The organism is Micromonospora sp. NPDC001898 (assembly GCF_042891255.1).
Taxonomy (GTDB): Bacteria; Actinomycetota; Actinomycetes; order Mycobacteriales; family Micromonosporaceae; genus Micromonospora.
In genome coordinates this window covers 1-43,822 of record NZ_JBIATC010000001.1, presented here as the reverse complement: position 1 = coordinate 43,822, position 43,822 = coordinate 1, and the positions used below count along the sequence as shown (strand labels likewise).

At 70.8% G+C, this 43,822-nt stretch carries 44 protein-coding genes, 1 tRNA gene, 1 other RNA gene and 2 pseudogenes; 14 read left to right on the top strand and 34 right to left on the bottom strand.

Translation table 11 applies throughout. The features are described from left to right. Positions 1 to 355: 355 nt before the first annotated feature. The 3 genes from ACFYZF_RS00240 to ACFYZF_RS00230 all read left to right on the top strand — a co-directional run bounded on the left by ACFYZF_RS00240 (position 356) and on the right by ACFYZF_RS00230 (position 3,315). Positions 356 to 1,549, top strand: a complete 1,194-nt coding sequence (locus ACFYZF_RS00240) for a helix-turn-helix domain-containing protein (protein WP_387014055.1) — start codon at positions 356 to 358, stop codon at positions 1,547 to 1,549. 321 nt (positions 1,550 to 1,870) lie between these two features. Next, on the top strand, positions 1,871 to 3,073 hold the full coding sequence (locus ACFYZF_RS00235; protein ID WP_387014054.1) for a helix-turn-helix domain-containing protein: 1,203 nt from the start codon (positions 1,871 to 1,873) through the stop codon (positions 3,071 to 3,073). 2 nt (positions 3,074 to 3,075) lie between these two features. Continuing rightward, positions 3,076 to 3,315 (top strand): hypothetical protein, encoded by a 240-nt coding sequence (locus tag ACFYZF_RS00230; protein WP_387014051.1) that lies wholly within the window; start codon positions 3,076 to 3,078, stop codon positions 3,313 to 3,315. A 193-nt stretch (positions 3,316 to 3,508) separates the two neighbouring features. Here the strand turns inward: ACFYZF_RS00230 and ACFYZF_RS00225 are convergent, their stop codons facing one another. From ACFYZF_RS00225 to ACFYZF_RS00205, 5 genes are all read right to left on the bottom strand, one after another. Further along, on the bottom strand, positions 3,509 to 4,168 hold the full coding sequence (locus ACFYZF_RS00225) for an HNH endonuclease family protein (protein WP_387014048.1): 660 nt from the start codon (positions 4,166 to 4,168) through the stop codon (positions 3,509 to 3,511). Between the two features lie 137 nt (positions 4,169 to 4,305). Next, the gene (locus tag ACFYZF_RS00220) at positions 4,306 to 4,800 is read right to left on the bottom strand and encodes a GNAT family N-acetyltransferase (RefSeq protein ID WP_387014046.1); all 495 of its coding nucleotides are present in this window, start codon (positions 4,798 to 4,800) and stop codon (positions 4,306 to 4,308) included. Between the two features lie 138 nt (positions 4,801 to 4,938). Continuing rightward, on the bottom strand, positions 4,939 to 5,412 hold the full coding sequence (locus ACFYZF_RS00215) for a hypothetical protein (RefSeq protein ID WP_387014043.1): 474 nt from the start codon (positions 5,410 to 5,412) through the stop codon (positions 4,939 to 4,941). A gap of 206 nt (positions 5,413 to 5,618) precedes the next feature. After that, a complete protein-coding gene (locus ACFYZF_RS00210) occupies positions 5,619 to 6,077 on the bottom strand; it encodes a lamin tail domain-containing protein (protein ID WP_387014040.1) in 459 nt (152 codons plus the stop codon). A 194-nt stretch (positions 6,078 to 6,271) separates the two neighbouring features. Beyond that, a complete protein-coding gene (locus ACFYZF_RS00205) occupies positions 6,272 to 6,904 on the bottom strand; it encodes a histone deacetylase (protein WP_387014037.1) in 633 nt (210 codons plus the stop codon). 280 nt (positions 6,905 to 7,184) lie between these two features. Between ACFYZF_RS00205 and ACFYZF_RS00200 the strand changes: the two genes are divergently transcribed. Then, positions 7,185 to 8,561 (top strand): diguanylate cyclase, encoded by a 1,377-nt coding sequence (locus tag ACFYZF_RS00200; protein ID WP_387015980.1) that lies wholly within the window; start codon positions 7,185 to 7,187, stop codon positions 8,559 to 8,561. Positions 8,562 to 8,655: 94 nt separating this feature from the next. Here ACFYZF_RS00200 and ACFYZF_RS00195 read toward each other — a convergent pair whose 3' ends face one another. Further along, entirely contained in the window at positions 8,656 to 9,720 is a 1,065-nt protein-coding gene (locus ACFYZF_RS00195; RefSeq protein ID WP_387014034.1) for an aspartate-semialdehyde dehydrogenase, read from the bottom strand. 5 nt (positions 9,721 to 9,725) lie between these two features. Then, positions 9,726 to 10,991, bottom strand: a complete 1,266-nt coding sequence (locus ACFYZF_RS00190; RefSeq protein ID WP_350881214.1) for an aspartate kinase — start codon at positions 10,989 to 10,991, stop codon at positions 9,726 to 9,728. Positions 10,992 to 11,237: 246 nt separating this feature from the next. Between ACFYZF_RS00190 and ACFYZF_RS00185 the strand changes: the two genes are divergently transcribed. The 3 genes from ACFYZF_RS00185 (at position 11,238) to leuA (ending at position 14,824) form a co-directional block, all read left to right on the top strand. Further along, positions 11,238 to 12,029, top strand: a complete 792-nt coding sequence (locus tag ACFYZF_RS00185) for a hypothetical protein (RefSeq protein WP_387014030.1) — start codon at positions 11,238 to 11,240, stop codon at positions 12,027 to 12,029. An 85-nt stretch (positions 12,030 to 12,114) separates the two neighbouring features. Further along, the gene (locus ACFYZF_RS00180; protein ID WP_387014028.1) at positions 12,115 to 12,762 is read left to right on the top strand and encodes a nitroreductase family protein; all 648 of its coding nucleotides are present in this window, start codon (positions 12,115 to 12,117) and stop codon (positions 12,760 to 12,762) included. A gap of 304 nt (positions 12,763 to 13,066) precedes the next feature. After that, positions 13,067 to 14,824: a 2-isopropylmalate synthase gene (leuA, locus tag ACFYZF_RS00175; RefSeq protein WP_387014025.1), complete on the top strand. Its 1,758-nt coding sequence runs from the start codon at positions 13,067 to 13,069 to the stop codon at positions 14,822 to 14,824. Positions 14,825 to 14,861: 37 nt separating this feature from the next. Here leuA and ACFYZF_RS00170 read toward each other — a convergent pair whose 3' ends face one another. Then, positions 14,862 to 16,316: an MFS transporter gene (locus ACFYZF_RS00170; protein ID WP_387015978.1), complete on the bottom strand. Its 1,455-nt coding sequence runs from the start codon at positions 16,314 to 16,316 to the stop codon at positions 14,862 to 14,864. Positions 16,317 to 16,458: 142 nt separating this feature from the next. Between ACFYZF_RS00170 and ACFYZF_RS00165 the strand changes: the two genes are divergently transcribed. After that, complete coding sequence (locus ACFYZF_RS00165; protein ID WP_387014023.1) at positions 16,459 to 17,118, top strand: HNH endonuclease family protein; 660 nt, start codon at positions 16,459 to 16,461, stop codon at positions 17,116 to 17,118. Then, positions 17,100 to 17,525, top strand: a complete 426-nt coding sequence (locus ACFYZF_RS00160) for a hypothetical protein (protein WP_387014021.1) — start codon at positions 17,100 to 17,102, stop codon at positions 17,523 to 17,525. Before ACFYZF_RS00165 ends, ACFYZF_RS00160 begins: the two co-directional genes overlap by 19 nt. Positions 17,526 to 17,574: 49 nt before the next feature. Here ACFYZF_RS00160 and ACFYZF_RS00155 read toward each other — a convergent pair whose 3' ends face one another. The 9 genes from ACFYZF_RS00155 to ffs form a co-directional block, all read right to left on the bottom strand. Continuing rightward, positions 17,575 to 18,678 carry an ABC transporter ATP-binding protein gene (locus tag ACFYZF_RS00155; protein WP_387014017.1) on the bottom strand — a complete coding sequence of 368 codons (1,104 nt, stop codon included), beginning with the start codon at positions 18,676 to 18,678 and terminating at the stop codon, positions 17,575 to 17,577. Continuing rightward, a complete protein-coding gene (locus ACFYZF_RS00150; RefSeq protein ID WP_387014013.1) occupies positions 18,675 to 19,793 on the bottom strand; it encodes an ABC transporter ATP-binding protein in 1,119 nt (372 codons plus the stop codon). Before ACFYZF_RS00150 ends, ACFYZF_RS00155 begins: the two co-directional genes overlap by 4 nt. 10 nt (positions 19,794 to 19,803) lie before the next feature. Further along, positions 19,804 to 20,766: an ABC transporter permease gene (locus ACFYZF_RS00145; RefSeq protein WP_387014010.1), complete on the bottom strand. Its 963-nt coding sequence runs from the start codon at positions 20,764 to 20,766 to the stop codon at positions 19,804 to 19,806. Further along, complete coding sequence (locus tag ACFYZF_RS00140; protein WP_387014007.1) at positions 20,763 to 21,767, bottom strand: ABC transporter permease; 1,005 nt, start codon at positions 21,765 to 21,767, stop codon at positions 20,763 to 20,765. The genes ACFYZF_RS00145 and ACFYZF_RS00140 overlap by 4 nt, the downstream gene beginning before the upstream one ends. Positions 21,768 to 21,845: 78 nt before the next feature. After that, positions 21,846 to 23,510, bottom strand: a complete 1,665-nt coding sequence (locus tag ACFYZF_RS00135) for an ABC transporter substrate-binding protein (protein WP_387014004.1) — start codon at positions 23,508 to 23,510, stop codon at positions 21,846 to 21,848. Positions 23,511 to 23,839: 329 nt separating this feature from the next. Then, positions 23,840 to 24,433, bottom strand: coding sequence for a recombination mediator RecR (recR, locus tag ACFYZF_RS00130; RefSeq protein WP_387014001.1), 594 nt, complete (start codon positions 24,431 to 24,433; stop codon positions 23,840 to 23,842). A gap of 12 nt (positions 24,434 to 24,445) precedes the next feature. Further along, entirely contained in the window at positions 24,446 to 24,754 is a 309-nt protein-coding gene (locus ACFYZF_RS00125; RefSeq protein WP_201754419.1) for a YbaB/EbfC family nucleoid-associated protein, read from the bottom strand. A gap of 111 nt (positions 24,755 to 24,865) precedes the next feature. Then, positions 24,866 to 27,295 carry a DNA polymerase III subunit gamma and tau gene (locus ACFYZF_RS00120; protein WP_387013998.1) on the bottom strand — a complete coding sequence of 810 codons (2,430 nt, stop codon included), beginning with the start codon at positions 27,293 to 27,295 and terminating at the stop codon, positions 24,866 to 24,868. A 107-nt stretch (positions 27,296 to 27,402) separates the two neighbouring features. Beyond that, positions 27,403 to 27,492: signal recognition particle sRNA small type (ffs, locus tag ACFYZF_RS00115), an RNA gene on the bottom strand. Between the two features lie 82 nt (positions 27,493 to 27,574). On the opposite strand from ffs, the gene ACFYZF_RS00110 reads away from it, so the two are divergent. After that, positions 27,575 to 27,659, top strand: a tRNA-Ser gene (locus tag ACFYZF_RS00110). Between the two features lie 89 nt (positions 27,660 to 27,748). Here the strand turns inward: ACFYZF_RS00110 and ACFYZF_RS00105 are convergent. The 14 genes from ACFYZF_RS00105 to ACFYZF_RS00040 form a co-directional block, all read right to left on the bottom strand. Then, complete coding sequence (locus tag ACFYZF_RS00105) at positions 27,749 to 29,014, bottom strand: tyrosine-type recombinase/integrase (protein ID WP_387013995.1); 1,266 nt, start codon at positions 29,012 to 29,014, stop codon at positions 27,749 to 27,751. A 16-nt stretch (positions 29,015 to 29,030) separates the two neighbouring features. Continuing rightward, positions 29,031 to 29,240, bottom strand: coding sequence for a helix-turn-helix domain-containing protein (locus tag ACFYZF_RS00100; RefSeq protein WP_357722408.1), 210 nt, complete (start codon positions 29,238 to 29,240; stop codon positions 29,031 to 29,033). A 481-nt stretch (positions 29,241 to 29,721) separates the two neighbouring features. Beyond that, positions 29,722 to 31,281: a hypothetical protein gene (locus ACFYZF_RS00095; protein WP_387013991.1), complete on the bottom strand. Its 1,560-nt coding sequence runs from the start codon at positions 31,279 to 31,281 to the stop codon at positions 29,722 to 29,724. Further along, positions 31,278 to 32,237: a bifunctional DNA primase/polymerase gene (locus ACFYZF_RS00090; RefSeq protein WP_387013989.1), complete on the bottom strand. Its 960-nt coding sequence runs from the start codon at positions 32,235 to 32,237 to the stop codon at positions 31,278 to 31,280. Before ACFYZF_RS00090 ends, ACFYZF_RS00095 begins: the two co-directional genes overlap by 4 nt. Before the next feature lie 179 nt (positions 32,238 to 32,416). Next, complete coding sequence (locus ACFYZF_RS00085) at positions 32,417 to 32,719, bottom strand: hypothetical protein (RefSeq protein ID WP_387013986.1); 303 nt, start codon at positions 32,717 to 32,719, stop codon at positions 32,417 to 32,419. Between the two features lie 387 nt (positions 32,720 to 33,106). Beyond that, on the bottom strand, positions 33,107 to 35,326 hold the full coding sequence (locus tag ACFYZF_RS00080; protein WP_387013983.1) for a cell division protein FtsK: 2,220 nt from the start codon (positions 35,324 to 35,326) through the stop codon (positions 33,107 to 33,109). Continuing rightward, positions 35,323 to 35,652: a hypothetical protein gene (locus ACFYZF_RS00075; RefSeq protein WP_387013980.1), complete on the bottom strand. Its 330-nt coding sequence runs from the start codon at positions 35,650 to 35,652 to the stop codon at positions 35,323 to 35,325. Before ACFYZF_RS00075 ends, ACFYZF_RS00080 begins: the two co-directional genes overlap by 4 nt. Positions 35,653 to 35,742: 90 nt before the next feature. After that, complete coding sequence (locus ACFYZF_RS00070) at positions 35,743 to 35,940, bottom strand: hypothetical protein (RefSeq protein ID WP_387013977.1); 198 nt, start codon at positions 35,938 to 35,940, stop codon at positions 35,743 to 35,745. A gap of 87 nt (positions 35,941 to 36,027) precedes the next feature. Further along, positions 36,028 to 36,300, bottom strand: coding sequence for a hypothetical protein (locus tag ACFYZF_RS00065; RefSeq protein ID WP_387013974.1), 273 nt, complete (start codon positions 36,298 to 36,300; stop codon positions 36,028 to 36,030). A gap of 37 nt (positions 36,301 to 36,337) precedes the next feature. Beyond that, positions 36,338 to 36,805, bottom strand: a complete 468-nt coding sequence (locus tag ACFYZF_RS00060) for a DUF3307 domain-containing protein (protein WP_387013971.1) — start codon at positions 36,803 to 36,805, stop codon at positions 36,338 to 36,340. A gap of 91 nt (positions 36,806 to 36,896) precedes the next feature. Further along, positions 36,897 to 37,784, bottom strand: a complete 888-nt coding sequence (locus ACFYZF_RS00055) for an ABC transporter permease (RefSeq protein WP_387013968.1) — start codon at positions 37,782 to 37,784, stop codon at positions 36,897 to 36,899. After that, a complete protein-coding gene (locus ACFYZF_RS00050; protein WP_387013966.1) occupies positions 37,781 to 38,455 on the bottom strand; it encodes an NUDIX domain-containing protein in 675 nt (224 codons plus the stop codon). The genes ACFYZF_RS00055 and ACFYZF_RS00050 overlap by 4 nt, the downstream gene beginning before the upstream one ends. Then, complete coding sequence (locus ACFYZF_RS00045) at positions 38,452 to 38,826, bottom strand: RRQRL motif-containing zinc-binding protein (protein ID WP_387013963.1); 375 nt, start codon at positions 38,824 to 38,826, stop codon at positions 38,452 to 38,454. The genes ACFYZF_RS00050 and ACFYZF_RS00045 overlap by 4 nt, the downstream gene beginning before the upstream one ends. Next, positions 38,826 to 39,074, bottom strand: a complete 249-nt coding sequence (locus tag ACFYZF_RS00040; protein WP_387013960.1) for a DUF6284 family protein — start codon at positions 39,072 to 39,074, stop codon at positions 38,826 to 38,828. Before ACFYZF_RS00040 ends, ACFYZF_RS00045 begins: the two co-directional genes overlap by 1 nt. Before the next feature lie 356 nt (positions 39,075 to 39,430). On the opposite strand from ACFYZF_RS00040, the gene ACFYZF_RS00035 reads away from it, so the two are divergent. From ACFYZF_RS00035 to ACFYZF_RS00025, 3 genes and pseudogenes are all read left to right on the top strand, one after another. Next, positions 39,431 to 39,655, top strand: a complete 225-nt coding sequence (locus ACFYZF_RS00035; RefSeq protein WP_387013957.1) for a helix-turn-helix transcriptional regulator — start codon at positions 39,431 to 39,433, stop codon at positions 39,653 to 39,655. 127 nt (positions 39,656 to 39,782) lie between these two features. Beyond that, on the top strand, positions 39,783 to 40,949 hold the full coding sequence (locus tag ACFYZF_RS00030) for a hypothetical protein (protein WP_387013954.1): 1,167 nt from the start codon (positions 39,783 to 39,785) through the stop codon (positions 40,947 to 40,949). Between the two features lie 4 nt (positions 40,950 to 40,953). Next, a pseudogene (locus ACFYZF_RS00025) lies at positions 40,954 to 41,478 on the top strand (cysteine hydrolase); the annotation flags it as partial. A 169-nt stretch (positions 41,479 to 41,647) separates the two neighbouring features. On the opposite strand, the gene ACFYZF_RS00020 reads toward ACFYZF_RS00025, so the two are convergent. Next, positions 41,648 to 42,163, bottom strand: a complete 516-nt coding sequence (locus ACFYZF_RS00020; RefSeq protein ID WP_387013951.1) for a TIR domain-containing protein — start codon at positions 42,161 to 42,163, stop codon at positions 41,648 to 41,650. 132 nt (positions 42,164 to 42,295) lie between these two features. Here ACFYZF_RS00020 and ACFYZF_RS00015 point away from each other — a divergent pair, with 132 nt between their 5' ends. Then, entirely contained in the window at positions 42,296 to 42,787 is a 492-nt protein-coding gene (locus tag ACFYZF_RS00015) for an HIT family protein (RefSeq protein ID WP_387013949.1), read from the top strand. Here ACFYZF_RS00015 and ACFYZF_RS00010 read toward each other — a convergent pair. After that, positions 42,734 to 43,159 (bottom strand): hypothetical protein, encoded by a 426-nt coding sequence (locus ACFYZF_RS00010; protein WP_387013948.1) that lies wholly within the window; start codon positions 43,157 to 43,159, stop codon positions 42,734 to 42,736. The two genes, ACFYZF_RS00015 and ACFYZF_RS00010, sit on opposite strands and share 54 nt — an antisense overlap. A 308-nt stretch (positions 43,160 to 43,467) precedes the next feature. After that, a pseudogene (locus tag ACFYZF_RS00005) lies at positions 43,468 to 43,710 on the bottom strand (MazG-like family protein); the annotation flags it as partial. Between the last annotated feature and the right edge of the window lie 112 nt (positions 43,711 to 43,822).

Here is a 43,822-nt window from a genome sequence, read left to right as displayed (position 1 = left end):
TGATTGGTCCCCCCCACTGTCACTCGGCGGTGGTCCCCTTGGCCCCGGCACCCCCACCTTTGGCTTCCCAACTTCCCCCGCTGGCCCTGTTGCTGTCGACAGCAACAGGGCCAGCGGCGGAGGGTCAGGTCTGGAGGGCGACGGATCAGCGCTTGACGTCAGAGACGTACACGGACGAGGCCGGACAGAGCGCGTCCAGAACTTACAAGCGAGAGGTCGGCGCGACCGGAGGGCTGGCGGTTGGCGGTGACCTGGCGGCGCGCGTGGTGTTGGGCTGGCCGCGAAGCGTGACGGCACGTACCGTCCGTTGTGCAGGCTCTGTGCCGGAAGTCGTCGACCTCGTGCAGGAGGAGTCATGGCTGACTACATTGGGCTGCGCGTCGCCAGTTGGCGGGACGCCGCCGGGATGACGCAGCAGCAACTGGCCGATCGGGTAGGTGTGACCGCCTCTTACATCTCGATGATCGAGTCGGGACGGCGGCCGGTGACCAAGCGTTCGCGGCTTATTGCCTTGGCGAGCGCTCTCGGTGTGAGTGTCACTGATCTGACCGGGCAGCCGCATCTGCCCCGCAGTGAAGATGATCTCGCCATTTACGCCACTGTTCCGGCACTGCGTGGCGCTCTCGACGATGATCCGGAAGCGCCGGGGCATTCGCTGGATCCGTCCGTCCTGCGTGCGTCCGTGGGCCAAGCGATGGCTGCCCGGATGGCCTGTGACTACAAGGCGCTCGCGCGGCTGTTGCCTGGTCTGGTTGGGGCCACTCGGCAGCTCGCCGACTCCGGGCATCCGGACGGGCCGCGCTTGTTCGTCCGGGCCGCCGTGACCACAGTGTTGGCGATCAAGCCGTTTGGCTACATCGACTTGGCGGCGCGGTACGCGGAGCGTGCTGAGCTGGTCGCCGCATCCGCTGGGCCGACGGAGGTTGCTGCCGCTGCCTTCGCTGCCGCGCAGAGTGCCTTGTCGTCGGGTACGCACGGCGGTCGGCGGCGGTCGCTGGCGGTGGCTTCGAGCGCGGCGGAGCGGCTGGGCGACACGGGGGACGATGAGTCGTTGACCTGGTACGGGATGCTTCACCTGCATTCCGCGATGTCGGCCGCCTCACTGGGTACCGGCGACCCGGATGGGCACTTGGCGGAGGCGGAGAACGCCGCGCGTCGGGCCGGGTCCGACCCGTGGCGAATGGAGTTCACCCCGGCGAACTGCGGGATCTGGCGGGTGGGCGTGGCCGTCGAGAACGGCTCACCTGAACGCGCGCCGGAACAGGCTCGGCGCGTCGACCGGTCGCAGGTCCGCACCCCGAACCGCCGATGCCGCCTGCACCTGGACGCGGGACGCGGCTGGTATGCGGCCGGCGACCAGGACCGGGCGGTTCTGGCGTTCCTGGAGGCGGACAACGCGTCACCCGCTGAGCTACGGTCCCGGCCGAGCGTGCGGGAAATCGTCGGACAGATGGTCAGGGATGCCCGCCGACGGGGTTCCCCCGAGCTGCGGGACCTCGCGATTCGCATCGGGATCGATCCGTTGGATCCCGAGCCTCACGGAATCTAACTGACAGTTAGTTTGCCATCACGCCGACCGATCTACCGTCCGAGCAAGGACGCGATCGAGCACCCACCGGCATCAGTGCCCGCTGTGGTCGCGTTCCTCGATACGGGGCGCGACGGCGGCGGTCCTTCCAAGAGCACCCGCCGTCGCGTCCCTCCCCAGCGGAGGTAGGGATGAACGACGACGGTCCGGTCGAGGGCAGAGGCGAGCAGATCCAGGCGGCGGAACGGGAAGCGGCCAGGCGGCGGCTTCTCGCGCAGGCTGAGGCGGATCGGATACCGGTCGAGGAGACGACCAGGGCAGTGCCGGACCGGCGGTGGCGGCGTGGACAGCAGTGACCGGCTGCCGGTCGGTCGGCGGGTGGCGCACTGGCGGGGGCGGCGGAAGTTGTCGCAGCAGGTGTTCGCCGACCGGCTCGGCAAGTCGAAGAGTTGGGTCGACAAGGTCGAGCGTGGTGTCCGGTCCCTCGACAAAGTGTCCACGCTCCAGGACATCGCCGCCGTCCTGCGCATCGACACGGCGGTGCTGCTCGGCCGAGACGCCCAACCCGTTGCGGTGACTGAGCGGGCCGAGGGTGTCGAGCGGATTGGTGAGGCCCTGTCGGCGTACGAGATCGCCCTGGGTCGGCCGGCGGTCCGCCGCGTCCTGCTGTCGGCGGACCGGTTGGCCCGGCAGGTCGAACACGCGTGGATCATGTTCGAGCATGCCCGGTACCCGCAGGTGATCGCCCTGGTGCCGGACCTGTTGGCCGGCGCGCAGCGCGTCCACGCCGACGATCCCGGGTGGGGCCGTCCGCTGCTGGTGGAGGCGTATCGGGTGACCGCGTCGCTGCTGGTGAAGCTCGGCGAGGCTGACCTGGGCTGGCTGGCCGCCGACCGGGCCATGGCCACCGCCACCGGCGATCCCATGTTGGTGGCCGCCGCCACCGTGCAACTCGGCCAGGTGCTCCGCGCGACAGGGCGAGCGCGGGCCGCCATGTCGGCGACACTGGCCGCCGCCTACCGGATCGCCCCGCCCGACCCGGCCGACAGCACCACCGCAGAACTGTCGCTGTGCGGAACGCTGCTCGTGCAGGCGGCCCTGGCTGCGGCCCGACACGGCGACGACCGGGCCGCCGCCGACCTGATCGACGAGGCCGCCGACATGGCGGCCCGGGTAGGCGACGGCCACGACCACCACCGGACCGCGTTCGGGCCGACGGCGGTCGACCTGGCCCGTGCCGCCGCAGCCCTCGAACTGGGCAACGCGGACGAGGCGGTCGCCTGGCACGAGAAGACCACCAAGCGGGACGCCTGGCGGTGGCTACCGGTCGAACACCGCGCCGCCCACCTGCTCGACGCCGCCCGCGCCTACCTCCAGGCAGACGATCCGATCAGTGCGGGCCGGACGCTGATCGACGCCGACCGCACGGCACCGGCCGAGGTACGCCAACGCCCCGCCGGCCGGGAGGCCCTCGCCCAGGTCGCCCGTGACCCACACGCGCCGGCCACGATCATCCAACTCGCCCTCACCCTCGGCGTGACCTGAGCATGACCGCGCCGTTCCTGTCCCTGACCCAGATCCGCAACCGGCTGATCCTCACCGCCCGAGCGATCCTCCGCGACCACCAGCCCGGCCCGGGCGGCCGCTGTTCGGCCTGCCGGACACCGGACTGCCCGGTGGCGACCGCCGCCCGCAACGTCCTCGACGCCGCCGAGAAAGCACAGCAGCGGAGCACAGCAGCCCCGCCGACCGCACCCGACCGGGACGAGCCGCAGCAGACCGGATGACCTCGGACGACACCCGATCCGACCCGCTCGCCGCCAGCTCGGGACGAAGAGGTCGTTGGCTCGAATCCGGCCACCCCAACCAGAGGTAGCAAGGTCAAGGCCCCTCCGTGGCGGGCCTTGACCGTTTCCGCGGTCACCGAAACGTCGACGCCGGGTGGAACTGCTCGTGGCTGACCGGTCGGCGACTGACGGGTCAGTACGCGTACGTGACCGAGATGGTGACGTTGGAGCAGGAGTTGGCCAGGCTGGTCAGGGCGTTCTTCTCAGCCGTGTCGACGGTGAGCCGCCAGCGGGTCTTGGTGGCCACCCACTCCTTGACGTAGCGGCACCGGGCGGAGCTGTACGACGGCATCCAGGTGGCCGGGTCCTGGTCGCCCTTGGACTGGTTGACGTTGTCGGTCACGGCGATCAGCGGGCGGGAGTCCCCCAGGTCGTTGGCGTACGCCTGGCGGCGGCTGGTGGACCAGTTGCGGGCGCCGGAGTCCCAGGCTTCGGCGAGCGGGACCATGTGGTCGATGTCGACGTCGCCGGTCGCCGTCCAGTAGGCGTTGTCGTAGTAGGAGTACCAGCGCCCGCCGGAGAGGGTGCATGTGCCGGTGATCGTCGGCGCGGTGACGGCCTCGGCGAGCAGGACCTCGTTGCGGGTGTTGCAGCGGTCGCCGTCGGCGTCGATCCAGTGCGGGAACAGGTCCCGGCTGTAGCCGGTGCGTACCTCGGTGGCCACCGGCAGGGCCGCGACCGCGGTCCGCAGTGGGGCCGAGTAGCTGGCGGCCCAGGCGGGGTTGGCCAGTCCGACGGTGGCGGCGAGGGTGGTGGCGAGGGTGGTCGCGGCCATGCGCAGCGTACGGTTCATGGTGCTCCGTCCGGGTCGGCGAACTATCGTCCGTCATGTATATAGACAGACGTGGTATTCCCACAACCAGGACTCCCAGGTGAACCTTCCGCGAACCCCGCCGGGCGGCATCGTCCCGACCGGGACCGGTCACCTGGTCAGAGGTCGATCACCCAGTGCCGGGTACGGAAGACCTGGCCCCGGAACGGCGTCTCGCGCTCACCGAGGAGAACGAAACCGAGCGACCGGCAGATGCCGTTCGAGGGCCGGTTACCGACCCCGGGAAAGGCGTGCACCCGCGACCAGCGCCCGTCGTCGCGGGCCTCGTCGAGCAGTAGCCGGACCGCCCGCTTGGCCACTCCCCGTCCCTGGCACTCCGGCAGCACCATCCAGCCGATCTCACCACCGGGCTCGCCGTCGATCTCGTGCCGGTGGAGGGTCACCGTGCCGGCCACCGTCGCCGGTTCGGCCGGGTCGGGCACGATCATCCTGATCAGCCCGACGCCCCGCGCCACCAGGTCGATGTCGTGCCGGAGTTGGCCCGGCACGGACTCCGGTGGCATCGGCCCGCCGAGGTCGGCCATCATCACCGGATCGCAGCGCATCCGGCGGTACGCGTCGATGTCACCGGCGTCGACGTCACGAAGAAGCACTCGTTTCCCCTCGGATCAGACGGCTGGCTTTGACGGTAGCGCCACGGTCTGATGCGCCCGCCGCCACACCCGCACCGAGGTCCCCTAAACCGCCCGCGACGCACCGGGGCCTGGCGACCACGCCGGCCCCTCCGCGGCTCAGTCGTGCAGCTCGGTGCGCCGGATCTCGGCGAACGCGGCGGTCAGCCAGCCGTCGAGCGGCCGGTCGGTCCCGGCCAGCAGCTCGGCGAGCAGCAGCGGGGCGTGCCGGGCCAGCGCGGCCGGGTCGGGCGGGGTGGCGTCGTCGTCCGGGTCGTACACGCCGAGGGCGCCGGCCAGCAGCACCAGCACCACGTGCGGGTCGACGCCCGGCTGCCAGCTCGCCGCGCCCCGCACGCAGGCCTCCAGCACCTGCCGGATGTCGTCGCCGTCCAGCCCGTCGGGGTGGGTCTCCTCCAGCAGCAGCCGGACCACCGCGCCCAGCACCAGGCCGGACCGGTCCGCCGCCGCGAGCCGGTCGACCGCCTCGTCGTACGCCTCCCGGTCGCGCGCCCGGGCCGCGGACACGGCCTCGGTGGCCGCCACGGCGATCTCGCGGGCCGGTGCGGGCAGGTGTCGCCAGGTCGTCGTCATCCCGATCAGGATCGCAGACCGACCAGCCGGCGTCGTCGCCCCGGTCCGGCGGGAGCCCCGGCTGCCGCCCGCGTCGACGGTCGTGTGCCGCGTCACCACCGGCGGCGCGGGCCGCACCGGGACGGCTGAGACGACGGTGCGGCGGTCGGCTCCCCCCCTCACGAGAGCCGACCGCCGCACCGGCCGGACGGGTCCGGCCCCTGCGGTCAGCAGTTGGTGTAACTGCCGCTACTCCCCCACGAGCAGGAGTCGATCAGGGTGCCGGCGGAGTTGCGTACGTACGCGGTGTCACCGGTGTTGTTCCAGATGTACGCGCCCGACCCCCAGTAGCGGTCGGTCGAGGTGTTTGTGCCCTTGCCGGTGTGGATGTAAACGCTGGCGCCGGCGGCGAGCCGGAAGTCGCTGGTGAACTTGTAGACGTGGCTCGACTTGTCGCGCAGGGTCCAGGACTTCAGGTTGACGGTCGAGGACAGGCGGTTGGTCAGCTTCACGTACTCGGCGTTGAGACTGCTGTTCGACCGGTTGTCGGTGCCCGGCGAGTCGTAGTACGCCTTCGTGATCTGGAGGGCCGGGGTGGCGGCCTGCGCAGGCCCGGCCACGGCGAGCGAGCCGCCGACGGCGACGGCGATAGCCATGGCGATACCGGTCAGCCTCTTCTTCAACACGATCCCCCACCTGTAGACGGCCGGCCTCTGCCGGCCGGCGTGGAACGTGCACGAGGCTACCGACTCGTCCGGCCACTATGGACTGTGCGGAGCCCGCACCGCCAACTACCGGCCGCGGGTCGACCGATCGCGGCCGAATGGCGTTCCCGGCCGGCGCGAACGGCGCCCGGGCCCGACGCGAACGGCGCCGCGCGTCACCCGTCGAGTGCCCCGGCGACCAACGACTCGACGGCGGGAAGCTCCCACCGGCCGGTCACCCCGGGCCGGTCTGCCAGGTAGCCGACGATCCGCGGCGCGTCCCAGCCGTGCGCCTCGCGTAGGCCCGCGGCGAGCATCGCGAGGTACACCGGCGCGGGCGCGTTCCACTCGACGTCCGCCGCCCGCCCCGGCGCCGTGAAGGTCAGCATCGGCACGCCGTCCCGGACGCCGGTGCGGACCAGCGTCTCGTACCGGCCGGGGCCGAGGGTCGCCCGCCCCCGCGCGACGGCGACCTTGATCAGGTCGAGGTCGGCGCCGGGTTCCCGGTACATCTCCTGCGCGGCGAGGTCGGCGAACTGCTCCGTGGTGAGCAGCCACGCCCGGGCCGCAGCCACCCCGGGCAGCTCCGGGTCGTAGAAGGCCATCCCGCCGGTCCAGGCCCGGGACTCCCCGGCGAAGTAGATCCCACCGGGCACCAGCACCGCCGCCGACCGGCGCGGCGGCCGGCAGTCCCGGCAGCCGGGGTACGTCCGCAGCCCGCCCGGGGGGCGGCCCCCGCCCAGGTACCAGTTCAGCCGGTCGGCGTGCATGTTGGACCCGTATGCGACGTACCAGAGCAGGGCGTCCACGGCCGTCAGCCCGCCCCGGTCAGCCGGGTGTCGCTGAGCTGGGCGATGAGCATCGAGTCCTCCACGTCGACCGGAGGGTCCAGGCTAACGCCGGCCGCCTGCATCCACAGGCTCCGTCCACACCCTGTGGATAGCACATGTGTACGACGGAATTGATCTTGAAATACCACCCCTGAGCTGCGGTGAGTACGCTTGATCGGACAGCCGCCCCTCCCCTGTCTGGACCCACGTGCGCGTAGATCACCACCGGCTCGTCCGGGACGTCACGGTCCGCCTGCCGATGGCGTCGACCGCCGTCGAGGCGTGCCGGTGGACCGTCACCGCGCTCGCCCGGTACGCGCCAGCCACCATCTCCGTCCTGCTCCCCGGGCCGGACCGGCTCCGCTGCGTCGCGGCAACCGGGGCCTGGCAGGTCTTCTCGACCGTTCCGCCGGAAGCCGGCATCGTCGGCCGGGTGTACGCCTCCGGCATCGGCGCCACCGTCCCCGACGTCGCCGCCGACCCCGAATCACTCCCGGCCCGCCCCGACGTGACCGCCGAGATCTGCGTGCCGGTGCTCGACCCGGCGGGCCGCCCGATCGGAGTGCTCGACCTCCAGTGGAGCGGGCCGGTCGAGCTGGCCCTGTGGCGGCAGACCGCCGAGCGCGTCGCCGGCCGGCTCGGCGCCCGGATCACGGCGCTGGGTGGCCCGCCGGCGGAGAGCCGGAGCGAGAAGCTGCTGCGGCACGCCGCCGCGCTGACCACAGCCCCCACCGAGTGGGACCTGATGACCGCGGCGATCTGCGCGGCCCGGGAGGTCTCCACCCTCTCCGCGGCGGTGCTGCTGCTGGCTGGCGAGGCCGGCCCCCGGCTGGGCGCTCCCACCGGCGCGACCGGCGAGTTGGAGTCCCGCGTCCGGGCCGAGCTGACCGAGGTGGGCGCCCCGGCGCTGCACGGGATGATCGCCCGCGCCCACCGGCACGGCTCCGGCTACACCCTCGGGGAGGCGGGGCACCCGCCCACGGCGGAGTACCGCCCGCTCGCCGACGCCGGGGTGCGCACCCTGGTGGCGGTGCCGGTCGGCCCCCCGGCCTCCGGCGGGGTGCTGCTGGTCGCCGACGAGCGGCTGTTGCGGCCCGACCCGACCACCGTCAACCTGCTGGAGCTGCTCGCCGGGCAGGCGTGGACCTGCCTGGACCGGCTACGCACGCTGGCCCGGCTGCGCGAGCAGGCCAGCTCCGACCCGCTCACCGGGCTCCGGCACACCGGGCCGTTCGGGCAGCGGATCGCTCGTGCCACGCCGGGGCGTACGGCCCTGCTGGCGATCGACGTGGACGGTTTCAAGGCGGTCAACGACACGTACGGCCACCAGGCCGGCGACCGGTTGCTGGTCGGGCTCGCCCGGGCGCTGGAGGCGGCGCTGCGCCAGGGCGACGAGTTGTACCGGATCGGCGGGGACGAGTTCGTCGCGGTGATCGAGGTGAGCCGCCCCGAGGAGGCGGTCCGGATCGCCGAGCGGCTGGCCGAGGCCGCCCGGGGCACCGGCCGCACGATCAGCGTCGGCGTCGCCCTGTCCCACCCCGGCGAGTCGCCCGAGCAGACCCTCCGCCGCGCCGACCAGGCCCTCTACGCGGTCAAGCGCCAGGGCCGCGACGCCGTCCACCTATCCACCACCTGACCCACCCCATCCCCCGCACTTTCAGTGAATGCGTGGCCATCCGCCGTCGCAAAGGCACTCGTTCTCCGAGAGTGCCGGGGCGAGGAGGGAAGGGTCAGGGGTGGGGGGTCAGTTCCTTGGCCAGGAGTTCGGCGATCTGGGCCGTGTTCAGGGCGGCGCCCTTGCGGAGGTTGTCGCCGGTGACGAAGAGGTCGAGGGCGCGCGGGTCGTCGACGGCGCGGCGGATGCGGCCGACCCAGGACGGGTCGGTGCCGACGGCGTCGATCGGCATCGGGAACTCCCCGGTGGCCGGGTCGTCGACGAGGATCACGCTGGGGGCGTTGCGTAGCGCCTCGCGGGCGCCCTCGGCGTCCACCTCGGTGGCGAAGACGGCGTGCACGGCCACCGAGTGCCCGGTCACCACCGGCACCCGGACGCAGGTCGCGGAGACCTTCAGGTCGGGCAGCCCGAGGATCTTGCGCGACTCGTTGCGCATCTTCAGCTCCTCGGACGACCAGCCGTCGTCGGCGAGCGAGCCGGCCCAGGGCACCACGTTGAGCGCCACCGGGGCCGGGAACGGCCCCATCTCGTCGCCGACGGCCTGCCGCACGTCACCCGGCCGGGAGCCGAGCGCCCGGTCACCGGCGATCTTGCCGAGCTGGAGGCGCAGGGCGTCCACCCCGGCCTGCCCCGCCCCGGAGACCGCCTGGTACGAGGCGAGCACCAGCTCGCGCAGGCCGTACTCGCGGTGCAGCGGGGCGATCGCGACGATCATGGCGAGGGTGGTGCAGTTGGCGTTGGCGATGATCCCCTTCGGCCGGTTACGCACCTGCTCGGGGTTGATCTCGGGGACCACCAGCGGGACGTCCCGATCCATCCGGAACGCCCCGGAGTTGTCCACCGCCACCGCGCCACGGCTGACCGCGACCGGTGCCCACTGCGCGGAGACGTCGTCCGGCACGTCGAACATCGCCACGTCGACGCCGTCGAACGCCTCCGGGGTGAGCGCGCCGACGGTCAACTCCTCGCCCCGGCAGCGCACCTGCCGCCCCACCGACCGCTCGGAGGCGAGCAGCCGGATCTCGCCCCAGACGTTGCGCCGGGACGACAGCAGCTCGCACATCACGGTTCCGACGGCACCTGTCGCCCCGACCACGGCAAGGGTGGGCAGCGACAGCATCGCCGCTACCGCCCGGTCCCCGCGTACACGACGGCCTCGGAGTCGCCGCCCAGCTCGAAGGCGTCGTGGATGGCCCGGACCGCCTTGTCGAGGTCGGTGTCCCGGCAGACCACGGAGACCCGGATCTCGGAGGTGGAGATCATCTCGATGTTGACCCCGGCGGTGCCGAGGGCGGCGAAGAAGCCGGCCGCCACCCCCGGGTGCGACCGCATCCCCGCGCCGATCAGCGAGACCTTGCCGACGTGGTCGTCGTAGAGCAGGCCCTTGAACTTGACCGGTTCCTGGATCTTGCTGAGCGCGGCCATGGCGGTCGGGCCGTCGGTCTTCGGCAGGGTGAACGAGATGTCCGTGCGGCCGGTGCCCTCGGTGGAGACGTTCTGCACGATCATGTCGATGTTGATCTCGGCGCCGGCGACGGTGTCGAAGATCCGCGCGGCGGCGCCCGGCTCGTCCGGGACCCCGACGATGGTGATCTTCGCCTCGCTGCGGTCGTGGGCGACCCCGGTGATCAGTGCCTGTTCCACGGGAAGGTCCTCCATCGATCCGGTGACCATGGTGCCGGTGTTGGTCGAGTATGACGAACGGACGTGGATCGGCAACCCCGCGCGCCGGGCGTACTCGACGCTGCGCAGGTGCAGCACCTTGGCGCCGCAGGCGGCCAGCTCCAACATTTCCTCGTAGGTGATGTCCCGGATGTGCCGGGCGTTGGGCACGATCCGCGGGTCGGCGGTGAACACGCCGTCGACGTCGGTGTAGATCTCGCACACGTCGGCGTGCAGCGCGGCGGCCAGCGCCACCGCCGTGGTGTCCGAGCCGCCCCGGCCGAGCGTGGTGACGTCCTTGGTGTCCTGCGAGACGCCCTGGAAGCCGGCCACGATGACGACTGCGCCCTCGTCGAGCGCGCCCTTGAGCCGCCCCGGCGTGACGTCGATGATCCGCGCTCGGCCGTGCACCGAGGTGGTGATCACGCCGGCCTGCGAGCCGGTGAACGAGCGGGCCTCGTACCCCAGGTTGTGGATGGCCATGGCGAGCAACGCCATGGAGATCCGCTCCCCGGCGGTGAGCAGCATGTCCAGCTCACGGCCCGGCGGCAGCGGGCTGACCTGGTTGGCCAGGTCGAGCAGCTCGTCGGTGGTGTCACCCATCGCGGAGACGACCACGACCACGTCGTCGCCGGCCTTGCGGGCGGCGACGATCCGCTCGGCCACCCGCTTGATCCGCTCGGCGTTCCCGACGGAGGATCCGCCGTACTTCTGCACCACGAGTGCCACGACGGCGCACTCCCTCCCAGCAGTCCCTGAACGTGCCGACGCCGCCGGGGAACCGGTCGGCGGCGCGGGTCAGACGACATCAGGGTATCCGGCGCCCCACGAGGCCGGATCGGGTGATCCCACCATCCGGCCGACGCGGGCCGGCCCGGCCGTCGTCCCACCAGGTCGGCAGGGGGTACGCGACACGCCGGCCGACCGGCGTGGCAGGGGTCACCGGGCGGGGGCGGCACACCGCAGAATGACCCGGTGCATGCCCACCTCCGCGTGGCCCGGCGACGCCTGATCGGCGCCCTCACGCTCACCCTGCCGGCCCTGCTCGCCGCCTGTGTCGGCGAACCGCCCGCCGCGACGACCTCGCCGCCGTCGAGCGACCCAGCGCCCGCCGCCATCGACTCCGCCCGTGAGGAGTTGGCCGCCCTGGCCGCGGCGGCCCGGGACCGGCACTTCACCGCCCGGTACACCCTCACCGGCGACGGTCCCGACCGCACGATCACGGTCACCAGCGCGAACGACGGAACCTGGCGGGTCGACGTCCCGGGTGGGGCGCTGGGCGGAACCGCGGACGTCTCGTTCGCCGGCACCGCCGACGGGCTCTTCCAGTGCGGCCTGCCGTCGGCCGGCCGCCCCGAGCCGGCGAGCTGCGTACGCCTCGGCGACCCGGACGACGCCGTCCCGAGCCGGCTGGATCCCCGGGTGCAGCACCCGTTCACCGACTGGCTGGAGGTGCTCACCGACCGACTGGCCCCGCTGGCGGTCTCCCCGGCCCGGCCGCCGGCGGGGGCGACCGGGGCCTGTTACTCGGTCGACTCGACCTCGGCCTCGCTGAACCCCCCGCTGGACGTCGGGATCTACTGCTACGCCCCGGACGGCACGCCGACCGCCGTGCGGACCGTGACCGGCACCCTGGTTCTGGCCGGTCCGGCCGCGCCGGCCCCGGCGACCGTGCAGCTCGCCGGGCCGGTGACCGACGGCGAGCCGCTCGGTGTCACGGCGCCGGACGTGGACGAGCCGACGCCCCGGTCCACGGGAACGCCCTGACCCCACGTCCCGTTACGGGTGGTTCTGACCACATTTTCCCACCCCTGACCCTTGGGCAAAATGCCCGATACGGGACGCTTGCCCCATGGCCGACCTCACCCCGCTGCTCGCCTTCCGCTGGAGCCCTCGGGCATTCGACCCGACCGCCGCGCTGCCCTCCACCGAGGCGGACTCGCTGCTGGAGGCGGCCCGCTGGGCGCCCTCCGCCGGCAACCGCCAGCCGTGGCGGTTCGCCCTCGGGCACCGCGACGACGAGACGTACAAGCGGATCCTGGTCAACCTGCCGGCAGCCGAGCAGCGGTGGGCCCGGCACGCCGCCGCTCTGCTGCTCGGCGCCCACCTGACGGCCGACCCGACCGTCAGGTGGGCGCCGAGCAGCCCACCGGGGGCCGGGGCGGGGGGCCGCGCCGCCGGGCCGGACCGGGCGGCCGAGGTCGGCGGCGGTCGCGGGCCGGCGGTGGCCGGCCCCGCCGGCCGAGCCGCGTACGACCTGGGGCAGGCGATGGCGCACCTCACCGTTCAGGCCACCGCCCTCGGGCTGTACGTGCGCCAGCTGGCCGCCTTCGACGCCGCCGGGCTCGCCACCGACCTGGATCTGCCGGCCGGGATCCGCCCCCTGGTGGTGGCGGCGGTCGGCCGGCTCGGCGACCCGTTCAGCCTGCCCGAGGAGCTGCGCCGGCAGGAGACCGGCCTGCGCCGCCGCCGCCCGCTGGCCGAGCTGCTGCTGCGCTGACCGGCGCTGACCCGGCCCGGCCCTGACCCGGCTCGACGCTGATCGGCAGGCGGCTGCGACGTCGATCTCAAACTCCGGACCGACCTTCCCACCTCTCACCTCATCACGTAGGGTCACTCTGTCATGTGGCAGGCGCACCTTCTCCTTGGTCGCCGCGACGAGGCCTGACCGGCCGGCACCTCGTCGCGGAGTCGAACCGCGCCGTCCAGCACATTCGCGCTTTCTCATCGGCGCCTCGCGCCGACCCGGCATCGTCGCCGACCTTCCGATTGCTGACGCCACATGTTCAGGGGAGCACTCCGTCATGGCTCAACCCACCGGCACCGCCGACGCTGACACCGATCCGATCGCCCAGCAGCGTCCCAGCCGGATGCCGTACCACCGGTACCAGCCGTACCAGCAGCAGTTCCGGATCGACCTGCCGGACCGCGCCTGGCCGACCCGGCACGTCGAGGCCGCGCCCCGCTGGTGCGCCGTCGACCTGCGCGACGGCAACCAGGCGCTGATCGACCCGATGTCCCCGGAGCGCAAGCGCCGGATGTTCCAGCTCCTGGTGCAGATGGGCTACAAGGAGATCGAGGTCGGCTTCCCGTCGGCCAGCCAGACCGACTTCGACTTCGTGCGGCAGCTCATCGAGCAGGACCAGATCCCCGACGACGTGACCATCCAGGTGCTCACCCAGTGCCGGGAGCACCTGATCGAGCGGACCTTCGAGTCGCTGCGCGGCGCGAAGCGGGCGATCGTGCACTTCTACAACTCGACCTCCACCCTCCAGCGTCGGGTGGTCTTCGGGCTGGACCGGGACGGCATCACCGACATCGCCACCACCGGCGCGCGGCTCTGCCAGAAGTACGCAGAGATCCACACCCCGGACACGGACATCTACTACGAGTACTCTCCGGAGTCGTACACGGGCACCGAGCTGGAGTACGCGCTGGAGGTCTGCTCGGCGGTGATCGACGCGATCGACCCGACGCCGGACCGGAAGCTGATCATCAACCTGCCGGCGACCGTCGAGATGGCCACCCCGAACGTGTACGCCGACTCGATCGAGTGGATGCACCGGCGCCTGCCCCGGCGGGACAGCCTGGTGCTGAGCCTGCACCCGCACAACGACCGGGGCACCGGCGTGGCCGCCGCCGAGCTGGGCCTGCTGGCCGGCGCCGACCGGATCGAGGGCTGCCTGTTCGGCAACGGCGAGCGCACCGGCAACGTCGACCTGGTGACGCTGGGGCTCAACCTGTTCTCCCAGGGCATCGACCCGATGATCGACTTCTCGAACATCGACGAGGTCAAGCGGGCCGTGGAGTACTGCAACCAGCTCCCGGTGCACGAGCGCCACCCGTACGCGGGCGACCTGGTCTACACCGCGTTCTCCGGCTCCCACCAGGACGCGATCAAGAAGGGCTTCGACGTCCTGCACGCCGACGCGGCGGCGGCCGGGGTGCCCGTCGACCAGCACACCTGGGCGGTGCCGTACCTGCCGATCGACCCGAAGGACCTGGGCCGCACCTACGAGGCGGTCATCCGGGTCAACTCGCAGTCCGGCAAGGGCGGCATCGCATACATCATGAAGTCCGAGCACCAGTTCGACCTGCCGCGCCGGCTCCAGATCGAGTTCTCCGGCGTGGTCCAGCAGGTCACCGACCACGACGGCGGCGAGGTCGACCCGGGCACCATGTGGGAGATCTTCGCGGGCCACTACCTGCTCGACCACCAGCCCGACCCGGCCGTCACCCTGGCCGGCTACGCCATCGGCACCGCCGACGGCAAGGTCGAGATCGAGGCCCGGGTGGGCGTCGGCGGTGAGGTCCGATCGCTGGCCGCCGTCGGCAACGGCCCGATCGACGCGTACGTCAACGCGCTCGGATCGGTGGGCGTGCCGGTACGGGTGCTCGACTACCACGAGCACGCGCTCTCCTCCGGCGGGGACGCGCAGGCCGCCGCGTACGTCGAGTGCGAGGTCGACGGCCGCACCGTGTGGGGCGTCGGGGTGGACGCGAACATCGTCACCGCCTCCGTGAAGGCGGTCACCAGCGCCGTCAACCGCGCCCGCGCCTGAGGTCGCCCGGCGGCGTCCGGCACCCGCCGGGCGCCGCCTACCGCCTGTCGGGTGGCGTAGCGGCGGGCAGCGACGGACACGGCTGCGAGCCTGGCGCATCGCGGGGCGGGCGGTGGATCAGCAGCCCGGCCAGCACCGCCCCGGCCAGCAGCCCGCCCGCGCACCAGAGCAACGCGCCCCGGAACGCGTCGGTCAGCGCCGCCTTCTGCTCGTACCCGGTGCCGCTGAGCCCGACCAGCAGGGGCAGCGCGGCCACCGCGAGCAGACCGCCGGCCCGGGAGGCCGCGTTGTTGAACCCGCTGGCCACCCCCGCGAACCGGTCCGCCACGGCGGCCAGCACCGAGGCGGTCAGCGGTGCCACCACCAGGGTCAGGCCCAGGCCGAAGAGGGTCACCCCGGGCAGCACATCCGTCCAGTACGACGCGCCCGGCCGCACCCCGCGCAGCAGCAGCAGGCCGATCGCGGCCACCACCGGGCCCACGGTCAGCGGCAGCCGGGGGCCGATCCGGGCCGACAGCGCCCCGGCGCGGGACGAGCCGACCAGCAGCAGGACCGTCATGGGGACGGTGGCCAGGCCGGTGAGCAGCGCCGACCAGCCCACCACGTTCTGCAGGTACACGGCGAGGAAGAAGGTGAACCCGCCCAGCGCCGCGTACATCATCACCGTGAAGACGTTCAGCACCGAGAAGAGCCGGCTGCCGAACAGCCCGACGGGCAGCATGGCGGTGTCGCCCCGGTGCCGTTCCAGCAGCACGAACGCGACGGCGGCGAGCACCCCGACCAGCGCCGACGCCAACACCGGCAGCGAACCGCCCCGGGCCGGCGCGTCGATCAGGGCGTACGTGACGCCGCCCAGGCCGAGCGCGCCGAGCAGCGCGCCGGCCACGTCGAACCGCCGCCGCCCCGCCCCGGTACGCGAGGCGTGCTCGTCGCGGCTCTCCGGCACCCAGCGCAGCGCGGCCAGCACCACCGGCACGGCCAGCGGCAGGTTGATGAAGAAGATCCACCGCCAGGACAGGGCGTCGATCAGCCAGCCCCCGACGAGCGGGCCGAGCGCGGTGGAGACCCCGGCCAGCCCGGACCATGCCCCGATCGCCCGGCCCCGGTCGTCGGGGTGGAAGCTGGACTGGATGACCGACAGCGAGCCGGGGGTGAGCAGCGCACCCCCGACGCCCTGGAGGAACCGGGCCGCGACCAGCCAGCCGGTGCCCTGGGCCAGGCCGCACAGCGCCGAGGCGACGGCGAACCAGACCACCCCGATCAGGAACACCCGTCGCCGCCCGAACCGGTCGCCGAGCGCCCCGCCGAGCAGTACGAACGCGGCCAGCATGAGCAGGTACCCGTTGATGGTCCACTGGAGACCGGCCACCGTGGCGTCGAGTTCCGTGCCGAGGCGGGGCAGGGCCACGTTGACCACGGTGCTGTCCAGAAAGACCATGCCGGAGGCGAGGATCGCGGCGAGCAGCGTCCCCCGGGCGGCGGGGGTGCCCATCCGGAGCGCGGGCGGGGGTGCGGATTCGGTCACGGGTATCCATCCTCCTCCGGTCGATTTGCCGGACGCCACGATTCATGGAAACGGTGCCGGGGTACTGTGCGCAATCGCCGGGAGCCCGCAAGCTGGAGAGGTGTCGTCTGTGCGAACCAGATCAGGATGTCGTGTGGCCGGGGCTGCCGTGCTTGCCGCGGTGCTCGCCCTCGTGGCCACCGGCTGCTCGGCGGTCGACGAGCCCGAGGCCCCGCCCAGCGGCGGCGGTGGCAACGTCAGCGAGCAGTTGGGCCAGCTGACCGTCGCCAGTGCCGGCTCGATGAAGGGCTACAGCCGCGACCACTTCCCGCACTGGCGGAACACCGGGAAGAACTGCGACGTACGGGACAGCGTCCTCAAGCGCGACGGTGAGGACATCCGGCTCTCCGGCTGCAACGTGGTCGCCGGCCACTGGGAGAGCGTGTACGACGGCCGGGTCTTCACCGACCCCTCGGACGTGGACATCGACCACACCGTGCCGCTGGCCAACGCGTGGCGCTCGGGGGCGGACGAGTGGGACGACGCCAAGCGGGGCGACTTCGCGAACGATCTCACGAGACCGCAGCTCTTCGCGGTTTCCGCCTCCTCCAACCGGGCAAAGGGTGACCAGGACCCGTCCCAGTGGAAACCGGCGAACCGATCGTACTGGTGCAAGTACGCCGAGAACTGGGTGACGGTCAAGCACCACTGGCGGCTGACGGTGACCAGTGCCGAGAAGACCGCCCTGACCGACATGCTGGAGGGCTGCACATGGGCGAGCAAGCCGTGACCGGGGCCGGGACGAACGAGGGTGCCACCACGGCCGGGATGATCGCGGACGGCGGCCCGGCGGGTCCGGCCGACGTCTCGGGGGCCGGCATGTCCGCCGACGCGGGGGCCACCGGCGCCGCGGCGTCCCCGCCCACGGGCGCTCCGGCCGGCGGCGGGGCGCAGAACCGTACCGCCGACATCGTCCCCGGCCCGGGCGGCGTGATGACCGACGAGGCCGGCGTGGTGACCGGTGAGCTGACCCTGCGCACGGAGTACGCCGATGGCCAGGTCGTCCTCCGGGTGCAGTACCGGGAGGCCGACGAGTGGTACGTCGTGACCGGCGGGACGGCCCCGCTGGCCGACCCGGCCGGGCTGGACGCCGTACACACGATCGCGGTCGGCCTGCTCAACCGCCCGGAGGGCTGACCTGCCCGGGGCCCCCGCGACGCGAGCCGCGCCGACAAGGGCCCCTCGCTCACACGTACGAACCGGGCTCGGTGGGAGCGGAGACGACGGCCGGGGCCGCACCCTCGTCCTCGGGCCGGACGATCTGCACGCTCACCTGATGCGGGCGCAGCTCGCCGGTGGCGATCCGCTCCGCGAAGTGGCAGGCGACCCGGCTGCCGCCGATGTCCCGCAGCGCCGGCCGCTCGTCGGCGCAGCGGGTGGGCTGGGCCCACGGGCAGCGGGTGTGGAACCGGCAGCCCGACGGCGGGTTGGCCGGCGACGGCAGGTCCCCGGCGAGCAGGATCCGCTCCCGCCGGTCCTCCACGTCCGGGTCCGGCACCGGCACGGCCGACATCAGCGCCCGGGTGTACGGGTGCAGCGGCTCGCTGTACAGCCGGTCGCTCGGTGCCTCCTCGACCAGCGCGCCCAGGTACATCACGCCGACCACGTCGGAGATGTGCTTGACCACGGCAAGGTCGTGGGCGATGAACAGGTAGGTCAGGCCGAGGTTGTCCTGAAGCTCGTCGAGCAGGTTCACCACCTGGGCCTGGATGGAGACGTCCAGGGCGGAGACCGGCTCGTCGGCGACGATCAGCTCGGGGCCGAGCACCAGGGCCCGGGCGATGCCGATGCGCTGCCGCTGGCCACCGGAGAACTCGTGCGGGTACCGGGACAGCGCCCAGCGGGGCAGCCCCACCGCGTCGAGGGTCTCGCCGATGATCCGCCGCCGGTCGTCCCGGTCGGTCCCGATGCCGTGGGTCTGCAACCCCTCGACCAGGATCGACTCGACGTTCTGCCGGGGGTCCAGGCTCGACATCGGGTCCTGGAAGATCATCTGCATCCGGCGGCGCATGGTGCGCAGCTTCCCGGCCGGGAGCGTGGTCAGCTCGACGCCGTCGAAGCGGACCTCGCCGGCCGTGGGCGGGGTGAGCTGGAGCAGGGCCCGGCCGAGCGTGGACTTGCCGCAGCCGGACTCGCCGACCAGTCCGTACGTCTTCCCGCGCGGGATGCTCAGGTCGACCCCGTCGACCGCCTTGACGTGGCCCACCACCCGGTCGAGGAGGATCCCCCGCTTGATCGGGAAGTGCACCTTCAGGTCGCGGACCTCGACGAGGATGTCGCTCTCGGTCACGGCTTCTCCTCCTCGCGCGGGGCGGGCACCGGGCCCGCGGTCGCGTCGTCGGTCGCCGCAGGGGCGGCGGCACCGGCCGGCGGGACGGCGCCCGGGACGGTCGCGGCCCAACCGTCGGTGACGCCCGGGGGCACGGTGCCCGGGACCGGGGCCGGGTTGAGACACCGGTAGCTGCGGCCGTCGTGGGCGAGCACCAGCTCCGGCGGCTCCCCCACGCACTCGTCGACGCGGCGGGTACAGCGTGGGGCGAAGGCGCAGCCGTCCGGCCAGGCCAGCAGGTCCCGGACCGAACCGGGGATCGGGTTCAGCCGCTCGCCACGCCCGGCGTCCAGGCGCGGCACCGAGCCGAGCAGACCCACCGTGTACGGGTGCCGCGGCTCGCGGAACAACGGGCGTCGGCGGGCCGTCTCCACCACCCGGCCCCCGTACAGCACGTTGATCGTCTCGCACATGCCGGCGACCACCCCCAGGTCGTGGGTGATCATCACGAGCGCGGTTCCGGAGTCCCGGACCAGGTCCTTGAGCAGCTCCAGGATCTGCGCCTGGATGGTGACGTCCAGCGCGGTGGTCGGCTCGTCGGCGATCAACAGCCGGGGCTGGCAGGCCACCGCCATGGCGATCAGGGCGCGCTGCCGCATGCCGCCGGAGAGCTGGTGCGGGTACTCCTTGAGCCGGCGGCGCGGGTCGGGGATACCGACCCGGTCGAGCAGGTCGGCGGCCTCCTTCTTGGCCGACTCCCCTTTCATCCCCCGGTGCCGGGTCAGCACCTCGGTCACCTGCAACCCGATCGGGATCACCGGGTTCAGCGAGGAGAGCGGGTCCTGGAAGATCATCGCGACGTCCCGGCCCCGGATGTCCCGGCGGGACCGGTCGTCGAGCTGGAGCAGGTCCGTGCCGTCGAAGACCGCCTTGCCGCCGACCTTCAGGCCGGGCTGCTTGGGCAGCAGGCCCATGATGGCCAACGAGGTGACGCTCTTGCCGCAGCCGGACTCGCCGACCAGGCCGACCACCTCGCCGGCGTCGACCGCGAAGGACACCCCGTCGACGGCGTGCACGGTGCGCTGACCGCGCCGGGCGAACGTGACGGAGAGGTCGTCCACTTCGAGCAGTGCCATGACAGACGGCCTACTTCCGCAGCTTCGGGTCGAGGGCCTCGCGCATCGCCTCGCCGAGCAGGGTGAAACCGAGCGCGGTGACGATGATCGCGAGGGCGGGCAGGACGGCCAGCCGGGGCGCGGCGTCGAGGTAGCGCTGCGCGTCGGCGAGCATGACGCCCCACTCCGGGATGGACGCGTCGTTGTTGCCGAGACCGAGGAAGGAGAGCGCGGCGGCCTCGATGATCGCGGTGGCCAGGGTCAGCGTCGCCTGGACGATCACCGGGGCGAGCGAGTTCGGCACCACGTGGGTCAGCGCGATCTTCGGCTTCTTCACGCCCAGCGACGTTGCGGCCAGCACGTAGTCGCTGTTGGCCTGGGAGATCATCGAGCCGCGCAGCAGCCGGGCGAAGACCGGCACGGAGACCACGCCGACCGCGATCATCACGGTGGTCAGGCCGGAGCCGAGCAGCGCGGCGATGCTGATCGCGAGCAGCAGGCTCGGCATGGCCAGCAGCATGTCGACGAAGCGCATGATGGCGTTGTCGAGGGCCCGGCCCCACTTGCCGCCAAGACCGGCCGCGGCACCGGCGACGCCGCCGAGCAGCGACCCGACGGCCAGCCCGATCAGGGTGGAGATGATGCCGACCAGCAGGGTCTGCCGGGCGCCGACGATCATCCGGCTGAACTCGTCGCGGCCGATGTGGTCGACGCCGAACCAGTTCTCCGCCCGGGGGCCCGGGAAGTAGCCGATGTTGTCCCGGATCTCGCCCTTCCAGAGCTGGGCGTCCGCCGGGTGCGGAACCAGGAACGGCCCGACGATGGCGACCAGCAGGAACAGGCCCAGGATCACCGCGCCGACGATGGCGGCCGGGTTGCGCCGAAGCCGGCGGAACGCCTCCTGCCAGAGGCTCACGCCGCGCTCGTCGTCCCGGGCGGCCAACTCGGCGAGCCGGTCGATCTTCTCGCGCTTCTTGCCGCTGATGGCCGTCATCGCACCCTCACCCTCGGGTCGATCACGCTGTATGAGAGGTCCACCAGGAGATTCACCAGCACGTACACCACCGCGATGATCAGGATGAAGCCCATCAGCACGGGGTAGTCGCGCTGGCTGATCGCCTCGGCGACGAACGCCCCGATGCCGCTGAAGGCGAAGACGGTCTCGGTCAGCACCGCGCCGGAGAGCAGGCCGCCGGTGAGCAGGCCGATCGAGGTGACCACGGGCAGCATGGCGTTGCGCAGCACGTGCCGGCGGCGGACCGTGTTCTCGGTCAGGCCCTTGGCCTCGGCCGTGCGGACGAAGTCCTCGTTGAGCACCTCCAGCACGCTGGCCCGGGTGATCCGGACGATGATCGCCAGGGGGATGCTGGCCAGTGCGAGGCCCGGCAGCACCAGGTGCCAGAGCGCGTCGGCGGCGGCGTCCCACTCCCGGGTCATCAGCCCGTCGAAGACGAAGAAGTTGGTGATTCGGGTCGCCCCGAGGGTCGGATCCTGCCGGCCGCTGGACGGGAACCAGCCGAGGTTCTCCGAGAAGAGCGCCTTCAGCACGTACGCCAGGAAGAAGACCGGGATGCAGATGCCGATCAGCGACCCGCCGACCGAGAGGTGGTCGAGCATCCGGCCCCGACGGCGGGCGGCCAGGTAGCCCAGCGGGATGCCGATCCCGATCGCGATCACCATGGCCATCACGGTCAGCTCGACGGTGCCGGGGAACCGCTCGATGAACTCGGTGACGACCGGGCGCTTGGTGGAGGTCGAGGTGCCCAGGTCCAGCTTGATCAGCCGGCGGACGAACCGGCCGTACTGGATCAGGATCGGCTCGTCGAGACCGAAGTTGCGGCGGATGGCGGCGCGCATCTCCGGCGTGCCGCGCTCACCCAGAATGGCGGTCTCGGGGCCGCCCGGCAGCCGGCGCAGCCAGATGAACAGCAGGAGGGAGAGCCCGATCAGCGTCGGTATGAGCTGTAGCAGGCGTCTGACGATAAACCGGAACACGGCGGCCTCGGAAGGGGGTGCGGAGGGGTGCGGGCGGGTGCCGTGGTAACAGCACCCGCCCGCGTCCGTTGCGTCAGATCAGGACTTGAACTCGGCGGTAGCGAACCGCTCGTCGGTGAGCGGGCTCGCCTTGATCCCGGTCACGTCCTTGCCGAACACGATCGCCGGCGGAGAGTGCGAGATCGGCACACCCGGCACGAGCTCCATGATGGCCTTGTTCAGGGCCTTGTACTTCTCCACCCGAGCCGCCTGGTCGGCGGTGGTGTCCGCGTCCTTGAACTGGTCGAACAGGGCCTTGTCGGTGAAGCCCCACTCGTCCTTCGGCCGGTCGAAGAAGGTGCCGATGAAGTTGTAGGCGTCGCCGTAGTCACCGGTCCAGCCGAGGAAGTGGATGTCGTGCTTGTTGCCCGAGGTGGTGGCGTTCAGGTAGTCCGGGCTCCACTTGAGCGGGATGGCCTCGACCTTGATGCCGACCGCCTTGAGGTCCGCCGAGAGCAGCTCGAAGATGTCCTTCGGGTTCGGCATGTACGGCCGGGTGACCTCGGTCGGGTAGTGGAACCGCAGGGTCAGGTTCGACGCGCCGGCCTCGGCCAGCAGCGCCTTGGCCTTCTCCGGGTTGTAGTCGTACTTGGCCACGTCGCCGTTGAAGCCCTCGACGGTGTCCGGCATGAAGTTCACGCCGACCTTGGCGCCCGGGGGCAGCTTCGAGTCGACCAGCGCCTGACGGTTGAGCGCGTACGCGATCGCCTGGCGAACCTTGACGTCGGCGAGCTTCGGGTTCCCCTTCTGGTTGATCGCCAGGTAGAGGACGTTGAACGCCGGGCGGGTGAGCATGTTGAAGCCCTCGGACTTCAGCGACTCGACGTCGGCCGGGCCCACCAGGTCGTACCCCTGGATGTCGCCGGAGCGCAGCGCCTGCTTGCGCGCGTTCTCGTCCGAGATCGTCTTGTAGATCAGGGTCTTCAGCTTGGCCTTGTTGCCGTAGTAGTCGTCGTTACGCTCGATGGTGAGCGTCTTGTTGGCGACGTCCCAGGACTTGAACTTGAACGGGCCGGTGCCGGTCGGGTGCTCCATCGCGTACGCCGGGTACTTGATGTCCTCGGCGGTGCCGCCCACGTTGCTGGCGTCGTACTGCTCCAACGCCTTCGGGCTGTGCATGGAGAACGAGGGCAGCATCAGCGCGGCCGGGACCTTGCTGGAGACCCGGGTGAACGCCAGGTCGACCGTGGTGGCGTCCTTGGCGGTGCACGACTTGAACAGGCTCGGCGGCAGGTCGGCGTCCTCGTTCTTGGCGAACCCGCCCATCACGTCCTGCCAGTACGCGGTCACGTCCGGGCTCTGCATGAGGCCCTTGGCGTTGTACCAGCGGTTGAAGTTGACGCACACGGCGTCGGCGTTGAAGTCGGCGCCGTCGTGGAACTTCACGCCCGAGCGGAGCTTGAACGTCCAGGTGGTGCCGGCTGCGTCCGGGGTCCACGACTCGGCCAGCCCGGGGGTGACCTTGGTGCCACCCTCCTCCGGCCGGACCAGGGTCTCGAAGACCTGACGCGCTACGCGCAGCGACTCGCCGTCGCTGGCGAAGCTGGGGTCGAGGACCTTCGGGTCGCCGGCCACGCCGAAGACCAGAGTGTCCTTCTTGCTACCGCCGGAACTGTCATCGCGGTCGCTCTCGGCGCAGCCTGCTACCGCGAGGGCCGCGACCGCGACGGCCGCAATTGCGACCTTCGGCCTGGGTGCACGCATGGGTGCTTCACCTCGTCCTTGGGGGTACGGACAACGTGGTGACAGGGGTCACCGATGGGCGTGACCTTAGCTGCCGTTCGGACCCACGGGAAACCGCCGAGGAAGCGGTTGGTATCGGATCGTGTCTTAACCGGTGCGCCTCGCACGCGTCGGCCCGGCGGGCCGCCAGCAAAGGGGCGATTTGCACTGATTCATAGATGCGAACTTGTTACATCGACCGTCGCCCCCGTCCGACCACATGTCAGACGCCCACAGTTGATCGACACGCCGGAAGGACCGACGGCCGGCACCGGTTTCCCGGTGCCGGCCGTCGGATCGTCGGGTACGGGTCAGACGGCGCGGCGGCCCTCGAAGGCGCGGCCGAGGGTGATCTCGTCGGCGTACTCCAGGTCGCCGCCGACCGGCAGGCCGCTGGCGAGGCGGGTCACCGCGATGCCCATCGGCTTGACCATCAGGGCCAGGTACGTCGCCGTCGCCTCACCCTCGGTGTTCGGGTCGGTGGCGAGGATCAGCTCGCGCACCGCGCCGCCACTCAGCCGGATCAGCAGCTCACGGATGCGCAGGTTGTCCGGGCCGATCCCCTCCAGCGGGTTGATCGCCCCACCGAGCACGTGGTAGCGGCCCCGGAACTCGCCGGTCCGCTCGACCGCCACCACGTCCTTCGGCTCCTCGACCACGCAGATCACCTCGTCGGAGCGGCGCGGGTCCCGGCAGATCCGGCACTGCTCGGACTCGGCGACGTTGTAGCAGGTGGTGCAGAACCGCACCAGATCCTTGACCTTGCGCAGCGCGCCGGCCAGCCGGTTGACGTCGGCCGGGTCCGCCGACAGGACGTGGAATGCGATCCGCTGGGCGCTCTTCGGGCCGACGCCCGGCAGCCGCCCCAGCTCGTCGATCAGGTCCTGGATGGCACCTTCGTACATCCGGTCGCCGGCTCAGAAACCGGGGAGGCCGAGGCCGCCCGCGCCGCCCGCGACCGGACCCATCTTCTGCTCGGTCAGCACCCGGGCCGCCTCGGCGGCGTTGTGCAGCGCGGCGACCACCAGGTCCTCCAGCGTCTCCACGTCCTCCGGGTCGACCGCCTTCGGGTCGATCTTGATGCTCTTGATGTCGCCGGAGCCGGAGACGGTCGCGGTGACGAGGCCACCGCCGGCGGTGCCGGTCAGCTCTGCCTCGGCCAGCTCGGCCTGGGCCTTGGCGATCTGCTGCTGCATCTTCTGCGCCTGCTTCAGCATCTGCTGCATGTTCGGCTGTCCACCTGGGCGCACGGATGGCTCCTTCTCGCACTCGTCTGCTCGGCCGCGCCCAGCCTAGTCGGGGGCGTGGCCCGTCCTCCGGTACGGGCGACACCCACGTCAGCGGGCGTCCACCTCGTCGATCTTCTCGGCGCCGAACGCCTCCCGGAGCAGCTGCACCGCCTGCTCCTCGCTGGACTGCCGGGCGGTCCGCTCGTCGATCACCTCGTCGAGCGGCTCGTCACCCGGGTCGAAGCCCTCGTAGGTCGGGGTGGCCGTCGCCGCCGGACCAGGGCGTCCACCGCCGCGCACCGGCCCGTCGTAGTCGGGGTCGTAGGGCGGCTCGCCGGCCCAGTCCGCGTCCGCCGACCGCCGGGCCCCGTTCTGGGTACGCGGACCGCGGCCGGCCGCAGCCGCCCGCGCGGCGGCGATGGCGCTGCTGACCGGTGCGCCGCCCGCACCGCCACCGTTGCCGGCGGAGCCGTTGGCCGGCGGGGCGGCCGACTCCGGGCCCGTGCCCCGAGCCGGGGCGGCGGGGGCGGGCTCACGCGTCGGGGCAGCGGCGGCGGGGGTCCGGGGTGGGGCGGTCGCCCCCGCGCCGTCGGCGGGCGGCCCGGCGGGGTCGGGCCCGCCCGGGCGGGCCGCCTCCGGCCAGTCGTCCTCCTGCGTGGCGTTCGCGGCCGGCGCGGCCCCGCCGGGGCGGGCCGGTTCGGGCCACCCCTCGTCCCCACCGGCCGACGTGGTCGGAGCCGCGCCAGCCCGGCCGTCCGGCGTGCCGGACGTCGGACGGGCGACAGAGGCGCTGGCGGCCGGCGTGGTGGGCCGGGCGGGCGTGGGAGCCGCCGCCCGGGGGCCGCCACCGCCCCGCTCGCCGGAGACCTCGCAGCGGAGCTGCCAACGCCCGCCGAACTCCTCGTAGAGCGCCTCGACCAACAGATCCGGCTCGTTCGAAAGCGCCTGCGCGTGGAACGGGTAGCGGAACGTCAGGACGATTACCTGGTTGTCGACCTCCCGGACGGTGGCTTCCCTGGCCCAGGCCGCCACCTTCTTGCTCTTGCGACCCACCTTGCCGACGACGTCCGGCCACGCCCGGCGCACCGCCACGGCGTCCAGCGCACCCGGGGCAGCCGCGCCGGGACGGGGCGGGGCGGGGGTGCCCGGGTCGGGCATGACCGCCTCCGGCGGGACCTCCCGCCGAGGCGCGACCGGGGCGGCCGGAGCCGCCGACACGGGAGCGGCGGGCGGAGGCGGGCCACCCGCCGGGGCGGCGGACGCCGCCGCCGGCGCGGACGACGCGGCAGCCGCGGGCGGGGTGGCCGGCTCGGGGCGTACCGCAGCGGTGGGGGCGACCGGCGCGGGGCCGGCGGCGGCCGGCGGCGGCTCGGTGCCGCCGAGGGTGAGCCGGCGTTCCATCCGCTCCAGGCGCTGGAGCAGGGCACCGGTCGAGTCGTCCGCGCCCGGCAGCAGCATCCGGGCGCAGATCAGCTCCAGCAGCAGCCGGGGCGCGGTGGTGCCGCGCATGTCCACCAGGCCGTTGTGCACGATGTCGGCGCACCGGGACAGCGTGGCCGGGCCGAGCCGCTGGGCCTGGGCGGTCATCCGCTCGACATGGTCGGCCGGCCCGTCGATCAGGCCCTTGGTGGCGGCGTCGGGCACCTGCTGGAGCACGATCAGGTCGCGCAGCCGCTCCAGCAGGTCCGAGGCGAACCGGCGCGGGTCGTGCCCGGCCTCGGCCACCCGGTCCACGGTCGCGTACGCGGTCGCGCCGTCCCCGGCGGCCAGGGCGTCGCACATCTCGTCGATCAGCGCCGAGTCGGTGACGCCGAGCAGCGCGGCGGCCCGGGCGTAGCTGACCCCCTCCGGACCCGCGCCGGCGATGAGCTGGTCGAGCACGGAGAGGCTGTCCCGGGCGCTGCCGCCGCCGGCACGCACGACCAGGGGGAAGACCGCCGGGTCGACGGTGGCCCCCTCGGCCTCGCAGAGCTGCTCCAGGTACGGCCGGAGCACCTTCGGCGGGATCAGCCGGAACGGGTAGTGGTGGGTCCGCGACTTGATCGTGCCGAGGACCTTCTCCGGCTCGGTGGTGGCGAAGATGAACTTGACGTACTCCGGGGGCTCCTCGACCAGCTTGAGCAGGGCGTTGAAGCCGGCCGACGAGACCATGTGCGCCTCGTCGATCACGTAGATCTTGAACCGGCTCTGGGCCGGCGCGAAGAACGCCTTCTCGCGCAGCTCCCGGGCGTCGTCGACGCCGCCGTGGCTGGCCGCGTCGATCTCCAGCACGTCGATGGAGCCGCCGTCGGTCGCCAGCGAGCGGCAGGACTCGCACTGCCCGCACGGCTCCGGGGTGGGGCCCTGCTCACAGTTCAGCGAGCGGGCCAGGATGCGTGCGCTGGAGGTCTTGCCACAACCGCGCGGGCCGGAGAAGAGGTAGGCGTGGTTGAGCCGCCCGCTGCGCAGCGCCTGCGACAGCGGCTCGGTGACGTGCTCCTGCCCGATGATCTCGGCGAAGGTGCGCGGCCGGTACTTGCGGTAGAGCGCCAGTGCCACCCGTCCCGCCTCCTCTCGACCGAGCCATTCTGCGCCGGTCGGGCACGCGTGACCACCCACCACCCCGTGACCCTGACCTCGGGTACGGTACCGGCGCCCGGAGACAAAAAGGCCTCCCGTGCACCCGGCAGAGCTCGCTTATCCTTGCTGCCTTCCGGCCCTGGGGAGGTTCACGAGATACCGCCGCACGGGAGGTGAGACCCACCCTACCCGACCGCCGGTCGATCTTCGGGGGGTGGTGGGGTGGTGGCACCGCGACGGACCTGTATCCTGTCCCACGGAGGATTCGCCTAGAGGCCTAGGGCGCACGCTTGGAAAGCGTGTTGGGTTAACACCCTCACGAGTTCGAATCTCGTATCCTCCGCTCGCTTGAGCAGGAAGAACGACAGGGCCGGTCCCCACGGGGACCGGCCCTGAATCGTCTCTAGGGTCGCTGCCGTCTCAGTTGTCGTCTCACTCGCCCTGTTCCGGGCGCTCGGGCGGCGGTTCGTCGCCGCTCTCCCCCGGCCGGCGCGGCGGGTCGCCCCACAGCAGTCCGCCGAGCTGCTGCGCGATATCCCGGCGCACCTGGTCGGTCATGTGCTGGTACCGGACGGCCATTGCCGAGTTCGACCAGCCCATGATGCCCATCACGGCGCGGCCGGAGACGCCGAGGACCAGGAGCGCGGTGGCGGCGGTGTGCCGCGCGTCGTGTAGCCGGCCGTCCCGCACTCCGGCGAGCTTGAGCAGCCGTTTCCATTCGTCGTAGTCCGTTGCCTGGTGGATCGCCTCGCCGGTCGGCGAGGCGAAGACCCAGCCCTCATCGCGCCAGAGCTGGGCGGCGGTTTCGCGCTCGGCGTCCTGTCCCTTCCGGTGCTGCCGCAGTAGGTCGACCAGGGCATCTGGTAGGCCGATCGAGCGGCGGCCGGCGCGCGATTTGGTGTCTGCCGCTACCGGCCGCTCGTTCACCCGGTCCGGGCATTGACCGGGCAACTTCTGCTCACACTTCCCGTCGCAGCCGTGCCGCCATTTCGGCCGCAGAAGCGCCCGGCGCACGGTGAGCGTCCCGTGGTCCAAATCCACGTCCGGCCATTTCAGGCCGAGCGCTTCGCCCTGGCGCAGCCCGAGGGCGAGCGCCACGGCCCACCGGGCACTGTTCCTCCGCGACGCTGCCGCCCGAAGGATCGCCTGCACCTCGGGGACGGTGTACGGCTGCACCTCGGAATCCGGGAGGCGGGGCGGCTTGGCCAGCGCGGCGGGATTCCGGGCGAGGTGCCCACGGCGGACCGCCTCGCCGAGGGCCGTACGGATCGTCCGGTGCGCCTGGTGGGCGGTGCCAGCCGCGCTGCCGTTGGCCATCATCCGGCCGTACAGCTTCTCCAGGTGCTCCGGCTCCAGGCGGTCGAGACGGTGGGCGCCCACGCCGGGAATCAAGTGTCGACGGACGGCGACCCGGTAGCCGTCGAGGGTGTTCGTGCGGACCACCGGGCCGGCGATGTTCTCCACCCAGTGCGTGAGCCACTTCTCGACCGTCCAGCGCTGCCCCGGCTTCCGTACCGTGCCGTTGTCCCGCTCCCGTTCCAGAGCACGAACCTTGCGGATCACCTCGGCCTCGGTCTTCGCCTGGACGTGCCGCCGGTCCGGCTTGCCGTCGTCCTTCACGCCGACCGTTACCCGGCCGTGCCAGTAGCCGTCACCGCCCTTGTAGATGCTGGATGCGCCGTTTGGCTTGCGTCCCATTGGCTGGCTCCTTTCGTCAGGCGGCGTGGTCGAGGGGCGTGGGTTCGGCGAGCAGGTTGCGTACGTACTCGTCCAGGCAGAAGGTGGGTACGCGGCGAAGTCGGCCGATGGTGACGGTGCGGATTTGGCCGGTCTTGATGAGGGCGTACATGGTGGTGCGGCCGATGCCGAGTCGTTGGGCGGCTTCTTCGATGGTCAGGACGACGCGGTTTTCTGGCGTGGACACGGTTCTCCCCGTAGTTCCGTTGGGTTGAGAGCGCCGGTGGCGGGCGTTCTCGGCGGGCAAGGGGCATTTGCTGGGTGGAGCGAGCGAATCGATGGAGGCCGCTAGGGCGGCCCGCTGAGAGCGCCGGAGAGCCAAGATCTCGGGTAGGCCGGTGGCAACGGGGTAGGCCGGATCGGTTCAGGGTTCTCAACGGGCTGCCTGCGCGGGTCGGGTGCGGTGGTTGGTGCATTGCTGGCGCGGGAGGGCTGAACCATCTCCGCATCTCCGCATCTCCGCAAACATGGCTGTGAGCTGGGCGAATGCTTGCGGAGATGCGGAGTGCCACTGAGAGGTCATCTCCGCAAAGAGGGTTCATCTCCGCAGCGAGGTTGCGGAGATGCGGAAATCGATGATCCTTGAGGTTCTGATCTCCGCAGAGTGTTTCCCCTGGTAGAGCGCCGTTGCTGCGGCGTTGCGGAGATGCGGAGATGGTTCAGCGGGTTTACCCCTGGTGGCGTTCGACCCAGAACACGGATCGGTCGCCCCGGTCGTTCTTGCCTGCCCGGATGACGTGATCGCCGCGCCAGCGTCCGGCCTGCCCGGTCAGCAGCCGGCCGAGTTGCAGCGGGTTGGGTAGGCGGCCGTTGTGGGTGGTGATGAACTGCCCGTCCCACGGGTCGTTGACGTCGCTACCCAGGTGCATCGGCTCGGCGTCCTGCCGTAGCTCGGCGGCGGTCATGGCACGGCCGCCGTGGCGGTCGTGCCAGCAGGTGAGGAACGCGCGCCAGCGCGTTTCGTCTTCATCGATCTCACGGATGTCGGCGGCGTTGGTGAGGAATCCGTCGATGCCGTGGTGGGCGAGGAACCCGCCGAGGGCTTGCGCCCAGGGAGTGAACTGCCGCATCGACAACCCGGTGACCCGGGGTGCTCCCCGTCGGGTCCAGTCGAGGACGAGGACCAGGAGGTGCCACAGGACGGTGAGTTGGTTGGCGGGGTCGGTGATCCATTGGTCGAGGTGGGGGATGCCGAACCCGCGTTGGTCGCGCAGTTCGGGGCGGGGCATGTTCGGGTCGAGGTGCACCCGCACCGTGCGAGATGCCATGTCACCGCCGACTTGCAGGTTGTTGCCGGTGGCCATCCATAGCCGGTCGTTGACGGTGGCGACGTTGCGCGACGCCCCTAGCTGCCGGTCGGACCACACGCCGCTCGTGACGAGCTGGGCGAGCACGGCGGAGTCGATGACGGTGCCTTCGGCGAGGTTGTCCCAGATGACCACCCCGACCTGCTCGGCCAGAACCGCGGTGATGCTCTTGCGGAGTTCTTCATCCGAGTAGGCCCAGGTCATGACGCGTTGCCCGTAGAGCATTCCCGGCCCGGCGGTGAGGATCGTCTTGCCCGATGACGGCATGGTCGCATCGATCAGCGCGAACGGCGTCAGGGAGCGGGTGAAGTGCCGCAGGATCGGCGTGGCCAACAACGCTACATAGTTGGCCCGGTCAGCAGCGGACGCCCAGGGGAAGTCGCGCAGGAACCGACCGAGCAGGAACGTACGTGCCTCGTCTACCTGCTCGGCGGTGGGTTCGTCCGGCACGGGCGGCAGCGCCACCTTGGACGCCAGGTAGAGGCCGGTGGCCGGGTCGTAGCCGGGCCGCTGCAACAGGGTCCCGTCGCGGCGCAGCACCGGGGCACCGATGATCCCGCGCAGCGGCGGCACGCCCGGCCACGTCTTGCCGGCCAGCACCGACGACAGGATGTCGCGGGGCGGGGTCACCTCGTCTTCGAACATCTCCGGGTCGCCGGTGTCGCTCTTGCGGGTCTTGAGCCGGTACACGTAGGCGTGTTCGGCGAGCAGCCCGGCCAGGCCGGCGGGGTTGACCATGCTCGCCGACACCGGCAGCGGCGAGTCTTCGTCAGCGGCGGTCGCCAGCCCACCAGAGACGGCTTCCATGTGCACCAGCGATCCGGCCGACACGTACGTGTCGGGTAGCAGCCCGTCGATGAGCGCGGCCTTGAGCACGCGGATGGTTTCCGGCCCGGAGCCGATCTGTAGGCGGGTGGTCATGCCGCCGTCCTTCCGGTGGTGGCGAGAGTGCGTGGGTTGCGGGCTCCGGTGCGCAGGCCGGATGCGATCGTGCGGGCGACCTCGGCGGGCCGCAGGCCGATCGACAACGCGGCCCGTTCCAGGACGGCGGTCACGTCGTCGTCGGTGAGCGCCCCGCCGGCGGCCAGCTGGCCGAGCGCGACGGCGGAGGCGAACAGGGCGTGGTTGCGCTGCCCGTCGGGGGCGGCGGTGAGGTGGGCGACCTGGCGGCGGATAGCCGCCGCCACGTACGGGCCGCGCCGGTCGGCCGGTAGCGCCACCGGGGCGGGCCGGCAGGCCGGTCGCGGGGTCGGGGTGAGCAGTCCGGCCAGCCATGCGGGCAGTGGCGCCGGCTCGCAGTCGAGCGCCACGGTGTAGGGGCGGCCGGCGACCGTCGACCCGGCGGCGACGACGTAGCCGCCGTGCGCGCGAGTGTCGACCTTCCACCCCAACCCGCCCCGGTCACCGGTGGTGTTGCGCAACTCGGGCCCGTCGGTTGGGTGGCGGTAGTAGAGGTGGCTACCACCGCGACCGGTGGTCACGGTGTAGGTGGTGTCGATGCTGCCGCCGTGGCGATCGGCCAGTGCGGTGAGCACGTCCAGGCCGTCACGCGCACCCGCCCAATCGGCGGGCGGGGTGTCGTCGGTGGTCTTCGGCACGTCCAGGTCGACCACCGCCAGCCCGGACGGGCCGCATGCGATACCGACGCCGTAGGGGCGCGTCGACCACGCTCGCCGGATGCGGTCCGGGTCGGTCGTGGCGCGGGGCTCCCAGCCGAGGTGGCGGCCGGCGGCGCGGCAGCGCGGGTCGAGCTGGGCACAGTTCTCTGCGGTGTGGTCGGGGAACGCGGGCCGCTTGTCGTCGGGGCGCAGCGGGAAGACGTGCCATCCGCGCGCGGCGTGGGCAAGGGCAGCGGCCAACAGGCCAGGGTCGGGCATGAGGTCCCTTCCTTCGGTCGATGGCGGACACAGGGGCGTAGAAGGTGGTTCCGGTCGCCCCGCGAGCGCTGACGGCGTGTGCGCGGGACAGCGGGGGCCTTGCAGGTAGGGCCGGAGGTTGTCCGGGGTGTGGCAGTAGCGGCCGGCGGTGCCGATCCAGTGGCCGCACCGCCCGCCGGTCACCGCCCGGCCCGCCTCGGCCGAGGTCGGGCGGCGATCGTGGCGCGGGTCACGGCCTGGCGCATGTCGCCGAGCAGCCCGACCAGTTGGCGGCGGGCCGCGATCTCGCCGGGGGCGAGGGCGACCCTGACGCGCACCTCGGCGTGTTCGCGGCCGGCGGCGGTGCGCACGCGCACCAGCACGGCCCGCCCGTGGCCGGGCAGGTCGACCACGATTTCGTCGGAGCGGTGTTCGCCGAGGCCGCATCGGTGGTCGCGTCCGCACCAGTTGGTGTGACCGTCGCGGCCGGTGCGGCGGCTCATCGGGTGGCCTCGGTGCGTAGGCGGTGGAAGTAGTTGAAGACGCGTCGCCCGGTGCGGAGGCGGTGGCCTCGGTCGCAGCGGCGGCAGGCACGGGGGCGGCGCAGGATGCGGGTGGTGGTGCGGCCGGTGCCTGCGCACCGTCGGCAGGTGGTGAACGGCTTGACTCAGCACAGGCCGGCGTAACCGAGCGTGACCAGGGCGGGTGGTGTGGCGACGGCGATAGCGGCGGTGAGCAGGGGGTCCACAAGTGCCTCTCAGGCCGGTTTTTGGGTGTGCGAGGCTGTGAGCTGCTATCTGCTAGACGGCAGCTCATGATTCGGATGGGGTGCTAGCGGGGGTGCTAGCGCTAGCAGCGCGGGCCGCTAGCGCTAGCACCCTCGGCGGCGGTTAGCCGGCGGACCGCTTGCGGTCACGCTCCGCGATCGCGGCGAGTAGGTCGGCGTGCTTGATGCCGCGAGGGGTGGTGGCCTTGCCGTCGATGCGCCGGCCCACGTCGCCGACCTTTACCAACGGGTGGGGCTTGAGCGCGGTGGTGAGCTGCGCGGCCTCCCAACCCCCGTACACGTCGGGTCGCAGCTCGGCCAGCAGCGTGCACAGCGTCTCGTTCCACGCGGCCTTGTCGTCGCCCGGCCACACCCGCGCCAGGTCGCCGAGCACGTCGGCCACCGGAGCGATGTCGCGGGTCTGCTCGTCTGGCTTGGGCAGGGTCCCGGCCGTGGTGCGCAGCGCGAACGCGCGGGCGACGATGCGGGTGGCGGCGTTGGTGTCGACGTAGAACGACCGCACCGCCGACGCCTTCGGGCCGAACCCGCGCAGGATGCCCCACCCGGCCTCAATGACCGGCTGAAACACCGTGGCGCGGTAGCCGTTCTTGTACGCCGAGGTGCCAAGGATCATGTCGTTTGCCGTCTGGTCAGCGACGCTAAGGCAGAAGCGGCTGTTGACGTTGCGGGTGATGCCGGTCGGCAAGCTGTCCTTGTCGGGGATCTGCGTGCCGATCATGATGATGACGCCGAGGGCGCGGCCGAGCTTGATGACCTTTTCCAGGAGTTCCCCGGCTTCCTTGCCGTACTTGCTGGTCATCAGCTCTTGCAGCTCATCGAACCACGCCACCAGGGGGTGCAGCCCCGACCCCTTGAGCGACGCCAGTTCCGGGGTGACCTTGTTCTCGGGTGCCTTACCGAGGCGGGCGTAGTGCTCGATGCGCTTGGAGCGGCGGCGGCACTCCTCGTACAGCCACTCGATGAACGCAAAGCATCGGGCGAGGGTGTCGTCATCGAAGCCACTGCCGTACTCGGCCATGACGGGTTCCAGCACGGCGAAGTCGCCGACGCCCTTGAGTTCGTAGCCGCGAATCTCGGTGCGCGGGTCGAGGGCTGCGGCCAGGATCAGATCCCGTAGCGCGAACGTCTTGCCCGAACCGGGCTGACCGCCGAACAGGAAGTTACGGAACATCAGGTCAACCGCGACGGTGTCCAGGCGCGGGGTGGTCGCGAACGGGAACGCCTTGAACACGTCCACCCTGGCTGAGGCGGACAGCAGCGGCCACGGCGGCTGGGTCATCTGCGACGCCGGCTCATATCCGACCCACAACGCCAGGCGGCCGGTGTGACCGGGCGCGGGTTCGGGCCACACCTGATCCAGCGGCAGCCGCATCGCCGAGGCGAGCTTGCCCCGGCGGGCGACCACCTCGGCGGCCTCCACCCCATACGGGAGGTCGACCACGGCCAGGTGGCCGGGGCCGTCGCGGTGAATGTCGACCGGGAAGCTGATCGCCTTGGGGTCCTTGGCAACCGCCGAGTTGATGGCCGGCATTTGCAGCGACGTGAGCGCCCGGCGCACCAGCTCGGCGGTGAGCTTGCGATACCGGTTGCCCTCGGTCACCCGGTCGGTGATCGGCTTGTCCGCCGGGCGGCCGAGCGTGGCCAGTAGCGGCACCACCGCCGCGAGAGCGGCCCACCGCCATACCGTCGGCATGACCGCCACCACGATTCCACCCGCGACGACCGCCCCGGCGCCCGTGGCGAGTACCCACCAACGCCACACTGACTGGCGCTGCCGGCGGGCGTCGAGCTTGAGCCAGGTGTCGGCGTCACCACGCGACGCGGCGGCCTGCCGCAGGTCCCAATTGCCTTCCTCGGCGCTGGCCCAGTGCAGCGCACGGCCGACGCCGCGGAACAGCCCGACCGGTGCCCACACGGCCGTTTTCGCCGCGTACTTCGGCAACCGCACCCCGTGGTAAGCGGTCACGTAGCCGGCGTCCTTGGCCTGGTGCCGCACGGCGGCGCGCAAGCCGCGCCACGACCGCGCCCACTCGGCCAGGATCGGCCGGCGCTCACCCTGCCGAGCCAACGCCTCCGGCGGGATGTCGTCGGCAGCGTCGACTGGGCCGCCGAGGCGCACCGGCCCGTCGTCGATGCTCTCGGCGTCCTCGCCGTCGTCCGGGCCGCCGTCGTCGTCGGCCTCGGCCGGCGGGCGCGGGCGGGGCAGCCGGCGGGCGCGGGCGTCGTCCAGGTCGACCACCTCGGCGTCGGGGCCGGCGGTGATGTCGGCCTCTGCGGCCTGCCAGTCGAAACGGTCGCCGGGGTCGGTGTTCGGCTCGGTCATCGGGACTCCTTCCCGCAACGGATGACGGCGACGGGGGCGCACAGGCGGCCGTAGGCGTCGATCTGCCACGGCGTGGTGCGGGTCAGGCCACGCGCGGCGAGGGCGGCGGCGACGGCGGTGAACTCCCGCTCATCGGGCCGGTCGTATTCCTCCATGCGGAGCGGCAGGTCGACCCGCTCGACGCCCTGCGCATAGTGGAGAAGCAGGGTGTAGCCGCCGCACGCGGCGGCGGCGATCGTGGCTCGCAGCGGCGTGCCGAGCCAGAGCCGACGGCGGGGCCACGAGCGGATCACTGCTCGCCGTAGTGCTCGCAAGGGTGACAACATCAGAGGTCTCTCCTGACGGTTGAAGCCGGATGGGGGAGCCGGCGGCACGGCACGGGTTGTCGAGGCCGAGAGCCGTGCCGCCGGGCGGGGTTAGAAGCGGATGCGGATGGGGCCGGTCACGGTGTCGGCCTGGATGCCGACGCGGGCGTTACCGGTGACGGTGTTCTCGGTCCGGCCCGGCTTGGTGTCGGTGTCCTTGGGGGTCTTGCTGGTGTCGCGGCGGCCGGTGACCTGCCCGGCCTGTACGGCGATGCGGTCGGTGCCGGAGGCGACGTTGCGCTTGCCCATAGCGGTGGTGCTCCTCTGGTTGGGCCGTCAGCGGGTCTGGCGGCTTCCGCGCGTCACCGGGGGATGGGCCGGTGACGACGGGAGCGGTCAGCGCCGGTGCTTGCGGCTGCCGATGGCGGTTGTGCCGTTGCCGATCGCGGACTGTCCGGTGACCGTCACGCGGCCGGTGCTCACCGTGCCGCCGTTGTCGCTGGTGGTGGGGTCGAAGTTGTAGTGACCGGCGTTGCAGATGGCGAGGGTGCCGGTGCTGTCGACAGACACGCTCTTGAAGCCCTTGCCGCACTGGTTGCAGGACGAGATCGCCACGAGGATGCCCTTCTTGTCGGGCTGCCAGCGGGTCTGGCAACCTCCGCACCTCACCGACCCGGGGAGTCGGGGCGGTGTGGCGCAGGGGTGGTCAGACCGCGCAGAACAGGGCGGCGATGAACAGCCACCCGATGTGCCACGACTGGTCGAGGGCGTAGGCCCCGGTGCCAAGGGACGGGTTGTCGTCGTGGCCGGGGCGAGGGGTGCCGAGGGCGTAGAAGCGGGCTGAGCCGAGAGCGGCAGCGATGCGCTTGAGCGGGGTACGTCGGTCGGCGGTGTAGTGGCTGACCGCCGAGATCGTCAGCCCGACCGCCACGCCCCACGGGTCCAGCCGCAGGCCGGTGCCGGCGACCAGGAGCAGCAGCGCGACCAGGGCGGTAAGGGTGTAGGTGGTGACGTGGGCGGTGCAGGCGATGCGGCCCGGCCAGCCGGGCTGTCCTTTGCAGTCGGCCTGGTGCTGGGTTTGCACCCAGTGGTCGGCGACCTGGTGGGCGACGTAGAGGGCGACGTACACGGCGGCGAACGCAGCGGCGTGCCGGCCGGTGGGGTCTGCGAACATTGGTGGTCTCTCCTGAGGTCGTCTGGCTGAGGGGTGAGGGCCGGCGGCACGGCACGGTTTCTCAGGCCAGGGGCCGTGCCGCCGGGCAGAGCTAGTCGTGGGTGCGTACGAGGTGGGCGAGGGCGGCTCCCATGCCGAGCACCGCGACGGGCAGGCAGGCGACGGCGGTGGTGATCCACCACGGGGCCGATTCGATGCCGGCCGCGACGAGCAGGTGGTAGGCGACCTGACCGAGCGCGCCGACAGCGAGGGAACCGAGCGCCGACCACTTGGCAAAGGTGCGTGCCCGCTCCGGCACACGGCCGGACAGCCACACGTACAGGGCGTACGCGCCGTACGTCTCGACACCGATCGGCAGGGTGATCGCGGTGTTCAGGCTGAACCCGTCGGCGATGCCGGGCAGCGGGTGCACGATGCCGAACCCGGTGAGTCCGCCGAGGCCAACCCACCCGGACCAGATCGCCACGAACGCGGGCAGCGCCAGCAGCACCACCGGCCACACCACCGCCGGTCGGGCCGGCTTGGCCGGGGTGGGCGTGTCCGGGTGACCGACCGCCGTGACCTGCTCGACCTGCTCGGCGGGCGCGATCTTCGCCGGAGTGGCCGGCACGGGGTCGACCGGCGGGGTGTGCTCGGGTGCGACCGGAGTGGGGGCCGGGTGCGGGCCGATCGGCTCGGCGTAGTCCAGCGGCACCGTGGCCGGCTCGGTGAGGTTAGTCAGGGCGTCGTCGAGGGGCAGCAGGGCACCTCGGGCGATCATCGCGGTGCGGGTCTGCTCGGTGCGGGTGCGCTTCTCGTGTTCGGCCTTGAGGCGGGCGAGCAGGTCGTCCGCCTTCGGCGCACCGATGCGGAACTCCCGCATCAGCCGGTTCCGCGACGGAAACTGCTGCCCGTCGGGCAGGTCCAGGGCGCGGGCGGCCGGCAGGAGGGCGTCTACCGGCTGCGGGTAGCGGGTGCCGTTGAGGGTGGGGGCGGTCATCGGGTCACCTCGTCCAGGTTGTCGGCGAGCAGGTCACGGTGGGCGGGGAACACCTGACCGCCGTAGGCGTCGGCCAGGTAGTCGGCGAGCACGTCGTAGTCGTCGGTAGGCAGCCACAGCGCCCGACGGGCGTCGTCGGCCCCGGTCACCAGCGGGAAGTCGCCGCGGCGGTGGTGGCCGATCCAGGTGCGGGCCAGGACGGTGACCATCCATGCCTCATCGCTGGCGCGGGGGTCGGGCACGTAGCGCGGCGGCGACAGGTGCCACTCCTGGTTGCGCAGGATCAGGCCGGTTTCCTCGGCCAGCTCCCGCACGGCGGCGTCGGCCGGCGTCTCGCCGGGGTCGACGTGGCCGCCGGGCAGCGCCCAGCCGTGGCCGTCGCCGCGCTCCACCATCACGATCCAGCGGTGCCGGTTCTCGTCCCAGAGCGACACCAGGGCGTCGGCGGCCAGGGCCTCGCCCCAGTGGCCGAGCTGGTTACGGCCGTAGCGGATGCCGGTCGGCGCGTACGGGTTGACCGGCCGCCCGTCGACCAGCGGGAACTGCAGTGCGGCGGCGGCCCGGCGGGCGGTCCAGTCGATGGCGGTGGGGTCCATGGTCGGGTCAGCCCACGACGCCCCGGCGGCGATGCCGTCCAGAACGCTCGGGTGGGTGTAGGTACGGGGGATCATGCGGCGGCCTCCATCGGATGGGCGCATTCGAGGCACTCGCCGAGCGAGCGCGGGATGTAGTACGGCCGCACTTGCCGGCAGATTCGGCAGGTGCGGCGGGCGGTCAGCGCCTTGCCAATCGCGGCCCACTGGGCGGGGGTGGCGGTGCGCTTGGGCCGGGCCAGGTCGACCCGGTATAGGTAGGCAGCGCGAGTACCGCCGACCCCTTGCCAGAGCACCTGAGCGGCGATCGGCTGACCACCGGGCTGCAGGCCGGCGGCGGTCAGTTGACGGCGGGTGGCGTAGCCGGGCGGGGCACCTCGCCACCAGTAGGCGGGGATGCCGTACCGCGTGCCCTCCGGATCGTGGTACGCGGCGCGGATGCGCGACATCAGGCCGCGCGGTGCGGGCCAGCGATGCCGGCGGCCAGCTCGGCGGCGGCGCGGGTGACGCGGGCTTCGGCCCGGCGCAGCCGCCGCCAGTCCAGCGGCGTGGGGCCGCCGTGGTCCTCGGCGTAGAACATCGTGATCTCGGCGTCCAGGACGTCCAGCTCGGCCGCGATCAACGGCCACTCCATGTCGATGGCGGCCAGGTCTTCGGCGGCCGGTTCGGCGGTAACGGGGATGCGGTGCTTCTTCACGGGAACCTCCGAGACAGGTTGATGAAGCCGGGTGCCTCGGTCGATGGCCGAAGCCAAGACCGAGGCGAGGTGTTTGTAGTACGCGTGACCCGCTCCGCTCGCCCCGCTCGCCCGGGACCTACCGGGGTCGACCACCAGGTGGCTCAATGCAGGGATGCCGCTCGCGACCCACGCGCACTCGTTCCTGTCGCTATGGAGTTCTCAATGAACGTGTGGCTTTCGGCGGCCCCTGGGCGTACGGCAACGCGTGCCGCCGTTCCCTGGACCATCCGGCCGTTACAACTTGGCGCTGTATTCGCAAGCTACAGCGTGACGTTGTATTCGCGCAAGCACCTCGACCGCGTAGGCTTGTAGTGATGACTGCTGACGAGCTGCCCGCCGACTGGTGGACTACCGAGCACGTACGCGTCTACCTGGCGTCGGTGGGCGTGCCGATCAGCCGTGCCACCTGGGCGTCGTACGTCTCCCGCGGCCAGGCACCCGCGCCCGACCGCATGTTCGGACGGTCGCCGACGTGGCGACCGAAGACCATCCAGCAATGGCAGGCCGGGAGGCCGCGCCGGGGCACTCCCGCCGACTGACTCGGATCATCTGTGCCTCCCCTTCTCGCCTTCGATCTGTGGCGGCACCTTGCTCGCCTGCCAATGAGACTGCCCGCGAGTCGGCCAATCGGGCAGGTACTACGCACGGACACGAAGGACACGGGGCATGTCCAGCGAGGTGGGTCGGCAGTTCAAGCCGAACCTTGTGCTGGTCAACCAACGTAAGGCGGCAGGCTGGGACTCGCGGAAGCGCGCCGCGCGGGAGCTGCACCGCCTAGGCCTACAGCACGGCATCCGGGAGACACCGGCCGTCGAGGCCATCGAAAAGGCGATGTATCGGCACGAGACTGGGCGCTTGGCGGTCACCGATCCGATTTATCGACAGCTCTACTGCCTGGCGTACGCGGCAAAGCCCCACGATCTATTCGGCGAGCTGACCGGGGGTGGAGAGGAACGGCCGCATTTCTCTGTCCGGTCACACAAGTTCGTGCCAGCCTTCGTAGGTGTGGAGGCAGCAGCCGAGCTACGGGACGGCGCGGCCTGCGTGCCGGCCGAGGGTCAGTGGTACGCCTGCGACGCTGCCGCAGTTGAGCACCCGGAGGGCGAGTGCACCCTCTACGTATGGCCTTGCGGATCGACCGTCTTCCACCTGGTGGAGTCCATAGAGATGTCGTCTATAGCCTCGCTGGCGGCCTGGCGAAAGGTGTCGTACGGCGACAACATCAAGTGGGCAGCGGACTACCTCTCCCGCGCCTTGCCCGGTATTAGCGAAAGGGAACTGTACGTCTTCGGGGCCCACTGGCTGGTCGAGCCGGCGTGGTCGCCCGGGCTAATAGAGCCAGCGCTACGCATCATGGCGACGCCTTCGGTGCTGCTGCATCGTGATCGCCAAATGGATGACGAGCACCTGGCCCACGCCGAACTGATCGAGCAGTCCCTACTCTCCGAGGCGTACGACCACGGAGGAATCGAGTCCTTCGGCATTCGCGGTATCTCTTCGGGCTACGCCTCGTGGTCCGGCGTCGTTTACCACCCGGTTGCACCCGAGCGAGCCCTGACCGAAGCCGATTTGGTCGCCTGCGAACTTGCGGTGCAGTCTATGTGGGCGTTTACCGATGCCATCACCCGCCAGATTGAGCTCGGCACAGACCCTGAGGTGCCATCCAAGTACGGGTGGCGATACCTTCGAGGGGTCCGCTCCCGCTTGACGACTTCTCGACCACGAGAGACCGGACAACATCAAGCAATGCGTCGAGCGATCCTACGAACGAGCGACCTCACGCCAGCCTTGGAACAAGCCATCGAGACTCTCCGCGACACGGATCGAGGTTGAAGCAATGGCAACTAATCGGCCAGTGCTCGTAGTGACCGACATGCAGAACGGCTTTGTTAGAGAACAGTCAGCACACATCGTGCCGGTCGTCGCGGCCCTGGTGCAGCGATGGCAGGAATCTGGTGGCGACACTCTGTTCACCCGATACATCAATTACCCCGGCAGTCCTTTCGAGCGCTTCTTTGGCTGGCGACGACTACAGTCCGCCCCTGAGACAAATATCGTCCCCGAATTGCAGCCATTCCTCGAACGCGGCGCAACGCTTGACAAAAACATTTACAGCCCGTTCACGATGGAGGGCGATAGGCTGGTCAAGCAGCGCGGCTGGACGGATTTTTTCTTCTGCGGAATTGCGACCGAGAGCTGTGTCTTGAAGGGTGCGGTGGACGCCTTTGAGCGAGATTTGACGCCATGGTTGATCGCCGACGCTTCCGCCAGTCACGCGGGACTTGAAGCACACAACGCTGGACTCTTAGTCGCCCGAAGGTTTATCGGTCCCGGCCAGGTGATCAACCAAGCCGACATCCCACCCCCCCCTTACTGGAGGTCGGTAGACGTGCAACGGCAGACCTCATTCTCCTCGGATCCCGAACTCGGGAGACCAGCGACATCGAATGCGGGCCGCACAGTCAGAGTGGAGACCATAATCCGAGAGATGCGCAGCACCAAGCGGCGCCGCGCATCTCGGAGTCTCTGGACTACCGGTACTTAAGCACACCCTGATTTCTCGATCGGATTGAGATTGCCTCCTCGACCCAATCAGCAAGATTGTTGGCGATGTTCGCATAAACGGCTTTACTATCCCAGCCCGACGGGTTGTAGGCCTTCACAACGCTCGCCAATGAGCGAGAATTGAGGGTGAAGTTGTCGAAAGGATTGTTCCCTTGCCCGGACTCCCTTCCTCCGAGATCCTTCAATCGGTGAATGTATACCCCCAGGACTGCTTTACCGTCGAACCAAGATTTTTCAATCTCGTAGTTTACCCAACGACGACTAGCCGTGTACTGGCCGATCAGGACCACGGTGCACGACTTGCCAGATATCTGTCCGTCGATCCAGTTTTGGATAGCCGAATCACCCTTGCGCTTAATCTCTTCCCACTGGTTGCCAGTAAGCAAAGGCGTAGTCTTCTCGACCGTCCCGATGTTGCGCACCTGCGAGACGCGGTGTGAGTCCTGCTTATAGTGGAAGCTATAAAAGACCTTACGAGCCACAAACCCTCCTAGCTGGTTCCGATTTGCTCTGGCAGGATATCAGTCACAGGGGGACTTGCTTCGCGCACAGCCACCGCCTGTCGCTAACCCGACAATGGAATCATTCGAGCTAATAACTGCGATAGGAGAACCGTGGCCCAAGCACATATTCCCGACTGCGAGTTCTGCAAGATATCGACGAAGGATGCCCCAGCAGAGCTTGTCTTCGAGAGCGATCACGCGATGGCGTTCATTCCGTTGCGGCCCGCTGCCGTAGGGCACACCTTGGTCATCCCCAAGGCACACGTACCAAACTTGTATGAACTAGGAGTCGACACTGGGGCGCGGCTGATGGAGGCTGCGATCCGAGTTGCGAACGCGATCAAGGAAGCGCTATCACCGGATGGAATGAATTTAATAACCTCGGCAGGATCAGCAGCAACTCAAACGATTTTCCACATCCACCTCCACCTAGTACCCCGCTGGCACGGAGACCACATCGGCAATCTCTGGCCGCCAAGTGAGCCTTGGAGCGAAGCCACCACGGAGGGAGTCGCGGGGGCGATCAGGGATGCGGTCGTGATGAGGTCATCAGGCGATGCGAATCAACGCCCCCACAAGAAAGGCGAAGTTGATCATAAATAGCGCTCCATAGTAATAGCGGAGCGTGACAGAGAAGAACGTCTGAAACATTGAGACGTCACTCCAGTAGCGACTGCAATCCATAGAGAATGGCTCGACGGTAGACTGCGGCCTCCGCACTTCATCATAAAGCTTCCGAAATAGTCGCTCCTGCCGCAAGTAGAACGCATCGAGCATCCAGAAAATAACGATTGGGGCAAAAGCGACTGCAACAATCTTCCAGCTCAGACGATTAGTCGCAACCACGAAGAATGCCGAGCCGATGGCGAGAGTCCACCCCTTAATGAGGAAGGAGTTATTCCCGAGCCTAGTTACAATGGCTTGGATAAGCTCTAAATGCTTGACCCGGTCTGGACTCAGCCCCTTTTCGCTCACCGCCGCATGATACCGATCCCTCAGTCAATCGGAAAGAGCCAGTACCTCCAGTAGGGCGCGGTGAGCCATCAAGGCAGAGGAGAGGCCGGCGAAGTGTGACGGGTGCATCGTCTCAGTTTTGGTCTCGTTCGCGACGGTTCGGGAAGGTCCGTACCGCTCGACCGACCGGCAGCGCCTGCGGTTATGGACTGCGACAACTAGGGGTGCACACAGCGCGGCAGACTTGGAAAGCCTGTTGTGCTCCAGGGCAGCAGGCGGCGCGACATAGTGGTGTGCCAGCTGGCGGCGCTTGCTGCCGCTGACTGGGGCTAGTTGTCGTAGGTGTCGTACTTGTCGCTGCGACCGCGTGCCCGGTCGACGGGGTATCGCCGGGCGTTGAGGTCCATCTTCTTACGTAGGGCCGTTGCTAGGTCGACCTGGAGTACGTCCGCCAGGCGGAGCAGGTAGGCGAGGACGTCGGCAAGTTCGTGGTGTACGGCTTCGGCACGGGCCGGGTCGTCCATGATCGCGGTGGACTGCGCCGGGGTGAGCCACTGGAAGATCTCGAGGAGTTCGCCTGCTTCGCCGGCTAAAGGATGTCTCGTAACTCGGTGAAGCGTTGCCTGGCAACGGTGCTGGCGTCACCCCGCGAGGATGATGTTGTGGAGGTGGGCGATGCCAGCA

Coding starts and splice junctions, on each gene's coding strand:
- ACFYZF_RS00225 (WP_387014048.1), bottom strand. CDS start 4,168: ATGAACCGTACGCTGCGCATGGCCGCGACCACCCTCGCCACCACCCTC.
- ACFYZF_RS00215 (WP_387014043.1), bottom strand. CDS start 5,412: ATGACGACGACCTGGCGACACCTGCCCGCACCGGCCCGCGAGATCGCC.
- recR (WP_387014001.1), bottom strand. CDS start 24,433: ATGTACGAAGGTGCCATCCAGGACCTGATCGACGAGCTGGGGCGGCTG.
- ACFYZF_RS00240 (WP_387014055.1), top strand. CDS start 356: ATGGCTGACTACATTGGGCTGCGCGTCGCCAGTTGGCGGGACGCCGCC.
- ACFYZF_RS00070 (WP_387013977.1), bottom strand. CDS start 35,940: ATGGGCAAGCGCAACGTCGCCTCCGGCACCGACCGCATCGCCGTACAG.
- ACFYZF_RS00045 (WP_387013963.1), bottom strand. CDS start 38,826: ATGTCGCGCATCCGCGCCGCGTACCACGATCCGGAGGGCACGCGGTAC.
- ACFYZF_RS00055 (WP_387013968.1), bottom strand. CDS start 37,784: ATGACCGCCCCCACCCTCAACGGCACCCGCTACCCGCAGCCGGTAGAC.
- ACFYZF_RS00125 (WP_201754419.1), bottom strand. CDS start 24,754: ATGCAGCAGATGCTGAAGCAGGCGCAGAAGATGCAGCAGCAGATCGCC.
- ACFYZF_RS00090 (WP_387013989.1), bottom strand. CDS start 32,237: ATGCCCGACCCTGGCCTGTTGGCCGCTGCCCTTGCCCACGCCGCGCGC.
- ACFYZF_RS00035 (WP_387013957.1), top strand. CDS start 39,431: ATGACTGCTGACGAGCTGCCCGCCGACTGGTGGACTACCGAGCACGTA.
- ACFYZF_RS00085 (WP_387013986.1), bottom strand. CDS start 32,719: ATGAGCCGCCGCACCGGCCGCGACGGTCACACCAACTGGTGCGGACGC.
- ACFYZF_RS00200 (WP_387015980.1), top strand. CDS start 7,185: ATGGCGTCGACCGCCGTCGAGGCGTGCCGGTGGACCGTCACCGCGCTC.
- ACFYZF_RS00145 (WP_387014010.1), bottom strand. CDS start 20,766: ATGACGGCCATCAGCGGCAAGAAGCGCGAGAAGATCGACCGGCTCGCC.
- ACFYZF_RS00105 (WP_387013995.1), bottom strand. CDS start 29,014: ATGGGACGCAAGCCAAACGGCGCATCCAGCATCTACAAGGGCGGTGAC.
- ACFYZF_RS00150 (WP_387014013.1), bottom strand. CDS start 19,793: ATGGCACTGCTCGAAGTGGACGACCTCTCCGTCACGTTCGCCCGGCGC.
- ACFYZF_RS00075 (WP_387013980.1), bottom strand. CDS start 35,652: ATGTTGTCACCCTTGCGAGCACTACGGCGAGCAGTGATCCGCTCGTGG.
- ACFYZF_RS00095 (WP_387013991.1), bottom strand. CDS start 31,281: ATGACCACCCGCCTACAGATCGGCTCCGGGCCGGAAACCATCCGCGTG.
- ACFYZF_RS00030 (WP_387013954.1), top strand. CDS start 39,783: ATGTCCAGCGAGGTGGGTCGGCAGTTCAAGCCGAACCTTGTGCTGGTC.
- leuA (WP_387014025.1), top strand. CDS start 13,067: ATGGCTCAACCCACCGGCACCGCCGACGCTGACACCGATCCGATCGCC.
- ACFYZF_RS00080 (WP_387013983.1), bottom strand. CDS start 35,326: ATGACCGAGCCGAACACCGACCCCGGCGACCGTTTCGACTGGCAGGCC.
- ACFYZF_RS00170 (WP_387015978.1), bottom strand. CDS start 16,316: ATGGGCACCCCCGCCGCCCGGGGGACGCTGCTCGCCGCGATCCTCGCC.
- ACFYZF_RS00060 (WP_387013971.1), bottom strand. CDS start 36,805: ATGTTCGCAGACCCCACCGGCCGGCACGCCGCTGCGTTCGCCGCCGTG.
- ACFYZF_RS00135 (WP_387014004.1), bottom strand. CDS start 23,510: ATGCGTGCACCCAGGCCGAAGGTCGCAATTGCGGCCGTCGCGGTCGCG.
- ACFYZF_RS00050 (WP_387013966.1), bottom strand. CDS start 38,455: ATGATCCCCCGTACCTACACCCACCCGAGCGTTCTGGACGGCATCGCC.
- ACFYZF_RS00230 (WP_387014051.1), top strand. CDS start 3,076: ATGACCGCGCCGTTCCTGTCCCTGACCCAGATCCGCAACCGGCTGATC.
- ACFYZF_RS00160 (WP_387014021.1), top strand. CDS start 17,100: ATGGGCGAGCAAGCCGTGACCGGGGCCGGGACGAACGAGGGTGCCACC.
- ACFYZF_RS00195 (WP_387014034.1), bottom strand. CDS start 9,720: ATGCTGTCGCTGCCCACCCTTGCCGTGGTCGGGGCGACAGGTGCCGTC.
- ACFYZF_RS00180 (WP_387014028.1), top strand. CDS start 12,115: ATGGCCGACCTCACCCCGCTGCTCGCCTTCCGCTGGAGCCCTCGGGCA.